The following is a 55,760-nucleotide window of genomic DNA, read 5'->3' on the forward strand; positions in this document are numbered from 1 at the left end:
CGCGGATATAGCGCCAGGCGGTAGCGACGCCGACGTTGAAGCCGGCGGCAACTTCCCTCAGCGGTTCGCCTTTGCGCAGGTGGACGAGGACAAGCAGTGCCTGCTGACCAGGGGCGAGACGCCGCCAGGGTGACCCGATCTGCTTGCGGTGCCGACGCAGGATGCCGGACAGATAGGACAGGGTTCGAGATGACAACGGCAGCGCCGCACGGTAGAACAACAACTCAGAGCCTCTGGTGGTGAAGGTTGATCTTGGTCGACAGCCCTTCTACCAGGGGCTCTTCTACTTGTCGATCAACTCCATCCGCGCGGCATGCCCTCCATCAGCGGCTTCAGGTTGGAAAACCCTCACTGATCGTCTGCGGTTGATCCTTCCCAATGCCTTCCCACAGGCAGTCGTCGCTGCCGTTGAGATGGCGACACCAGCCCGGTGCGGCCTAGCGTGGAAGAGTGATCAGGCGGTTCTACCCCCGGGCGTTCGAACACCTCCAAGCTGCACATCGCGCGAAGTCGACGATGGGCTCGTTGTGGCAGACGTTGCTTGATGCTGGATGCATCGACAACGCCGTCACCACCTATGAAGACGGTTCTGGGCACGTCCTTGTACAGATCGACTGGAATCCAGTAACTAGGCGAGATTTCACAGAGCAGTTCAGGACATGCCTAGACGAGCTCTGGGCGTGCCTCGACTCTCTCGTCCTGGAGACGGTCGAGATGTTCAGTGTGCGCAAACGGCCCCGAAACCCTGCTCATCCCCGGTTCTTCCCGCTAGCGGACTCTCTGGATGGCTTCGAGGCGCTTTTGGAGGAATCCTGTCTGGACGGTGTCTTGCAGCTCCATTTCGACATGATCCGCGACTGTCAACCATTCCGGTCTTCCTCCAACGACCAGCGAATCGATGCCCTTCGCAACGGGCTTCGCGACCTCCTTGCCTGGGAGCATGCGTTGGAGGCCGGAGGGCAAATCGGCGCGTGGGCGACTCCTGTCGAGCCGGAGGTCTGCATCGAAGAGCCACTGGAGTTGGAGCGCCTCGAAGTCTCCGAGCCCGGCGAACTCAACAACGAGCGGGTGGTGGCCGAATTCTGGCTCCGCAACTACAGCGTCGGTCTTCCCGTTGCAGCACGAGCTGGGACCTATGTAGACCTTGGCTTCGCCGATGGATTCATCCCCGCAGGAGTCGACGACACGTTCGGCCGTCGCCTGGGCGCAGTGATCGAAGCTGTCCTCCGCATCGCGGCTTCCTTCGCTTGGCTCTCCGCTCAGGTGCCCGGCTCAAGGCGCGTGCTGATCGGACACAACACCCAAGAGACAACATGGACTGACGCCACCCGGTCGGTACACCGCTGGTCTGAAGGGGAACTCGCGGGTGTAGCAAGCTCGGATATAGGGCTAGGGGTAGCGTCGCAGGCCAAGGAGCTCACGCTCATCGTGGCAACACCGCACGGAGTGTTTGAACGATTGGTCCCTCATGCGACGCCGCTGCGCAGCCACGATCGTCCCGGCCTCGCAGCAGAAACCGCCGTGCAAGACGCGGCCGCGACCTGGGGCCTCCCCGATTTCGTGATGCTGCCGACTGTCGAGCGCAAAGGACCAGGGGTAAGGGAGTTCAGCGACGGTCTAATCGTGGTCGGCGAAATCGGAGTCATCGTCCAGGTCAAAACCCGCGAGACCGAGCCGGGCACCAGCGCCCGTGAGACGTCATGGATCGCGAAACAGATCAGTGCCGCTGTCAAGCAAGTGAACGGTACCGCGCGTCGGTTGGCGGCCGAAACCACAGAGATGGTGAACGGGCGAGGACAGAGCATTCGTATCCATGGCCCCTCAACCCGCTGGGGTGGGGTGGTCATCATCGAGCACCCGGACCCACCAGGGAACTACGAGATACCGACAACCGAGAGTCGTATCCCGGTGGTGGTCTTGCTGCGACGAGACTGGGAATTTCTGTTCAACCAGCTCCGCTCCTCGCACGCAGTAGTCAGCTATCTCCACCGCGTTGGCGTCTCTACAAAGGTCCTCGGCGAGGAGCCGCAACGCTACTACGAACTGGCTGCCGCCGACGCCGAGGCAAGTCCTGGCCCTATCGATCCGACGATCCAAGGACGGGGCGATTATCGGTCCGTGCCACTGCTTCCATCCGCACCAGCCGGCAGCGACGACGACGAAGCTCATGGCATGGTGCGCCTCATGCTCGAAGACATCGCTAACACGCACATCGAAGCCGAGCACGTGCAGGATCGGCAAAGGTTCCTGGCTTCCCTCGACAGCTTGCACGTGGGCAACCGTAGTGAGCTCGGACGCATGCTCCTCGACGGTCTACAGCAGGTGCGCCTTGCAGGAGCCGACTCCCTCTCATGGCGTTTCCGGACCTTCCTGGCTGGTCAGAATCGCGACCAACTCGGTTTCGGGGTCTGCTCTACCCTTACCGAGACCACGCGATTGGCCTTCAGAGCGTGGCTCTTGTTGCGCCACCATGAACGGGGCCCGCGGGAGAACCTGGCAGAACTGACATCAATCGGCGTGCTGCTCACACCGAGGAACGATGGCCATCGAGACTGGGACACCACGATGATCGCTGTGCAAGGCGACCCTGAACTTACCGAGGAAGAACTCCAGCAGTATCAGGAACTCTAGAACACGCCCCGCTGACTTGTGATGCCATTGAACCGCCCTGACTTTGATGGAGACCGTGGTTTGCCCCGGCTTACCACCGCCTGCCAGCTCGCGAAGTAATTCACTGGCACGTTCGGCACCGTGACCATCGAGCGGTTCCTGCACACCAGCTACGACCAGTTCGCCCTGCAAGGGAAGATCTCCAACTAGCGGCCGTTCCGCCCAGCACTTCGTCCGCGAGCGACTGAACACCCTGGCCCGGGTGTAAGGCCAGAATGACGGGCGGCCCGTAGCGCTGTGCCTGTGCGTGTACAACGCCGAGCGTTCCCAGATGGCCGCCGGGTGGCTCGCCCACCTGGCAGGGGATCGCATCGAGGTCCGCTCCGCTGGTTCGGCGCGTACCAATCCGGTCAGCCCGGTGGCGGTTGACGCGATGCGCGAGGCCGGCTTCGACATCACCACCGAGCAGCCCAAGATCCTCACTATCGATGCGATCGAGGCCTCGGATGTGATCATCTCCATGAGGTGCGGCGACGCCTGCCCGATCTCCCCGGGCAAGCGGTACGAGGACTGGAAACTCGACGATCCGGCCGGACAGGGGCATCGAGGCCGTCCGCCCCATCCGCAACGAGATCCGCATCCGGATCGACAAGCTGATCAGCGAGATCCTGCCTGTGGTCTAACCCGAGAGAGGACGAAACCGCTCGCGTGTTGACCGCCAGGTCGATCGTTGGCCGACGTTGGCGGCACGTTGCGCCTGATGAGAGGCGCCAAGCTACAGCAATCACCCACAAGCGGCGCAGAGGGGCGATGTTCGTTGTAACAGGACATGACGAAGTACCGATCTGACGCATGATGATCGAATGTGCCGGTGACATCGCGCTCGGCGCTCCACCTCGACATAGGAAACACCTCGCAATGGCCGCCGCCGCGTCTCCCGCCGTCCCTGACCGCTGGCCCACGCTCACCGAGTGGACACGTCGAAACCCCAACCACCCACTACGTGTCCTGAGGGGAAAGCCTTCACGAGCCGTGTTGCTGGACGTGTGGGAACAGCTTCTTTGCGATCTGCAACAAGCGAATCCTGCCAGGCTCGCGTCCAAGCGCAAGAACTTCTCCTCTGCCAACACCATCGAGGAATGCTTGCAACAACGCGCCGAGTTTCTAGTCGCGACGCACCTGACCAAGGCAGAGATCGCATATGAGTTCCTTCCCGAAGGCGGAGTTCCTCAGCCGGACATCGCACTGCTTAACCCCGCTACGAGCGGATTGCGCATCGAGGTCACCAGCCGACAAACCCCGAGCTTGGAAGAGCTACGCGACGAGCTGGATATGGATCTAGAGGGCGCCGGGTATCAGGTCGAGATCCAGTGTGAGGTAGCTCCTGTTCGCATCAGCGACGCCGAACGAGAGAGCATCCGCGCCAACGTGCGCGGCCAAGCCACGACGGGGAAACCCTTCCGGATCGTCGAGGGACTCAAGATCGGCTACCCGCCGGTGACAGTCGACATGGTGATCAGCGGTGTACCCGCCAAGGACTCACCCGAGGAGGCTGGTGAATGGGTGACGTACGAGGTCGCCGGCGCTGAGCTCACCGATCACATGCGCGAGGTCGAGATGCGCATCGTTGGCAAGCTCACTGAGGATGCCAAGAATCGCCAAGCCGCAGCCGCTCCCACGCTGCTCTTGGTGGAGGCTAGCCGGACTGGCTTGGCTTCGATCAGGCCGGACTGGGTGTGGGAAGGGAAGCTGCAGAGTCTTCTGGGCAAGGCCAATACCAACTTCGTGGCTATCGGGGTGCTGTTCGCCGACCAAGCCTCACTCGAAGCGCGCGCCGTCGTAGTACGAGGCGCCGACTGTCCATCCAATGTTGTGGCGGCGATCGATCAGGTACGAGAAGCCTTTCGGCCCACGCCCACCTACGCCCAAAGCCCGAAGCAACTGCTGGCGTACGCGGTCAAGTCTTTCCGCTTTGGCCGCACCTAGACTTCTGGCCGCGACCGCCGGGTTGGCCGCCGCCGACGATCGAATCTCAATCTCAGGTCTCATGCAGTGATGCCTGGCTCGGCCAACGGGTAACCAGCACACCGAGGCGGGCCACCTGCTTGGGGACGATGAGCTTGCTCCGCTTCGACGGACACATGGGCTTGTGATGATAAACGGTTGTGATCGACTTCGGTTCCGATCGACCGGTGCACCGCCAGCTCGCCGACATCATCCGTGCGGACATCGCAGCGGGCCGGCTGAAGCCTGGTCAGGCACTCCCCTCAGAGACTCGGCTGATGCAGCAGTACGAGCTCGGCCGGGTTGCCGTACGCCAGGCGCTCGGGGTGTTGCGCAGCGAGGGACTGATCGTCACCGTGAAGCGTGAAGGCTCCTACGTCCGCCCCCAGGCGCCCGTTCAGCGGGTCGTTGTAGAAGGACTGGCAGAGGTTACTGCCCGTATGCCGTCTCCTGACGAGAGGAAGAAACTGGACCTCCCCGAAGGCGTTCCGGTGTTCGTCATCAAGGAGCCACGGCAGTCAAGCCGCATCTTGCCAGCCGATCGAACCGTGCTGGTCTGGGCGGCCGCAAGAAAGAACTCAACACCTCGCGACTCGGCGTAGGCCTTCCAATCTCCTGCGCGCACAGAGCTCTACGGCCCGAGAGAGATTGTTCCACATCGAAATAGACCCCTCTTCTACGCCTGAGGGCTGCTGAGTGAACAGCGCGCGCAGAATGTCGTTTGGCGAGAGAAATCGACAGGCGACGGGACCACTGCTTCTGGTTGACTATGCAATATGGAGACGACCGAATCCGTAGCGGTGCCTGCAGGGTTTGCGCCATATCGACACGACCCAGCCGGTGTTGCCGAGTTAGCGCGACTTGCCGATAGCGCGTGTGAGGGCATTTCCCACCTGCTGGAGGCGAGTGTACGTGTGCCACGGCTCGCCGCCACGGTCGCGCCCACCGCCGACGCTGCGGCTGTGCGCGAGCTACAGATGATGTTCTCCTACCTGCTATCGATCAACAACAAGAGTTCGGTACAGCCTGGGGCAGTGTTGGAGCCGCTGGATGGGCCGTCACCTCTGCCTCGCGCGTTGCGCGATGCTGACTCCGAGGTTCGGGCACTGTGGGTAGCGCTGACGGATGCGGTATCGCATCCGATAGCGCAAGCGCGGTGCACTGATATTGCTTTCACGCTGCGCTTGACGAAAATCAGCCGCGACAGCGCGGAGAACGCCGCACGTGCCTATCTCGCCTCTCTTGACGGCAACCTGATGCCTTGGGATCAGAGCCTTGGCCTGTTGCGGGCGTGGACTTTGGCACGCTCGGTAGGCTCCACGGTTCTGGAAGCTGAGATCGTTTCAGCCATGCTGGTGGTGGCTGAAGACGTGATCACACGCGCTGACGACTCGTCCGCGGCTGTTCGACTGTTAGAGGCACTGACCGCGCCGGGGCGCAAGGGCACTGCACAGCCGGCGAGCGCACAGGCGAACGCTTTGCTGGATCGCGCGCTGACCGCTTATACAGAGCCTCACGCGATCGCCAATGTGGCCAAGCTGATCCGCAAGCGCTCGGCAGACGATCATGCACGGGCCGAGAATGCAAGTCGTGTCGAAATAGCCGCGCTGCTTACCGAGGCGGACAAGGCCATCGAGCCGCTCTCCATCCTGTTTCACCTGGGCGAAGCGGCCTCAACGGCGCGTCGCTTGGGAATATCGGACCTCGAACAGCAGGCGGTGGCTCGACTGCAGTCCGCACCGCCGGTGAGATGGAGAACAATAGAAGCAGAAATAAACCTACCGCCGCTCTTCGTGAACACCTTTATGCGCCCCTTCCGTTACGCAAAAGGTTGGCGAGAGGCGTTGAGCGTTTGGTTCGCTACGGAGGCGCCCAGCGGCAACCACGCCAGCAACGAGGCCACGGCTCGGAAGGCCTTAAATGAGACTGTATTTAGGCGTGTCGCCCGAGTCACGATCTACGGTCATCACAACCTACCAAAGAAGGTCATCTCTAGTGACGACGACGCGTACACGCATGAACTCGCCAGAATCGAGCAGTACGCCATGGACTGCTACGGCGGGTTGCTTGCAAACGCACTAGATCTCACGCGAGCCCGATTCAGCATACCTACTCAGGCCGACCTAGAGACCTTCATTCTAGGCAGCGGCACCCATCCCGCGCTGGCACGACGTCTCGCGCAAGCGCTGCGGTTGTATTGGGTAGGCGAATACGCCGCTTGTGTTCACCTTGCCGCCCCCAAGGTCGAAGCGGCGGCCCGCGCCCTACTCCTGGAACTCAATGAGCCGGTCTATCGCACGGCCGTCGGGGACGCCGCCGGGCAATTCCCCGGACTGGGTGTGTTCCTCGATCACCTCGTCAACAACGGATTCGACCCGGATTGGGAGCGCTTCCTGCGCACATTCCTACTGTCCGAGGGACGGAACGTTCGCAACTTCGTCGCCCACGGTTTCATGGACGACCCCGACCGGCACACCGCCGCCCTAACGCTGCGGGCGTGCGCGGTGATGGCATTGATCACCTCTGAGGCCACCGCGCAACGTGACAGCGCGGACGTCCGAGCAGCGTTGGCGAAACCACTACACGGCAAACCACGCCGGTCGTCATGGCAACGGGTCATGGACGCTGCCCGAGCCGCCTACCTCGAACTCCGCCGCTGATCGATGGTGGTGGCACCCCACGGGGTGAGGTTCCCCGTATCTTTCCAGGCAGCACAGCCGCTCGCACTTCCGAGGCGCCGGGACGAATATCGACTAGCTATCGATTGAGTAGATAGAGCGTATAAGCAACGAGTGCGATACCGAGCAAGACTCCAAAAACAAACGCATAGAATGTCGGCTTCCATGCGACGATGATGCGAGCTGGCAGTGCAGTGACGACACCCTTGTTCCTCTTCACCTCACGACGAATGTTCGCGAAGTGCTCATCGAGGCGATCGAACAGGACGTCCCTACTGTCAGACCAGTGGGTAGCAGGCGATGAGTTTGAGGCTCTTTCGATTCGTGCGACGAGCGACTCGAGTCTATTCGCAGCACCGTTCAGGCCATCGGGGTTATATGAGCTTACCAGTTCCAATCTTTCGGCAACGGCCATAAGAGCCATTGCGCTATCCTCATTAATGTTGCGGCTGGCCCTTTCCAGCGTCGTGGCGACGTCCTCGTTGATGCATCGTGCCGCATACTCCAACGCGTATATTACATCCAGCTATACTACACCTTCGCGCATCGCTCTGCGTATCATTTCCGCCAGAGCCGGGGCCTCGCGAGCCAGCTTTCTGAGAATCTCTTTGGTTGCAGCATCAATATGCTGGATTGGGCCATAATTGTCTCGACCAATGAAGACGCCATCACCCTCATTATGCTGTTTATAGTGAGGATTCTTATCGTCAGGATACGTCACCTCCATCAGTCTCTCCTTGGCCGCGATATTTCACCGTAATTATCGCGGCCGATGAAAATGCCATCTTGTTCGTTCCGCTGTGTTCCGACGTACATCGCCTCCGTGCCTCCAACTGCAGATGATGCCAGCGCCTCGATTTCCGGTCGAACCTCTGGGTGCTCGGAAAGGTAGGTCTCGAAGATGGCCTTCCAACGAATCTTGGCTTCCTCTTTCGACATGGTGCCCTGTGTGAGCGCAGCGGAGTCGTGCTCGATGGCCAGGACCTGCGCCGAACTAGCGGCCTGATCGCCGCGGCCGAAGATCCGACGAGCCCATGCGCGCAACGTATCTACCTCACCGTTGAGCATGTATGCGACGACGTTGCCTGCGGCACCCGTGATGATTGCTATGACTACCGGATCAAGCACTTCATGAACCTTCCGCTAGCTAATGACGGGCTGCATTGTTGAGATGACCCTAGTTCAGAGGTACGACAAGAAGGCCTATCCAGAGCGTCGGACCAGAGGCCAGAACGACAGGCGGCCTTCCGCTCCTATCTGCACGTGTTCTGGAGAAGTGGCATGATCGAGCAGGCTTGTAGAGCTAGAGGTGATGAAGGAGATCATCTATTGGGATCGCCCGCGCACATCCAGAATATGGCGTACAAGGTAGCGGTGTACTGCAATCCGAGGTTCTTCGTTCCCTCATGTGCGACAAACAACTCAGTAGTGGTCACCAGTCACAGGGATACGGCCTTACTTCGCGACCAACTTTATATAGCCGCTTGACATGGCCAACTTCGCCTGAGGAGCGTGACGCGCGATACCGGCGATCGAGACCCATGGACGAGCGGCCACGAGCGCCACCTTACCCCCGCCTCAACCCCTGTCTGATCGGCTATCGCCCCGGTGCGCACTAATCAGGCCGAGTTGGAGCGAAGGAGGCAAAAGGCTTGCCAGCGCTTCCGGGCATCCAATAATGATCGTTTCCCAATACCTCCCCAGCGAGCGCCGCACAGCACAGTGCTGGCGACGAAGATGCAGGTAGAGAGCATGAGTAGCCCTCGTCGCTCATCGGACTCCTAAAGCGGGTGCCGCAGGTTCGAATCCTGCCGGGGGCACGCTTCTCCGCAAGGCATTTGACCCTCTGACCTGCGGCTTCACAGCCGCAGGTTTTTTGCTTGCCAGCCCCCGATAGGTCACCGAGGGCGGCCATATGCAGCCGTAGGACGATGATCCCGGGATATAGCCAGGATGATCTTGAACGTGTTTCCCCAAGTCGAACAGGGCTTGTGGGCCATACGAGCGCCCGACAACCCCCTCAGGCCGCCTCCTGCCCTGCTGCGCGCACGAAAGAGGCTCAGTGCCGAGTCCCTGGCCCGCACGCAGGCGCAGGTTCAGGTAGAGACGATGTGCCTGTAGCAGATGTTCAATACTTCGAGAGTCAGATAATCGTCGTTGTCCCGGCGTAGCCCGAGGCCCCGGGTGAGGCTGGCCACCTGGGGGAAGGCATCCAGGGGGTCGGGACCCAGCGCAATGATGGCGGCCGACAGCGCGTTGCGCTTGCGGTGCAGGTCGTCCACCTGTGCTTGCGTACCGGCTATGCCGATCTGGCGGTTGTACTCGTCGGACAGGGTCCGCAGCCGGCCAACGAGGAGCTCGGCCTCCGCTTCCGGCGGTCTGGCGTCGATGGCGGCCAAGGCTGCCTCGGTGAGGGGAGTGCGCACGTCGGCGGTGGACAGGCCTATGGTGATGAACATCTGCAGCATCCTGGGCACCTGTTCTGGCCCAGGGTGCTCGACGATGTCGCGGATCCGCGGCGCCCGGGCCAGGAGTTCCCGCATATCCACGTACGGCAGCCGGACGGCGCCTTGACGCGCAGGACGGGACGGGCCTATCCGGACGGGCGTCCACACCGGATCCGTCCAGGTGTCGTCGGTCTCGATGCCGGTGACCGCCTCGACCAGGGCGAAGGCTGTGGCCTTCCACGAAGTGCGCCAGTCTCCGTCATCGATCCCCAGGGACCTGCTCCATCGGAGAGCGTCGTCGAGACCCTCGTGGTCGTCACCCATGCTGGCGGGGTCGAAGGCCACGGCGATCGCCGAACCGGTGGCGTAGGAGAGGCTCGCGTTAACGCACCAGGTCAGGTTGAGCCCCTCCCCGGAGCCGCTGGCCTCGAGCAAGACGTCGTCGCGCGCGCCGATGGTGCTGCCCGGTTCCAGCACGATGATCCATTCGCCTTGCCTGCGCAGCAGGACCACCGGTTCTGGCTCCTCGTCCGACTGGAGCGCCAGATGGTTGCCGACACTGGTGACCTGGCCTCGGGCTGCGTCGGCGGGCTCGCCGTTGAAGGCCCGAACGACGTCCTCGGTTTCGGCTCCGCGAACCCACGTGACGCAGATGGCCTCGTCGAGCAATTCCCACACGTCATCCGCTGCCACGGCCGAATCGTCGTTATCCATCCGACCATGCTCCCGCTTATGTCGCGAGAAAACCCGCGAAAGCGGGTGCCGCAGGTTCGAATCCTGCCGGGGGCACTCACCTGAACAGGCATTTTGACCCCTGACCTGCGGTTTCACAGCCGCAGGTCTTTTGCTTGTCGGGCCCCCGATAGGTCACCGAGAGCGGCCATATGCAGCCGTAGGACGATGATCCCGGAATATAGCCGGATCATCTTGGCACTCTTTGCGCAGGTCGGCCGGTGATTCATCGGTACTTCTGTCGTGACCCACATGATCGGCTTAGGGTTGAGCCGTGCAGCCCCTCGCCCTCTTCGACCTCGACAGAACACTCATCGACCTCGACGCCGGGTTCTGGCGATGGGCGCAGGAGTTCACCGAGCAACACAAGCTGTGCCCCGAGGACGTCGCCTGGCTGATATCTCTGGACCGAGACGGATACCCCCATCGAGAGATCTTCTTCAGCAAGGTACGCGGCACTTCGCCCTGGCCGAGACAGTCGAGGAGCTATGGGCCGCGGACGGATGCCCTATCTCGTCGAGCCCTACCCCGGCGTAGTGGACGAGCTGGCAGAACTACGAGAGCTGGGATGGCGAGTCGGGATCGTCACCAACGGCGTGGCGGACAACCAACTCGGCAAGCTCCGCAGGACCGGCCTCGCCGATGTGGTCGACGGCTACGCCGTCTCCGGCTCCGAAGGCGTCCGCAAGCCTGAACTCTGGTTGTTCGAGATAGCGGCACAGCGATGCGGAGCCACCCTCGACCAGGGCGGCTGGATGGTCGGCGACAGCCTCATCGCCGACATCCAAGGAGCCCGCACAGCCGGCCTGCGCACCATCTGGATCGACCGAGGCACCTGGCCAGGCGAAGAACACCAAGCCGACCACGTGGTCAACGACATCGTCGAGGCCATGGCCATCGTGCGTGCCGGTCAGCAGCCCGAGCACTTCACAAGGCGACGACACGTCTGATTCCACCCTGAATAGATCGCGGAGCCGCCTCTATCACGGCTCGCTATACCTGAATTGAATCGGATGTACGGATGGCAGAGGGTCAAATAAGGTCCGGGTCGTGCGCCTTGGTGCTTTCTCTAGCGCAGTTGCCGCGGCACTTGTCGGCTCCGCGGCCGCAACAGGCTGTTCAAGAGAACCCGAGCGGCCGACGCTCGCGGAGGCTACTTGTCAACTCGTGAGCGATGGCGACGCGCTGGCGTCCGACATCGAGGCAAACCTGACGGGACTGACGAGGGAACAGGCCGACGACCCTGATCGCGACTCGACATTTCTTGATGACGAAGAGCAGCGCTTTTATATCGCCAAAGGAAATTTCACGAACCCATCCGCCGAAAGTGCGACCAACCTTGTTGGTCTGCTGAAAGGCAAATTCATCGGCAAGGGCTGGCTCCTACGCCGGAGGCCGCGCCCTGGCGGCGAGCGCCGCCCGTGCCTGCTCTGCGGGGGATCACCTCCATCGGTTCGGCCGGGCCAACCGCCGAACCGCCTCGCGCCCGGGGGTCAGTTCTGCCTGGTCGGACGGATCGTGAGTTCCCCGATCTCGACGTCGTCGGGTTGCTCGATCGCGAAGGCGACGGCGCGGGCCACGGCGTCCGGACTGATCCCCTTGGCCATGGCACGCTGGGCCTCCGCCCGGACCACCGGATCCTCGATGTGGTCGACGAGCCCGGTGTGTACGTACCCCGGCGAGATCGAGGTCGTGCGCAGGACGCCGTCGGTGGACTCCTGGCGCAGCGCCTCCAGCAAGGTGCGGACGGCGTTCTTGGTGCCGGCGTAGACCGCCTGCGTCGGGACGATCTTCAGACCCGAGGTCGACACGGTGGTGACGAGGTGCCCACGGCCCTGGCGGCGGAACACCGGCAGCGCGGCCGCGATCCCGTGCAGGACTCCCCGCACGTTGATGTCGATCATCTCGTCCCAGGCCTCGACGTCGAGGTCGCTCACCAAACCGGTCCTCGCGATGCCGGCATTGCTCACGAGCACGTCGAGCCGTCCGAACCGCTCGACCGCGACCGCGACCAGTTGCTCCAGGTCCGCACGCCGGGTCACGTCCAGGGCGACCGCTTCGGCCTGCCCGCCGGCTGTCCGGATCCGTTCGGCCAGCGCGTCCAGGCGATCCTTGCGCCGGGCGCCGATCACCACTGCCGCGCCGCGCCGGGCGAGTTCCCATGCGGTCGCCTCGCCGATGCCGCTGCTCGCTCCGGTAATGGCGACAACCTTGCCGCTGACTCCGCCCATCCTGACCTCCAGCTAAGCTGACAGTTGTCCGCTTAGCTTAGCGGACAACTGTCCACTTACAGGGAGGTCTGTGATGGTCGCTCGGGCACGCCGCTCGGACGCGGTACTCAATCGCGAGCGCATCGTCACCGCCGCCCGTGCGGCCCTCGCCGAGCTGAACGGCGCGGACGAGGACCTGGCACTGCACCTGGTCGCCAAGTCCGCGGGCGTCGGACAGGGCACCCTTTATCGGAACTTCCCGACCCGCGAGCACCTGCTCGCCGAGGTGTACCGGCAAGAGATCGACGAACTGGTCTCCGCCGTGCCGGCGCTACTCGCCACAGAAACACCCCTGGACGCGCTCACCCGGTGGCTGGACCGGCTCATCGAATACGCGCGCGTCAAACGCGGGGTCATGGCCGCGATCGAAGCGTCCGCATGGCAGGACCTCTACGCGGACAACCACAGCAAACTCGACAACGCTCTCACCGCGCTGCTCACCAAAGGCCAGGCCGAGGGCGAGATACGCGAAGGGGTCGACGCCGCCGACGTCATCCTGCTGCTCGGGGCCCTGTCACGAGTGCCCCGAACCGAATGGGAAACCCGGGCACCCACCGTGGTCACGATCATCGTCGACGGCCTGCGCCGACGATGACCCAAGGCGATCTCCCGGCTGTAGGCGGATCGGTTCCGCCCGGATGGGCGCCCCCAGGGAGAACGACTCCCTTTCCGGCCCGCCACCGGAGACGGGCGCATCTGCGCGTTCCGGCCTCCGCCCCCTGACCTGTCGGCGATGACGAGGTGCTCAACCGGCGCACGCGGCTCGTCCGGACAGAGGCCGGCGCCCGCTGCGCGCGTCGGTCACCCCGGCCCTCACGCCTGCGGGCGGGCGATCTCCGCAACGTCGGCGTCCCCCTAACGTGCCCGCCAACAGCTGGTGACGACCTGACCGGGTCCGATGCAGAGCTCGTGGACGGCGGAGACGGCAACTGTCACGAGTGCAGGGGGTGTCCGGTCCTAGCTGGCGACCGGTTGGCACCAAGGTGTCGGCGATCGAACCGGGCGGCCGTCCGAAGAGGCCGTTGGCAACCACGCTGCGCGAAAACCACTTCCAACGATGAAGGTAGGACTCTGATGAAAAACCCGGAACCACAGGGAACTGGCGCTGTTCCTGGGGCCGCACGGATCGACACTCTCGACAGTCTGCGTGAGCACCTGCAGTGGGCGGTCGAGCTGGAACACGCGACGTTGCCGCCGTACTTGTGCGCGTTGTACTCCCTGGACCCCGAGCTCAACCCTGAGGCAACGGAGGTGGTGGGCAGCGTCTTCGTTGAGGAGATGCTGCACCTGACTCTGGCCGCGAACCTGCTCAACGCCGTCGGCGGTCGGCCACGCCTCGACATGCCGGAGATGTTGCCGCCGTACCCCCGACGGCTGCCCCACAGCGATCTCGAACTGTCGCTGCTCCCGTTCGGCCCGGAGGCCCTGGAGATGTTCCTGCGCCTGGAACAGCCCGCGCCGCCCGGAGCCCCGCCGGAGAGCGACGGCTACGAGACGATCGGGCAGTTCTATGACGCGATCGAACAAGGACTGCGTGACCTGTGCGAGCAGCTCGGCGAGCGGGAGGTCTTCTGCGGCGACCCCGCCCGCCAGGTGAGCGGCACCCATTTCCGGCACACCGCGGGGTCACTGTTCGCGGTGGAGGATCTGGAGTCGGCGCTGGCAGCGTTGGAGGAGATCGTCGAACAGGGCGAGGGCACGGCCAGGGGCGAGGTCTGGGACGGGGACCAGGATATTTTCCACCCGGATCGGGACGAGGTCGCACACTATTACCGCTTCCAGGAACTCAAGCTCGGCCGGCGCTACCAGCGCGGCGACACCCCGCAGTCCGGACCTACCGGCGAGCCGATCTCGTGGGACCCGGCCGCTGTACGCCCGATGCGACCCAACCCGCGGCCGTCCGATCATGCCCCGGGCAGCGCGATCCGTACCGCGCAGGAAAAGTTCAACCGGACTTACTGCACCCTGTTGCAGCAGCTCGAGCAGGCCTTCAACGGCGAACCGCAACAACTCGGGGGCGCCGTCGGCACCATGTTCACGCTCAAGGGCCAGGCCAACGCCCTGATGCTGATGCCTGACCAGAACGGCGCCACGGCCGGCCCCACCTTCGACTACGTCCCACCGGAGCAACGCTCCTGAACGTCGCGATGACAGTGCGGTTGCGGGCGTTGCGGACGGAGGATGCGGAGCATCATCTTCGGTGGCGGAATGATCCGGAAGTGGTGCGGTGGGCCGCTGCTGGTGATCCGTGTTTCGGGCCGATCACGGGAGAAGGCGATCGGGTTCAGCTTCGAGACCATGCTGGGTCTGATTCCGAGGGAGGCGGCCGTGTTCACGGTCGAGGACCTGGCCGGCGGCGATGTCATCGGCATGGCCGACTACCGCGACCTCGATCCCTACAGCGGGGTGGCCACGCTGGAGGTGACCATCGGTGAGCGTGCGTTCTGGGGGCGCGGCCACGGCAGTGACACGTTGCGGCTGCTCGTGAACCACCTGTTCGGTGCGTACGGACTGAACCGGCTGGAACTGGACACCTGGAGCGGCAACGAACGTGCCATCCGTACCTTCACCAAGTTCGGCTTCCGGGAGGAAGGCCGCCGCAGGTCGGCCGTGCTGCTGGAAGGCAAGCGCTACGACCGCGTGCTCTTCGGGATGCTGCGTGAGGAGTGGGGCAATCCGGCCTGACACCGTAGATGGTCTTTCCGAGGTCGCTGCATGACGAGCGACCTGGGCACCCTTGCGACACAAAGCAGCTCTCCGGCATCGGCGCCCGGATCCACCGTAATCGCTTTCCTGGCCGAGCAGCCCGCTGGAGCGCATCGGCTGCCTACGTCCTGCTGGTGAGGACTTGAGCGACCAGGACGTGGGCGTGGCTGTGGCCCAGGCTGTGTTCGGCCCTGAGCCAGGTGCCCGTTTCCACGTGCCTGGCCAGGGGCGAGGTGCTGATGGAGCCGATCCAGTCCTGGATGCGACGTCCGTACCTCTTCTTGAACGAGGAGCCGACGGGTGTCCTGAGATGTCGCCCGCCACCGGTCGCGATCGGACCGGGAGCGGCGGGGTGGCGGGCCGCCAGTTCCGGTGCGGTGAGCGCGCCGCCGCTGCTGCCCAGTACGTACGGAAGTTCGTCGGTCAGGGCGGCCGGCGGCGGGACAGGCCGCGCTGGGATCAGGGACCACGGTGTAGCGGTCGGCCAGCACCGCCACCGGTGCGGTCAGCGTGCAGGGACATCAGCAACGGCCGTCCGGGCCCCCGGACCTCGTAGTGCAGACGCGCACCCGGCACCTGGAGCGTGATGTGGTTCATGGAGTTCCGTTCCAGGTCGGGTCAGGCAGGTCGGTACGTCAGGTCGAGGACACCCTTGGGAAGGGCGGCCGACCGGACCAGTTCCAGCGGGACCGGCGGGGCGCCCTCCGGGAACAGGCGCATGCCGGTGCCGACGGCCAGCGGGTGGAGCAGCAGCCGCAGCTCGTCCAGCAGACCGGCGGCCAGCAGGGTGCGGACCAGGCTGATGCTGCCCGACAGCGCGATCGTGCCGCCCGGCTGGTCCTTGAGTTCCTTGACCGCCGCGACCAGGTCCCCCTCGATCAGCGTGGAGTTGTTCCAGGTGACCTCGGTCAAGGTGGTGGAGGCCACGACCTTGGCGATGCCGTTGATCGCCTCGGCCATCTCGTTGTCCTGGTGCGGCCACACGGCGGCGAACGCCTCGTAGGTGACGCGGCCCAGCAGCAGGGTGTCGGCCTCGGTGTACATGCCGCCCACCGCCGCGCCCATCTCGTCGCTCAGGTACGGGAAGTGCCACCGCTCCGGCGCCTCCACCACACCGTCCAGCGAGACGAACAGCCCAGCCACGATCTTCCTGCTCATAAGAAAGCTCCCGATCAGGTGAAACATTATGTGTACGGCGTCCACATCTGGTTGCGAGAGGATTGTGGCATACTCATGTGGACGCTGTACACATGAGAGGTTCCGGCCATGCCCGAGCGCTCCGGAAAACCCACCCGCGACACCTACCGCCACGGCAACCTGCATCAGGCGCTCCTGGAGGCGGGCACCGAACTGGCCCGTACCGGCGGCCCGGACGCGATCAGCTTGCGCGAGGTCACCCGGCAGGCCGGGGTCGCACCCAACGCCGCCTACCGGCACTTCCCCAACCGCGACGCCCTGGTGCAGGCGGTCTCTCTGCACGCCATGGCCGAACTCGCCCTCGCCATGGAGGAGGACCTCGCCGCTCTGCCACCGACCGACGACCCGACCCGGACGGCTCGCGCCCGCTTCCGCGCCGTCGGCACCGGCTACCTGCGCTTCGCCCGTACCGAACCCGGCCTGTTCCGCACCGCCTTCTACGTCCCCGACGACATGACCCAGGCCCAGGCCGCCGCCTCCACAGGGCAGGGCGGCATGACCCCGTTCGAGCTGCTCTGCGCCGCCCTGGACGGTCTGGTCACGTGCGGGCTGATGTCCCCCGAACGCCGTCCGGGAGCCGAGTTCCTGGTCTGGTCATGCGTCCACGGCCTGGCGGTGCTGCTCATCGACGGCCCGCTGCGCGGTCTCCCCGACGAGGTCGTCGATCCCGCCGTACACGACCTGATCGACCTCATCGAAAAGGGCCTACGGCCAGACGCCTGACCCGAGGACACACCCGGCCGGCCGCTGACCCGCCAACCGCTGCTCTGACAGCACATCGGGTCCGGGCCGCTCGCCTACGGGCAGCCCGGGAAGCGTCTCAGGGCTCCTCTTCTCCCCGGAGCGGGGTGGTCTGAGTATTTCGCCGGGTGCGCTGGTAGTACGACCAACCGGCGACCGGTAGCGCGATCACCCATGCCAGGAAAACGGGCAGGCCGATGAACGCACCGGTCAGGGTGAACGGATCGTCCGGACTCGCCTCGGCGATGGCACGAGGAATCCGCACGGGCAAGGTGAGCGAGTAGCCCACCATCAGGACGGAGCCCAGGACGGTCGGGGTGAGCGGAAACCATGGCGGGACCCGGCGTCCGCCCAGCCAGGGGATCCACCGGGGATAGATCAGCCCCCAATCGCTGATCAGACCGAGTGACAGGATTCCGCCGAGGACGGCGAGCAGCGTCAGCAGCCCGAGGTACATGGCGCCCGCAGGGATGCCCAGGATTCCGTCGGGATAGCTCTCCGTGCCGTGACCGCGGCCGTGATACCAGGCGTCGAAGCTCGCTTCATGGGCCAGGAACGGGATTCCCAGCATCCAGGCGATATGCAACGGCACGAATCCGAGGACGGGAGCCGCCCAGCCCACTGTGCCGGCGATACGCGCCCAGCGGGGTGGCAGCGGAACTGCTAATCGTGTCATAGCCGCAGGATCCACGGCGCCGCCTGTGACGAGTCTGAGAGACGCTGATGAGTCTCTCAGACTCGGTCACAACTGACCTGCCTGCCGCGGCCGGAGTTCGCCGTACCTGCTTCCGATGAAGCCGCGGATTGAGCAGCTGCTCGCCCAGGACGAACTGCGAAACACCCGGCGTTCGGGCCGAGTACGGCTTTGGCTTGCCGGCTGTCCTCGGGGCTCATGCGATCAACCATGTCCGGGCCGCGCTCGAGTCAGCCGAGTTGAAGAAGTCAGTGCAGCATCGCTGCTTTGTGCAGCAGCACTGAGCGTTCGCGCTGGTTGGCGCACAGCCGGGCCGCCAGTTCCAGCTCGGCGCGCGCTTCCGATCGCCGTCCGAGTCGGGCCAGCAGCTCACCACGTACGGTCGGGACCAGATGCGAACCGGGGAGCCGGTCCGCGGCGATCAGCTCGTCGACGATGGCCAGGGCTTGGGCCGGGCCCGAGGACATGGCGACGGCGACGGCCCGGTTGAGCTCGACCACCGGTGAGGGCGCGACCCGGCCGAGTGCCTCAAAAAGCACCACAATCCGGTCCCAGTCGGTCGCCTCCACCGAGGGCGCTGCCGCGTGGGTGGCGGCGATCGCGGCCTGCAGGCCGTAGGGGCCGAGGCCACGGGACGCTGCCTTGGCCAGCGCGGCCGTCCCACGCCGGATCGCCGAGTAGTCCCACCGCCGCCGGTCCTGATCGTCGAGCAGGACCGGCGAACCGTCCCGCCCGGTCCGGGCCGGGAAGCGCGCGGCCGTCAGCTCGCACAACGCCAGCAGGCCGTGCACCTCCGGCTCGTCCGGCAGGAGCGCGGCCAGCGTGCGGGCCAGCCGGACCGCCTCGTACGCGACGTCGGGGCGCAGCAGCCCGTCGCCCGACGTGGCCGTCGCCCCCTCGGTGAAGATCACGTAGATGACGCTGAGCACGCCACCCAGCCGCTCCCGGCGCTCGGCGGCCGGCGGAAGCTCGAACGGGACCCCGGCCGCCGCGATGGTCTTCTTGCCCCGGGTGATGCGGGCCTGCACGGTCGGTACGGGCACGAGGAACGCGTGTGACAGGGAATGGGCTCTTCCCTGTCACATCGGGCTACGGCGCGCGGCGGACGCTCAGTCGTCGTCGCCTTGCTCATCCTCCTGCCGAGCCTCGTTCTTGTCGGCGGCCCATTGAGCCCGGCGATCGAGCTGCTCCTTCTCAGGAGCGTTGCTGACGTCCGGTGCTCAACGAGGACGAAGCGATGGGATGAGCGCGGCGATGGCGTCGAGGATGCGATCGAGTCCATGCCGGAAGCGTTCCTCGGGGGCGAGGTGGGCGGTGCGGGAGTCGAGAACCGATCGGTTGAACAGGGGGAAGGCGCCGGATTCGACGACCTGGCGGACATAAGGTCCCATGTAGTCCCGCTTCCAGCGCTCGGGGTCCAGGCCGGTGCGGCGAGCCTCCTCCAGCCAGCCGATCTCGCGGCGGATCGCGCTGTGTACGTAGTCGTTCAGCATGCCGGCGAAGCCGGTGATGTCGTCGATGTCGAGCCCGGTCCCGTTGAAGGCGCTGAGTGCGAACTCGTGCACGCGCAGCAGGTGGGGGCCCAGCGTGGGCCGGCTGGTGAGCAGCGCGATCAGCCAAGGGTGGCGTAGGCCGGCGGCGCGGGTCTGCCGGGCCAGCAGCGTCAGGTCGCCGCGCCAGTCACCGGACGGGCCGTCGGGGAGCTCGATCTCGCTCATCGCCAGGTCGATCATGAGGTCGAACAGGTCGTCGCGCCGGGGTACGTAGCGGTAGAGCGACATGGCGCCGGTGCCCAGCTCGCCCGCGATCCGCCGCATGGTCGCGGCCTCCACTCCTTCGGCGTCGGCGATCCGGACGGCCGTTCGAGTGATCTGCTCACGGCTGTAGCCGGGGCGCCGTCCCGGGCCGGAGCGCTCGTGCCCCTCCGGCTGCATCCAAATGCTGGTCGCTTCCTCGTCGGCCATGCGCATCCCTCCCCTTCCATTTGCGTACATGGTACCTGAATGGTTATGGTCCATTCACGTACGAGGTACGCGAATTGGAGGACGTATGGACCGATCTCTTCGTGTGGGCCTGATCGGCGTGATGCTGGGCATGATCACAGCCCCGTTGGACGGCATGATGCTCGGCCCGGCGCTGCCGGTGATCGTGAAAGACCTCGGCGGGCTGGAGTACTTCTCCTGGGTGGCAACCGGCTACCTGATCTGCATGGCCGCCACGACGCCGATCTGGGGCAAACTCGGCGACCTGTACGGCCGCAAGGTCGTCTACATGGCCGCGATCGCGATGTTCCTGCTGGGGTCCGGGCTGTCGGGAGCCGCGCAGGACATGATCCAGCTCGTCGGCTTCCGCATGGTCCAGGGACTGGGCGCGGGCGGCCTGATGACCGGAGCACTGGCCTTGATCGGCGAGCTCGTGCCGCCCCGGCACAGCGGCAAGCTCATGGGGCTGTTCGGGGTCATGATGCCGATCGCCTTCATCGCCGGGCCGCTGCTCGGCGGCCTGTTCGCCGACGTGGGCTGGCGGTGGGCGTTCTTCGTCAACCTGCCCGTCGGCGCGGCGGCCCTGCTGCTCATCGGCGCCGCCGTACGGCTGGAGCCGCGCCGGATCAGGGCGCGCATCGACTATCCCGGAGCGCTGCTGCTGACAGTGGTCCTGGTCGCACTCAGCCTGGTCGCCAGCTGGGGTGGCACCCAGTACGGCTGGGGATCGGCCCCGATCCTCGCCCTAATCCTCGTCGGGCTGGTGGCGCTGGCCGCCCTGCTGTTGGTGGAACGGCGCGCGGCCGAGCCGATCGTCCCGCTACGCCTGTTCACCGACCGCAACTTCACCCTCGCCCAGGTCATCCGCTTCCTCGGCGGCGTCGGCATGGTGGTGGCGGCCACGTTCCTGCCCCAGTACATGCAGCTGGTCCACGGCGCCTCACCGATCGCCAGCGGGCTGCTGATCCTGCCCGCCATGCTCGGCATGGTCGCCGTGCTGATCGGCACCGGCCGGCTCATCAGCCGCAACGGCCGCTACCGGATCTACCCGATCCTCGGCGGCGCGACCGTGACGGCCGGCATGCTCGCGCTGATCCTGCTGCGCCCCGGCATCAACCTGGCGCTCGCCTCCGCCCTGACGCTGATCGGCGGCCTCGGGGTGGGCCTGCTGATGCAGTCCACCACGATCATCACCATCAACAGCGCCGAGCCGCGGGACATGGGCGCGGCCAGCGGCTCGGTCACCCTCTGGCACACCATGGGCGCCTCACTGGGCGTGGCCGCCCTCGGCGCCCTGTACACCGCCCGGCTCCAGGACACCCTCGTCGACCGCCTCGGCACGGAGGCCGCCACCCGGATCGCCTTGACGCCCGAAGCGCTCGGCCGGCTCACGCCCGCCGCGCGGGAGGCCGTTCGCCTCGCCGTCTCCGACGGCATCCACGCCATGGCGCTCGGGGCCGCCGCGCTGGGCGCCGTCGCCTTCGCGCTGGCTTGGTTCATCCGCGAGGTCCCCTTGCGTGACGGTGCCCCGCCGGCCGAGCCCGCCACTGCGGCCGCGTGAGGCCGGGCGACCATGCCAAAGAGTGTGAAAGTGCATCTCGTGATGGACGTCATCTGCGTCCACTCCTACCTCGGCTACACCCGCTTCGCCCGCGCCGCGGACCGGCTCAGGGCCGAGGGCCTGCCGGTGGCGGTGGAGTTCCTGCCCTTCGAGCTCGCCCCGGGTGCCCCGGCCGACGGGCGTCCGCTGCTGGGGGTCCTGGAACAGACCTTCGGTCCGCAAGCGGCCGCCGGCGCGCTCGCCTTCGCCGAACGCGCGGCCGGTGAGGGTCTGCGGCTGGAGTACGGCAAGGCGATCGCCACCGGCACCTTCGATGCTCACCGCCTCATCGCCGACGCCGCGCGACAGGGCAAGGCCGAGCTGATGGCCGAACGCCTGTTTCGCGCCCACTTCACCGACGGGCTGCACATCGGCGACCTCGCCACGCTCGCCCGGCTGGCCGCCAAGGTCGGCATCACCACCGGCCACGTGCCTTCCCAGGAAGTGCGCGCCCGGCTCGACCGCGTGCGCCGCCTCGGCATCACCGGCGTGCCGATCTTCCTCATCGAGGGCCTGGCCCCGCTCACCGGATCCCAGACCGAGACCACCTTGCTGGCGGCCCTGCGACAGGCCGCCAGCACGAAAGGAGAACACCGTGACCACTGACCCGCTGAGGCTGGCCGTCATTGTCGGCAGCGTCCGCGACGGCCGTTTCGGCCCGACCGTGGCAGGCTGGTTCGCCGGCCAGGCCGCGTCCCGCCCGGACCTGGACGTCGATGTGATCGACCTGGCCGAGGTGCCGATCGGCGGGGCGGCCCCGTCGATGTCCGCACCTACGCCGGTGCTGGAGGCCCTGGGCGGATTGACACCGCGGCTGACGGCCGCCGACGCGTTCGTGGTGGTGACACCCGAGTACAACCACAGCTACCCGGCCGCACTGAAGAACGTCATCGACTGGCACAACCAGCAGTTCCACGCCAAACCGGTGGCGTTCGTCTCCTACGGCGGCCTCTCCGGAGGCCTGCGCGCGGTGGAGCACCTGCGTGCCGTCTTCGCCGAGCTGCACGCCGTCACCACCCGCGACACCGTCAGCTTCCACGGCGCGTGGGAGTGCTTCGACGGCAACGGACAACCGAAGGACCGGGTCGGCCCGGCCGCGGCCGCCAAGACCCTGCTGGACCAGGTGACCTGGTGGGCGCGCATTCTGCGCGACGCCAAGGCCATCACCCCCTACACCGCATGAAGCAGAAAGGCATGATCATGACATTGACCGGCAAGACGGCGCTGGTGACCGGCGCGAGCCGGGGCATCGGCCGCGCGATCGCCACCCGGTTGGGCCGCGAAGGCGCCCGGGTCGCCGTGCACTACGGCGGCAACCACGCCGCCGCCAAGGACACCGTCGCCGCCATCGAAGCGGCCGGCGGGCGGGCCTTCGCCGTCCAGGCCGAGCTGGGCGCGCCCGGTGACGCCGAAGCTCTGTGGACCGCCTTCGACGCGCACGCCGACAGGCTGGACATCCTGGTCAACAACGCGGGCATCCTCGGCGGCCAGAGCGAGATCGACGGCGTCACCCGGGAGGGCCTTGAGCGCCTGTTCGCGGTCAACACCACCGCCCCGTTCCTCATCACCCAGCAAGCCCTGCCACGGCTGCGCGACGGCGGACGGATCATCACCGTGGGCACCATGCTGACCCGCGGGGCGGCCATGCCCAGGGCGATCGACTACGCCATGTCCAAGGCCGCACTCGACGTCATGACCGTCGCCCTGGCCAAGCAGCTCGGGCCGCGCGGCATCACGGTCAACCTCGTGGCCCCCGGCGTCATCGACACCGACATGCACGAAGGACGCCTGGTCGGCGAGGCCCTGGCCTGGCTGTCATCACAGACCCCCCTCGGCCGGCTCGGCACGCCCACCGACGTGGCCGATACCATCGCCTTCCTGGCCTCCGACGACAGCCGCTACATCACTGGACACCGGCTCGACGTCTCAGGCGGGACGACCATGTAGACCCGCGCCACCGAGTGGCCCCATGCTCGTCTGCTCGCTCCGGCTCGGCGTCCTCCTCCCGAAGCTGACCCCAGCCCCAAAGCGTCGAAGACAACACGTTCCCTGTCACATAGGAGCCCGCCGGTGATCCACGAACCCGCGCCAAGCCCCACCCCCGACCGACAGCGCGCCGCAGACGCACTCGCCCGGCCGTTAGAGACCGCCGCCGCGGCGATGAACGCGCTCATGGACACCGAGTCCATCCTCCGCAACGCGGAGGACTACCGATCCCCGTGACCACGGCCAAGGTCCTGCCGCTCACCAGCGGCCCGACGCTGGCCAATGCCGCCACCGCGTTCCTGAACCGCCGGGATCTGGACGGCGACACCCTGCGCTCCTATCGCCAGACGCTGACCCGCCTGTGCACCGAGCTCGAAAGAGGCGTGGCGATCTCCGCACTGGACAGACCGGCGACCACACGCAGGGTCAGCGCCACCTGGGCCTCGCGGGAGAGCACCGGGTGGCAGCTGACGAACATCAACGCCAGTACGTCGTCATCGATCTTGTCGGGATCGGGTTCTTCGGCGACCACCGAGCCGGCCGCCAGCAGGGCGTACCGGCCCAGGAGAGCGGCCCGGCGGCGGATCGCGTCGATCGCCCGTCGCCGGGCCGTGGCCATCAGCCAGCCGGCCGGATTGACCGGAGGGTCGAGTGGCCATGACACCAGTGCCTCGGCCACCGCATCCTGGGCCGCGTCCTCGGCCACGCCGAAATCGCCGGTGAATCGGGTCAGCGCGGCGACGATCCGCGCCGACTCGATCCGCCAGACGGCCTCGACGTCGGCCGTACCGATCAGACGTTGTTCTCGCGTCCGGCCGCGTCCTTGATCATTCACTGACCTGCGGGACCTCGTCGCTTCCAGGCACCCGCCGGACCTCGACCTTGGCCCCGGGGGCCGCCGGGACCCGCTTGGCCCACTCCACCGCCTCGTGCTTCGAGGCGACGTCGAGCAGGAAGAAGCCCCCGAACAGTTCCTTGGTCTCGCCGTACGGCCCGTCCGTGACCACCGGGGCCTCGCCGCTGAAGTCGACGACGACGCCCTGTCGCGGATCGTCCAGCCCCTCCGCCGCAAGGAGAACGCCGGCCTTGACCGTCTCCTCGATGAACTGGCGGGTCGCGGCCATCATCTCGTCGATGTCGGCCATCATGGCCGCGTTCGACTCGTCGGTGCCTCGCATGATCAGCAGGTACTTCGACATTGTGTACTCCTCGTCCGCCGGGGCCGCCTCCCGACCCTCGCACCCACTCGTCGAACGAGCCACCCGCAGATCGACACCGCACCGAAAATCTTCCACCGCGACGCAGCCGATGAGCCGGACGCGGACTCTGGCCAGCATTCCTACTTCTGCTGCTCTTCTTCGCGTTTCACTTTCTCAGTGATCGTTTGGGTCTGGGCTCTGACGTCGTCGAGGGCGGCGCGGATGGCTGCGTGGTGCTGAGCCCATTCGGCGCGAAAGCGATCTCCGGCGGGTCCGGCCCAGATGGTGGTGTCGCTGGTGGCGTCGATCGCTTGCAGGGTGCGTTCGATGTCGTCTGCGGCCTGGGCGATGACGTGCATGTCTGCTTGCCACTCGCTTATGCGGTCAGGCATGGTGCGCTTCCTGGTTTCCGGCGGACAACATCTCGGCGATGTGCTGGGACAAGGTCGCCGTACTCACCGATCTGGCGGTGATCCCCGTCGGCGCATGGGGGCTGTCCACGAGCACGGCCCAGACCGCCCGGTCGGTGACGTACGTCGTCAACATGGGTCCGGGAGGATCGCTGAGGAGAACGAGCTCCGCGACGATACGGGCGTTGTCGATCACTGCCGCGAGCGGGCCGACATGTTCGCGGTCTAGAGCTGAGGGGTCCAAGGGGGTGAGAGGGCCGTCCTGGTCTGCCACGCCGAAGGGATCCAGGAGGGGTTGTACGAGGTTAACCGCTTCGTGCACTTTGTCGGCCAGGGTGAACAGGTGCATGCCTCCTGCGGTGATGCGTTCCACCAGGAGCAGGTTGGCAGCGTGGATGTGGACGTAGCCGAACGCTGTGCCGGCGGCGGTGTGCTGGGTAATGGCCAGCGCGCGGTCGGCGGTGCGGCGGAGAGCGAGGGCGAGATCGACGTCCATCCTGATGCGCATGTCGGCCGCGGCCTCTTGTGCGCCGTACAGGGCGGCGTCGAGCTCTTCGATGTTGTGGATCTCGACGACTTCGCGAGACACCAGGGAGCGCAGGGCTGTCGCCATGGCCCATTCGCGTTGCTGGGTGTCCATGGCGGACAGGCACGGTTTGGGGATGAACGTCTCTTCGGGGTCGAGGACGGCGAGTTCCTCGTCGGTCAACCGGACCAGCGGTTGCGTGCCGCCCTCGGCCAGGGCCTCGCTGATCTGCGTACGGAAGTCAGCCAGCTCCATGTCCAGGCGTACGTCCACCGTCGATCAGCCCTTCGCACGGCGGACATCGACTCTCCGGACGATCCGCAGACCAGCGATGTCCAGATGATCCATGTCGGTTCCGGTGAGCACCATGATGGGGATGTAGGCGATGTAGAGGAAGCCCCACAGCCAACGGTGGGTCGCCTGGCCGATGGCGGGCTTCTCAAGGTCGCTCGTGCGAACGGTTCTCAAGCCGGTCAATAGCTTGCCGACGCTTCCCCCCGTCGCGATCGTCACGAGCACGTGGTTGCAGAAGGACATCACTAGCAGCGCTCCGACGAAGGTCGGCCAGTAGTAGATGGTTTCGATCAGCGGATCGCTAGCAATGATGCCGGCCAGCAGCGCGAGCAGACCGTCCACGCTGGGCGGAATGATGCGGCGGTTACTGCTCGCGCGCGGCGGAACTTCGGTTGACGTCATAATGCCTCCGCACATCAAGAGACCTGAGGATTCACCAGAACTTGTATTTCTCGATGAAGTTTTTCGCGCCTTGTAAGGCCTTGCCTGCGCCAGCCTTGATGCCGTCTCCCCAGTTGTCCCACGCCCAACTCCCCAGGAAGTAGGCGCCGGCCACTCCAAGTGCGACCCAGCCGGCTACGGGTACCGCTGCTGCCACTGCGGCCGATGCTCCAAGCGCGGTGGCCATCCCCGCACCGCCCATGACCGCGATCGCACCGCCTGTCTGGACGACGCCCATGCCACGATCTACCCAGCTCTGGGCACCGTCGTGCGTCGGGGCCACCGTCTCTTTGACACCAGTGACGACGGCCGCCGCGAGGCTGAGCCGTGCAAATATCCCGACACCTGGAGCGTTCTTGGTCAGGAATTCTGCGCCAGGGAGTTTCGCTCGCTTCATCGTGGCGGACAGCGTCTGCTGCCACTGCCACGGCTGCTTGTATAGGTCTTGTATTTTCCGAGCCGTAAGCGTCTCGGAGATCAACTCGGAGAGCTTGCGGTTACCAGGGATGGCTCCCATGTAGCGGCGGATCTCGTAGATGGCACGAGCGCCGGCCACATTTCTTCCTTGCGCCCACTGTTTCTGCAGTTGAACGGCGGCATCCACACCACTGAGGATCGCGAGCACTTTGAGCGGCTTGGTCACCGCCTGGGCCTTGGCTTTATGTTGCTCCCAAAAGTCCAGACTGGAGGTCATGGCCGCGAACAGGACCGCGCCCTCAGGGTCCTGTTCCAGGAGACCTGCGCGACGCCGGATGTCCTTAGCCTGATCTTGTGCCCATGAGGCACGCGCCGGAAACGAGGCCACCCGGCTGACGTCACCGTTCCAGCGCTCGAGAAGCCTCCGGATCACCGCCCCCTGGACCACGAGCGACCCGCCCGCAACCTCGGCAGCAGCTGCCAGGTTCCGAGCTTGCTCCGGCTTCATCCCGACCAGACTCATCAGATCGAGCGTAGAGCCGAGGACACGACCATGCAGCGAGATATATATCGGCGATATACCGGAGACGAATGTGCGCGAAGGATTGAGCAACTATCGACGCGTCACATTCATCGACCCGGACTCCACTTTCCGTACATGGACGGAGGACAATTGCACGAGCTTGTTCCGCTTTGACGCCCTGACCGAAGAGGTAAGGAGTTGATGTGGTCCTGTTCGACTTTGTCTAGGGCGGGCTGGGGTGTGCGGGCGGGCCGGCCTGCTAGGGCGAGGCTCGGGAAGAGGGCGAACGGCCGACGAATCTGACCGAGACGGCGATGGTGTGGTCTGTGGTCAGGCCGAGGACGCCCTTGTCCAAGAGTTCTGGTGGCGAAGCCGGCCAAGTTCGGGGCCCGGACTGCCCGGCCCGTGGCGGATCTCGACCAGCCAGAGGCCGTCGTTCGTCAAGCGGTGGTTACGGGTGTCCCGCGGTTGGTCCAGGGCGATCCTCGCGCTCTCAGGATTAATCTTCCGCAGCCGCCGGCCACCGCCCTATAGTCGCCGGGTGAGCGATCTCCAGCCGGGCGTTTACCAGCATTTGATCACTCGGGAGCTCGGTGGCCGACTGCGTGCGGTCCACGATCGGGAGCTGATCGACCGGCGGTCGCTGGACCTGGCCGACTCCCACGAGACGCTGGCCCGGCATCTGGGCGCGCTCACCCGTCGGGCGTTGCGTTCCGTACGGGGCGAAAACGACACGGTACGGCTGGCCCGGCAGGTTGAGATCGTCAACCGCATCGCCGGCCTCATCGGCGAGCTCGTGCCCGAGGCAGCCTCACCTGACGAGCTGGTGGAGGCGTCCGAGGAACTGCTGGGCCTCGCCAGGGGGCGAGACGCGGCCGGGCAGGTGCGGTTCCCGGCACGGCCGGTCATTCCCCTCACGGGGAGTGCGTTGCTGGTCAACGGCCGCGGCCAGCCGGAGATCGGCCATGAGCTCAAACGCGAGCTGGCTTCGGCCGATCGGGTGGATCTGCTGTGCGCGTTCGTCAAGTGGAATGGCGTGCGGGTGCTGGCGGAGGCGATCGAGGAGTTCATAGCGCGCGGCGGCCGGCTGAGGGTGGTGACCACCACCTACATCGGAGCCACCGACCGCCTCGCCCTCGACCGGCTGGCAGCTATGGGGGCCGAAATCCGGGTTTCCTACGACACTCGGATGACCCGCCTGCACGCCAAGGCCTGGCTGTTTCATCGGGGCAACGGCCTGTCCACGGCTTATGTGGGGTCGTCCAACCTGTCACAGACGGCACTCAGCCATGGGCTGGAGTGGAACGTCCGTCTGGCGCAGGCCGAGCAGCCGCATCTGATCGACACCTTCACCGCCACGTTCGACGACTACTGGGGCGATCCGTCGTTCGAGCCGTACGACCCGGCGCAGGACGCCGACCGGCTCGATCGCGCCCTGTCCGCGGAGCGGGCCGGCGGGCGGCCGGTCGTGCTCGACTTCGCGCACGTGGACGTCCGCCCGTACTCCTACCAGCGGGAGATTCTCGACGAGCTCGCCGCCGAACGGCAGATCCACGACCGGTGGCGCAACCTGGTCGTCATGGCCACCGGTACGGGCAAGACCGTGGTCGCCGCGCTCGACTACCGTGACCTGCACCGGGCAGGGAAGGCGCAGTCGTTGTTGTTCGTCGCGCACCGCGCGGAGATCCTGCGGCAGAGTCTGCTCACTTTCCGCCAGGCGATGCGGGACGAGACGTTCGGCGAACTGTACGTCGGCGGCTCACGGCCCGAGCAGTGGCGGCACGTGTTCGCCTCAATCCAGACCTTGCACGCTAATCCGCTGCCGCATCCCGACCGGTTCGACATGGTGATCGTGGACGAGTTCCACCATTCCGAGGCCGCCACGTACCGGCAGCTGCTCTCCGCGGTACGGCCCAAGGTGCTTCTGGGTTTGACCGCCACGCCGGAACGCGCCGACGGGCAGGACATCAAACACTGGTTCGACGGCCGGATTGCCGCCGAGCTACGGCTGTGGGAGGCGCTGGAGCGTGGGCTGCTGGCCCCGTTCCAGTATTTCGGCGTCCACGACGGCACGGACCTGCGTCAGATCGGCTGGCGACGGGGGCAGGGTTACGACCTCGCCGCGCTTTCGAACGTCTACACCGGCAACGACCGTCGTGCCGCTGTGGTGCTGGAAACGCTGCAACGCAAGGTCGGCGATGTCGGACGGATGCGGGCTATCGGCTTCTGCGTGAGTATCGACCATGCCCGGTTCATGGCCGACCGCTTCACCCAAGCCGGACTGCCGTCGGTGGCGGTCACCGCGCACAGCCCGGACGGCGAGCGTGCCCAGGCGCTGCGCGACCTGCGCGACCGTCGCATCAACGCCGTGTTCACCGTCGATCTCTTCAACGAAGGCGTCGATGTACCCGAGATCGACACCGTGCTCTTCCTGCGGCCCACCGACAGCGCCACCGTTTTCCTGCAGCAGCTCGGACGCGGTCTGCGGCTGGCCGACGACAAACCATGCCTCACCGTGCTCGACTTCGTCGGCCACCAGCACAAGCAGTTCCGCTTCGACCGCCGTTACCGGGCGCTCACCGGCGCGAGCCGTACCGGCATCGCGCGGGAGATCGAGCAAGGGTTCCCGACGCTGCCCGCCGGCTGCGTGATCGACCTCGACCGGGACGTACGCCGGCTCGTGCTCGAGAACGTCCGGCAGGCACTCAACCTGAACTGGCGGGACCTCTCACGTGAGCTGCGCGAGCTCGGCGACCTCAGCCTTCCCGAGTTCCTGCGGGAGACCGGGCTGGACGTCGAGGACCTCTACCGTCGCAGCCGCCAGGGCTGGGCCTCCCTCCGGCACTCCGCGGGCTTCGACCCCGCGCCGCCCGACAAGGAGCTCGGACGCGCCTTCGGCCGGATGCTGCACATCGACGACGTCGAACGCCTCACCTTCCTGAGCGACGTGCTGGCCGGGCGGAAGCCGCAGTCACCCCGCGAGCTGCGGCTGCTGGCGATGCTGGACGCGATGCTGTGGGGCGGCACCGAGCCCATGTCCGGAATGGAAGCCCGGCTTGCTCGCCTCACTGGCGCTCGCGCCGCGGAGCTCGGAGAGCTCACAGAGGTGCTCAGATCGGGGCTGCGTCACGTCGCCTCTCCCCTGGACCACGTCGTGCCGTTGCGCGTCCACGCTCGCTACAGCAAGAACGAGGTACTCGCCGCCTTCGGCATCGACAAGCCCGCGCACATGCGGGAAGGGGTCAAGTACGTGCCGGAGCACCGGGCCGACTTGTTCTTCGTCACGATCGACAAGTCCGAGGACGCCTACTCCCCCACCACGCTGTACCACGACCGGGCGATCAGCGACGAACTCTTCCAATGGGAGTCGCAGAGCACCCTGCGCCTCTCGACCGCCACCGCCCGCCGTTACCTCACGGGCGAGTCCACGGTCCATCTCCTCATCAGACAGTCGAAGCGCGACGAGGGGCTCGGCGCTCCGCCCTACACGTACGCGGGTCCCATGCGCTACGTGAGCCACGAGGGCGAGCGGCCCATCCGCTTCGTCTGGCGCCTCGACCACCCGCTCCCGCCCGAGGTCTTCCACTACGCCAAGACCACCGCAGGCTAAAGGGCGGTCCGCGGGCCGGTGCGGGTTGCGTTGGCCGGCCCGTTGTTCGGGGCGTTTTTGGGTGAGGTCAGGGTGTTTGGGGCGGAGTGAGGTTGAGGGTTGTGTTCGGGGTGCGGGTTCCGGAGGTGAGGTTGCCGAAGCGGCGGACGGCTTGGTAGTACGACCAGGCCATGCTGCGGCACGTTACCGTGCGCAGCAGGGTTTTGGCGCGGCTGCAGGCCTGGCGCATGTCGCGGAGGAAGGCGTTGTCGATGCGGGCCTTGTTCTCGGCGAAGAGGCCGTGGCTGCGGTAGTTGCGGTAGCCGAAGTCGTGGCGTCGGCAAGCCATGCGGAAGTCGAAGGTGAACAGCTGGTCGGCGGCGCCGGTGCAGCCGTCGGTGGACCAGTCGAAGTTGAAGGCGGCATACCTGCGCTGGTTGTCGTAGGCGAGTCGCCAGGCGGCGGCGCTGGACGAAGTGGGCTGGGTGAGCAGGGCCAGCGCGGTGAGCTTCTGTTCCGTCGTCGCCTCCGAAGGTACGGAGGCAAGGGCGGGAGGTGCGAAGCCGACGGTGGTGACCAGTGCGGCTGTGGCGAGAGCGGCGCGGGATCGTCCTGCCATGAGAACCTGCTTCGTGTCCGGGGCCGGAACCTGTCACGGCAAGCCTCACCTGGCCGCCCGGCGACGCGCCGCAGCGTCGCGTAATGCCGGAGCAGGTGTCCTCCAACGTTTTGCCCTGGCGGACGACCCGGCGGTTCGAGGACGCCGCGCCCCCGGCGGCGGCGGTCCAGGCAGCGCAGGGGTCCAGGCGGCGCGGCGGTCCAGGGACGTTCCGCCCCGAGCGGGGCGGCGCTTCCATGGGCCATCCCGGCTACAGGTGGGTCAGGCCTATGCCCACGAGGGCGAGGCTTGCTGTGCAGGCGGCTGTGCGGACGGTGTTCCAGGTGGTCCAGCGGGGGGCGTACTCGTGCCAGGGCATCGTGCCCGCGTCGAGGGCGTTGTTCATCGGTACGTTGATCGCGACGGTGACCAGGAACGACCCGATGGCGTTGACCCCGGCGGCGGCGAAGAACCACGGTGCGGCGGGGGCGTCCGCGAGCAGCCCGGCGAGCAGCGCCGCGGGCGGCGAGCCCATGAACACCACGTACAGCCAGGGGTTGAGGATCTTCCGGTTGACGCTGCGCATCGCGGCTTCGGCCTCGGCGGGCTGGATCGCGCCGAGGCCCGGCATGACCGACATGGAGAAGGCGTAGAAGAGGCCCGCGAGAGTGCCGTGCAGCACGAGGGCGATGAGTGCCACGGTCGTCATGCCTTCATGATCTGCTCTCACAGCCACGGCGACCATGGCGAGGACGCTCACCCGCATACGCAGACGTCCAGATACGCGGACGGGCCAATGCCCGCATGCACCCTCGAACGCCCACCTCTCCATGGAAAACGGACCAAGCCCGCCATCCGAGGACCATGCCATGGACGCCACGCATATGCGGGCGTCTTGCCTCCCCGGCGAGCGGAGCGTGACCACGGATCGACGGGTGCCCATACGCCCGGGCGTAGGAGTCGGAGCGTGTCCCTCAGTTTTCGCGCATTACGTACATAACCCCTGGTAGGGGACGGGGAACCGTGGTGTTCGGGGTGCGGGGGCGTGAGGGAGCGCGCATTCTGGGAGGGACGCCGTTGCGAGGAGTTCCGGTGACCCGGTATGCCGTCGATCCTGTACGCAATGCCCTGGTCGCGCACTGGAGCACCGGGATCGGTGACGTCGCCACCGATGTGGCCGCGTTGCCGTGCGACCGCGACGCCCTGCGGCTGGCCAACTGTCTGACGTACCTGTCGCAGGTCTGCTGGCGCTGCTACACGCATCCGGCCGGCGCGGCCGACCAGCACGGTCCCCACAGCGTGGGCTGGCATCGGCAGCGGGAGCGCGACTCGTTCGCCCAGGTGCTGCCCGCCCTGGTCACGCCCGGTGCCCGGCCCTCCGCCACCCGGATCGAGCAGGCGGCCCACCGCGTCGGGAGCGTCCTGCGGACCATGGACGCGCCCCGGCTCGCCGCCGCCGTGACCGCCGACGTCACCGACGAACTGGCCGCCGTCGAGCGCGCCGAGCTCGGCGACCTGTCGGCCCGCGCCCAGCAGGCCGTGGTCCTCAGCCGCGAGGACGCCTCGCCGCTGCAGGTCGCCCAGGCCGACACGCTCCTGCACGAGCACCCGTTCGGCAACGAGGCGCTGGTCACGCAGGTCGAGCCCACCGCCGCGGCCATCGCCGCCGCTCATTGGCTGTACGCGGCGGCCACCGTGACCGCACGCCGTACCGGACTGCACCCGACGCAGACGGCCACCCGGGCCGACCGCGTGAAGGCGCTCGCGCAGGAGAGCAGCGCCGAGGTCGTCGCGGCGATGAGCACGGGCGCCTCGGCCCGCCAGGTGGTCATGCCGCTGATCCGGCACACGCTGCACCTCGCCGAAGGACACCTGCACGGCGTCGCGGCGGCCAAGCGCCGTATCGACGCGGCCGAGGAACTCATCGCCCGCGCCAACGCCGACCACCGCGACCTCGACCTCAGCCTCGACGCGGTCTATCTGCCGATCACGTCGCTCAATCCGGCCCGTCCCGCTCCTGACCTGGTCGAGAACCTGCTGTCGGGCATCCACAGCTGCTGGATCCTGTACTGCGGGCGCGACGCCGTCCCCCGGCAGCACCGCCGCACCGAGGCGTTCGTCGCCGAGCTGCGCGACGAGGCGGCCCGGCGCCGCGAGGCGCTGCTCTGACAGGTTCAGGACGGTACGAGGATGCCGCGGCCCTGCAGGCGTCCGTGCTCGAGGTCGTCCATGGCCTCGTTGACCGCTTCGAGCGGGTACGTACGGGTGTGCAGGCGCACCTTGCCCTGCGCGGTCAGGGTCATCAGCTCGTCGAGGTCGTTGTAGGAGCCGACGAGGTTGCCGATGACGTTGATCTCGCTGGAGATGACGTCGATCGTGGGGATCTCGACCCGGCCGCCGTACCCGATCACGAAGTACGAACCCGCCCGGCGCAGCATCGCCACCCCTTCGTGCTCGGTCCCGCCCTCGCCGACGAAGTCGAACACCACGTGCGCGCCCTCCCCGCCGGTCAGGTCGGCGACCGCGGCGCCCTGACCGCCGTCGGCGAGGACGGTGTGCGTGGCGCCGAGGTCCTTGACCACGTCGAGCGCGGCGGCCGAGCGGTCGACGACGATGATCTCGGCCGGGGTCATCGCGGCCAGGCACTGCACGCCGATGTGGCCGAGCCCGCCGGCTCCGATCACGACGGCCCGCGTACCGGGATAGAGCAAAGGCACTGCCTTCCGTACGGCGTGATAGGCGGTCAGGCCGGCGTCGGCGAGCGCGGCGACGTCGGCGGGACGCAGGTTGGGGCCGAGCTTGACGACGGAACGGGCGCTGGTGAGCAGCAGTTCGGCCATGCCGCCGTCGGCGTCGATGCCGGGGAAGCGCGAGTTCGCGCAGTGCACGTCGTCGCCCGCGCGGCAGGCCCGGCACAGGCCGCACGTGACGAGCGGGTGCAGGATGACCGCGTCCCCCGGGCTGACGTTCGTCACCGCCGGGCCCGTCTCGCGGACCCATCCGGCGTTCTCGTGCCCGATCGTGTACGGCAGCCGCACGCCGGACTTGTCCGCCCACTGGCCCTCGACGATGTGCAGGTCGGTACGGCACAGCCCGGCGCCGCCGATCTCGACCAGCACGTCCAGCGGGCTCTGGACCTTGGGGTCCGGCACCTCCTCGACGACCGGGCGCTTGGTGTACTCGTGCAGGCGTACGGCTTTCATCGTCACTCCCTGGCCGGCGGAAAGGCTCTCCTCCGATCGTTGGTTCGGCCGGTATTGACGGTCAACGCCCGAAATTTCATGACACGCCAAGCGCCCGGCAAAGTCGCCTATCTGGAGAAATGGTCCTTGAGGATGACGCCGTGCACCCCGGTGGTCCTGTCGACCACCTGCGACACCTCGAAGTTCGTGGCCGCCGACAGGTAGGCGTACGCCACCGCCCGGTCCATGCCCTGGTCGTGCTCCAGGAAGTCGAGCGCGTTCACGACCGCCCGCCGCATGGCGATGTCGAGGTCGTTCACCTGACCGTTCAGTGAGCCGTCGGGGTCGGACAGGCCGATCGGCAGCCACGCCTCGGGCGTCTCACCGAACGGATAGCGGAACGCGACCGTCGGCGCGTCGCCCGACCCCGGCTTGCACACCGTCAGCCGGAACGTCACCCGCAGCGAGCCCTCCATCGCCGTCAGCGCCGCCTCGCCGCCGCCCATCGCGTGGTGCGGGTCACCGGTGTAGAACAGCGCGCCGTCCGCGAACACCGGCAGGTAGAACGTCGCGCCCGCACCGAGCAGGTTGATGTCGATGTTGCCGCCGCCGAGCGTCGGCGGGATCGAGTTCAGCGCCGGGTCGGTGGGGCCGCTCCCCTGGGCGAACGCGACGCCCATCATCCCCATGAACGGCCGCAGCGGGAACGTCACCTCGCCCCTCCTGCCGCGCTTCATGACCCCGCTCGGCACGCCGCCGCGCCCCCGCCTGACCGGCGTGAACACCGATACGTTCCCGTACGTCAGCGGATTCCCCGTGGGACGCCCGTCGGTCGCCACCGGCGGCATGACCTCGTCGAGGGTGATGCCGTCGGGCGAGCCGCCGCCCGCCGCACGCGCCAGCGCGCCCTTGCCGTGCCGGCTCGACACCACCCCGTACGGGACGCGCGGCACCAGCGACAGGATCTCGACCTTGAGGACGTCTCCCGGACGCGCGCCCGCGACGTGGATCGGCCCGGTCACGACGTGCGGCCCGTCGCGGTCGAAGTCGCGGTCCGTCCGGTCGTAGTCGCGGGCGATCGCGATCGCGTCCTGGAGGACCTGGGTACGGGGCACGCCGTGCCCGCCGAAGTAGGTGATCGGGTCGCGGCCCTGGTCCTCCAGGATGCCCTCGTGCGACACGGAGTCGACGGTGACCGTCTCGCCGGAACGCATCCGCAGCGCCGGGCGGGTGTCCGGTGCGGGGACGTACCCCCATAAGACCTGGTCGACGGCCGACGGCAGGTAGTGCCGACCGGGGATCGGGCCCTTGTGTGGCTGCAGGACCTCCTTCGGGAGGGTCACTTGGGGACGTTTGGTGGGCGTCTCCGCCAAGGCGGCACGGGCGCCCAGTGACGCGCCGCCCGCCCCCGCCATGACGGTGATGGCTCGCAGGAAGTTGCGCCGCCCGAGCTTGGCGATCAGGGCGTCCCGCACGCTTTCCGGCATTTTCATGGGTCTCCCTCCGACGTCTCTTGTGCTCGATCATGAACGAGGCTGGTTACGGCGGTGTTCGCGGGACGTTTCTCACGTACCGGACGGCGGTGCGGGCTCGTCCGACGGCGGGGGCAAACCCGCGGGAAGGCGATGGCCGGCGAGGTGGAAAAATCGGGAGGTCAGTCTGATTCGAAAGGCACTTGAGATGGCTCCGAACATCGCGACCGCACGCCAGGTCGAACTGCCCGAACTGCTCGACTTCCTCCGGCCCAGGCACCACGGCCTGCTGTCCACCACCCGCGCGGACGGCCGCCCGCAGCTCTCGCCGGTCGCCTGCGGCGTCGACGAGAGCGGCCGGATCGTGGTGTCGACGTACCCCGACCGGGCCAAGGCCCACAACGCGCGGCGCGACGACCGCGTCTCGATCTGCGTGCTGTCGGACGACTGGAACGGCCCGTACGTCCAGGTGGACGGGCACGCGGAGGTGCTCGACATGCCCGAGGCCCTGGAAGGGCTGGTGGAGTACTTCCGCTGCATCGCGGGCGAGCACCCCGACTGGGACGAGTACCGCGAGGCGATGCACCGCCAGGACAAATCGCTGATCCGCATCCATATCGACCGCTGGGGCCCCATCGCCACCGGCGGCTTCCCCGCCCGCCTGGTCACCGAGTAACCCACCACGCGCGTCCCGCGGCCGTCCACCCTCACCACCCGCCGAGCGCGCCCGGCGAGGTGGGAGTTGGGTGAGCGCCGCCTCGGTGGAGGCGGCGCGGCGAGACGGCCAGAGGACGAGCGCCGCCCCATAGAGGCGGCGCGGCGTGACGGTCAGAAGGTGACCGCTACCCCAACAGAGACAGCCGGACGTCACGATCAGAGCGTGACCGCCACCCCAACAGGAACAGCCGGACGTCACGATCAGAGCGCGACCGCCACCCCGACATGAGCAATCGTCAAGGCCTGCGGATCGATTTGCGTTGACCGGCTGCTGATGGCCATACCGGGCAGCGCCAGGTGTGTCCGTCCCACTCGATGAGGAAGGGGCGGGCGTGTGAGAGGGGCGTGCCCCACACGTGGTGGCCGAGGGCGCAGAGCTGTCCGAGGGCGACGGTGAGGCTGGCGACGTGACCGACGACGGCGACGGTCTCGCCGGGATGCGCGCTGACGATTGTCTGGAGGGCTGCCGTCATGCGGGCGACGACCTGGTGTCCCGTCTCTCCGTCCGCGACCCGCTGTCGGAGGTCCTGCTCGACGATCCAGGCGTGAAGCACCTGTGCCGTCCGGGTGCGGATCGCGGGGTCGCTGGTTCCCTCATGTCTGCCGATGCCGACCTCCACCAGCTCCGGTATTGGCGTGATGTCGAGGTCGGGCAGGGTTGCGAGGTGCTTCGCGGTCTGCTGTGCGCGTAATGCGGTGCTGGAGTAGATCCTGGTGATCGGCTCGGTTGCGAGCGCGCCGGCTGCGTCGATGGCCTGCTGGTGGCCGCGCGGCGTCAGCGGAGCGGTCGGAACGGCTCCTGCTGTGCCGGTGGTGACGTTCTCGGACTCGGCATGGCGCAGGCACCAGAGACGGACGCGGTCGTTCACCGGGCGAACTCCTCCCGTTCGTCCAGCAGGCCCCGTTCGAGACGGGCCCAGGCGCGGACGGGGACCACCAGGTGGGATGCATCGGCGGCGCACCAGCGGGCTTGGGCGCACTCGATCAACATGGCGGTACGCCCCTTCCCGACAGATCCACAGATCTCAAGCATTGCTCCCGTAGCGGCGGTGAGGGTGTGACGGCTCAAGGCGAACGCCACCCCCTGCAGAGACAGCGGAGGTGAGACGGTCAGAAGCCGAACGCCACCCCCGCCAAGACGGCGGAGGTGTGACGGCCAAGGTGAGTGCCGGCTCGGTTGGGGCCGCCGGGTGGGTGGTCAGAGGTGGGTGAGTACTGCTTCGGTGAAGTCGGTGGTGGTGGAGGTGCCGCCGAGGTCGGGGGTGCGGATGTCGCCCTTGGCGAGGACGGCGGCGATGGCCGCGACGATCTCGTCGGCGGCCGCCGGCAGGCCCAGGTGGTCGAGCATCAGGGCCGCTGACCAGATGGCGCCGATCGGGTTGGCCACGCCGAGCCCGTGGATGTCGGGCGCCGAACCGTGCACCGGCTCGAACATCGACGGGAAGTCGCGTTCGGGGTTGAGGTTGGCCGACGGGGCGATGCCGATGCTGCCCGCGACCGCTGCGGCGAGGTCGCTGAGGATGTCGCCGAACAGGTTGGAGCCGACGATCACGTCGAAGCGTCCGGGATCGAGGACGAGCTTGGCGCAGAGCGCGTCGATGTGCTCGGAGTCGCAGCGGACGCCGGGGTGCTCGGCAGCGCGCTCGCGTACCAGTTCGTCCCAGAACGGCAAGGTGTGGATGATGCCGTTGGACTTCGTGGCCGACGTCAGGTGTCCGCCGCGGCGGGCGGCGAGGTCGAAGGCGTAGTCGAGCACGCGCGTCACGCCCGCCCGGGTGAAGACGGACTGCTGCACGGCCATCTCGTCGGGGAAGCCGCGGTTCATCCGGCCGCCGATCTCGCTGTACTCGCCCTCGGTGTTCTCGCGGACGACCACGAGGTCGATGTGTCCGCGTACGGGGCTGTCGATGCCCTCGAAGAGGCGGACGGGCCGCAGGTTGACGTACTGGCGGAAAGCGCGGCGGATCGGGATGAGCAGCCCCCACAGCGAGACGTGGTCGGGCACCCCGGGAGCGCCGACCGCGCCGAGGAAGATCGCGTCGTGGCGGCGCAGCCGCTCGAGCCCGTCGTCCGGCATCATCGCGCCCTCGCGCAGGTAGCGCTCGCACGACCAGTCGTACTCGGTGAAGGTGAACCCGTGACCGTGGCGGCGGCCGGCCGCCTGGAGCACTTCCAGAGCCGCGGGGGTGACCTCGTGTCCGATGCCGTCGCCGGGGATCACCGCGATGTCATGCGTCGTCATGCTGACGATTCAAGCGGCCTCGCGGGGGAAACGTCCATGATCACTCGCTGCTCACCTGGACGAAGCCCGTGCCCGCCCGGTAGTTGGGCGACTGGTGGCGGAAGTAGGTGTTGTAGACCTCGCAGTAGCGCCCGCCCGCGGCCAGCAGGGTCTTGTGGTCGCCCTCTTCGACGATGCGCCCGTGGTCGAGCACGATGATGCGGTCGACGTGCTCGATCGTGGACAGCCGGTGGGCGATCACGATGGAGGTGCGGCCCGCCAGCACCACGTCGAGCCCCTCCTGGATCTGCGCCTCGGTCAGCGGGTCGACGCTGGCGGTGGCCTCGTCGAGCACCACGATCGTCGGGTCCTGGATGAGCAGCCGGGCCAGCGCGACGAGTTGCCGCTGGCCCATCGACAGCGCGCGGCCGTACTCGCCGACGTCGGTCTGGAGGCCGGCCGGGAGCGCGTCGACCCAGTCGCCGCCGCCGACGGCCGCCGCCGCCGCGCGCACGTCGTCGTCGCTCGCGTCGGGGCGCGGGTAGCGGATGTTGTCGGCGACCGTGCCGCTGAACAGGAACGGCGCCTGCGGCACCGCGCCGATCTGGCGGCGGTAGGAGGTCAGGTCGAGGGTACGGATGTCGCGCCCGTCGATCAGCAGGTCGCCGTCCTGGAACTCGTAGAAGCGGGTGATCAGCTTGCCGAGCGTCGACTTGCCCGCCCCCGTGTGGCCGACCAGCGCGACCGACTCGCCGGCCCTGATGACGAGGTCGAAGTCGCGCAGCACCGGGTGGTCGGCGTCGTAGCCGAAGGTGACCCCGCGGAACTCGACGCGGCCCGCGAGCCGCCCGGCGGGCTGGGCATCGGTCTGCATCACCCGCGGCGGGGCGTCGATCAGCGCGAAGACCCGCTCGGAGGCCGACAGCCCCTGCTGGAACTGCGACCAGAACGCCGCGATCGACGTCAGCGGCATCCAGAAGAGGGCGACGCCCTGCAGGAACAGGTACCAGTCGCCGGCCGTCAGCCGGCCGCCGAGCACGGCCGAGCCGCCCAGCTGCACGAGGGCGACGGTGGCCAGCCCGGCCACGAGGAACAGCACGGGGAAGATGCCGGAGAAGACGAACCCCTGCCGCAGCGTCACGTCGTAGCTCTGCCGGTTGATCGGCCGGAACTCGTCGTAGACCTGCTGCTCCTGCCGGAAGTTCTTGGAGACCGTGATGCCGCCCATGGTCTCCTGCAGGTTGGCGTTGACGCGGCTCAGCGAGCGCTGCGCGCGGCGGGTGCTTGCTCTGGCGAGCCGCCGGAACAGCAGGGCGAGGCCCACCACGACGGGCACCACCAGCATGGTCAGCACGGCGAGCTCGACGCTGCGCAGGAACAGCATGACCGTCACGAAGCCGACCATGAGCACCTGGCTGACGAGGTCCATCGTCAGGGTGGACACCGTGGCGAAGTCGTCGGTGTCGGACGTCACCCGGCTGACGATCCTGCCGGACGGCGTCTCGTCGTAGAACGACAGGTCGCGGGCCAGCACCGCGTCGAAGGCGTCTTCGCGCAGCCGCAGGACCACGTCGCCGGTGACCTCGGCGCTGAACTTCTGCCTGACGTAGTTGAACGCCCACGACAGCACGCCGGTGACGAACACCGCGAGGACGAGCGGCAGGCCGAGCGTGCCGATCGTGCCGTCGGCGATCGCGTCGACGGCGAAGCTGACCAGCGTCGGGATGGCCGCCTGGCTTGCCGACAGCAGCACGATCATGGCGGCGACCAGGCACATCGCGCCCAACTTGGGACGGAAGTAGGAGACGATCCGGCGCAGCAGCTCGCGGTCGTCGTAGGTGCGGTCGTAGTCTTCGGCCTCCAGGCCGTCCATGATGAAGCCCATCAGCGCACCCCTCCCTGCTCTCCCGCCAGCACGGACTCTTCGTCGCCGAGGCCCACCCCGGCCTCGTCGTAGTGGGCGAACACCCGCCGGTAGAGGCGGCTGCGCGCGATCAGCTCGTCGTGGGTGCCGAAGTCGGCCACCTCGCCGCGCCGCAGCAGCAGCACCTTGTCGGCCCACCGGATCTGCGAGAGCCGATGGGTGATCAGCAGCGTGGTGCGGCCTTCCTGGATGCGCTCGATGGCCTGCTGGATCAGGTCTTCTGTCGCGGAGTCGATGGCGCTGGTGGAGTCGTCGAGCACGAGGATCGCGGGGTCGGTCAGCAGCGCCCGCGCGATGGCGAGCCGCTGCCGTTGCCCACCGGACAGCGTGACCCCGCGCTCGCCGATCACGGTGTCGTAGCCGTCGTCGAGCTCGGCGATGAACTCCGCCGCCTGCGCGTCTTCCGCCGCCCTGACCACCGCCTCGCGGTCGGCCCGCTGGCCCAGGCCGAAGCCGATGTTCTCGGCCACCGAGCGGGAGAAGAGCACGATGTCCTGCTCGATCGTGGAGATCTGGGAGCGCAGGGAGTCGAGGTTCCACTCGCGTACGTCGACGCCGTCGACGAGGACGCGCCCCGAGGTCACGTCGTAGATGCGCGGCACCAGCTTCGTCAGGGTGCTCTTGCCCGACCCGGTCTCGCCGACGATCGCGACCGTCTCGCCCGGCCGCACGGTGAACGTGGCCCCGCGCAGCGCAGGCTCGCCGCCCTCGGCGTAGGCGAACGTGACGTCCTCGAAGACGATCTCGCCGCTGATCGGCGCGGAGTGGCCGGCGGCGGGCTGGTCGATCTCGGTCTCGGCGGTGAGGATGCCGAGGATGCGGCGCGAGGAGACGATGCCGATCTGGATCAGCGAGAACGTGAAGATCGACATCTGGGTCGGGAAGCCCAGCTGGCCCATCAGGCCCATGAAGGTGACCAGCTCGCCGATCGTGATCGCCCCCGCGGCGTGCAGCGCGAGCGCGTGCCAGAGCGCGGCCGCCATGGCGAGCGCGTACAGCAGCGTGGGCAGGTAGCGGGCCTGCACCAGGCCGTTGCGGACGAACGCGTCGCGGTAGCGCCGAGCGCCCGCCCTGAACCGCAGCCGCTCCTGCCTCTCCTGCGCCGTCACCTTGATCACTTCGATGCCGCGCACCGCCTGGTTGAGCCCGGCGTTGAGGTCGCCGAACTCTTCACGCATCTGCGTGGCCACCGGGTTGAGCCTGCGCATGTAGTGCCACAGGGCGAGCACGAACACGACGGCGTAGACGCCGGGCACCCACAGCAGGCGCGGGTCGATCGCGGCCATGAAGAACAGCGGCACCACCCCGGTCAGCCCGGAGTCGACGATGAGGTCGATGCCGGGCGTCACCATGATGGACAGCTGGCGGATGTCGTTGGCGGCCCTGGCCATCAGGTCGCCGACCCGCTGCCGGTTGTGGAAGGTCTGGCTCTTGCCGAGCAGGCCGACGTAGAGCTCGTCGCGCGCGTCGCGCTCCAGCCGTTTGGCGAGCACCTCGCTCGACATGCGCGCGACCAGGTCGAGCGCGCCGCGGGCGACCACGATCGCGAGCAGCGCCAGCGCGATGAGCCAGAGCGCGTCGAGGGCCGCGCCGCGCTCGCCGAGCACGGCGTCGAAGGCGTGGCCGGTGTAGAGCGGCACCATGGCGTTGAGCACCACCATCGCGACCGAGCCGCCGAGGAAGCCGAGCAGCGGGAGCGGGTGGCTGCGCAGGTGGGACCAGAGCCAGCGCACCGGGCCGCGCCGGTCATGGCGAGGACCGGCGACGGAGAACTCCGAACTGCTGGTGGTCACGGCGTGGCCTCCCCGACAGAGCTGGGTAGATGGTCGACCTGCTTTGTACCACCGGGGTACGACAGTTCTCGAAGACTTATTCGCCGGACGTCGGCCCCAGAAGGCTCAATCGCCACAGGCCCAACTCAGGAACCGCGCTGCGGGCGCCGGCCGTGCGAGGCTCGGAGGTTGGGCGCGCAGGAGCTGCGGGCGTCGGACGTGCGGCAGCTTCGGAGGTTGGGCGCGCAGGAGCCGCGGGCGTCGGACGTGCGGCAGCTTCGGAGGTTGGGCGCGCAGGAGCCGCGGGTGTCGGCGTGCGTGTTCGTCTTACGGAAATTCATCCGCCGCGTGGTCGAGGGGTACGAGTCCGAGGGTGAACTCGATCTCCTCGTACGGGACGTCCATCTCCCACCCGTCGGTGCGCGGACGCGGCGCGATGACGAGTTCCCGCTTGACCGCGTACGCGGCGTCGGAGTCGAGGTAGGGGTCGCCGGCCAGGAACACGTGGGTGGTCAGCGGGCGGTGACCGTCGGCCGTCACCTGGTAGTGCAGGTGGGCGGGGCGCATCGGGTGGCGTCCTATCGCCCGCAGCAGCCTGCCGGCGGTGCCGTCGGTGGGCACCGGGTAACTGCTCGGCCGGATGGTGCGGAACCAGTAGCGGCCCTCGGCGTCGGCGGTGAACAGACCGCGCAGGTTGCCGGGGTGCTGCTCGTCGTCCTGGGTGTCGTACAGGCCGGTGTCGCTCGCCTGCCAGACGTCGACCCGCGCGCCGGCGAGCGGCGTGCCGTCGCAGTCGAGCACCCGTCCGTGGACGACCGTCGGCACCCCGCGTTCGCGCTCGGGCCCCGCGCTGATCCACGCGCCGAGCTCGCGCTCGGGCGCGGGTGAGTGGAACGGCCCCTCGACCGACGACGGCGTCATGCCCTCGGGGCCGTCGTTGTTGACCTGGTCGACGGCGCTGGTCAGCCCCAGCATGTCGGACAGCAGGACGAACTCGTCGCGGTCGGGTGTGCACGCCTTGCCGGTCTCGACGAGGAACGCGAGCCCGGCCAGCCATTCCTCGTCGGTGGGCCGCGTCTCATCGACGAAGGCGTGCAGGTGCGTGACGAGCGCGGAGACGAGCTCGTTGACGCGCGGGTCAGGCCCGTCGATCTGGCTCAGGACCTGTCGGAGCAGTGGTGTCACGGCCATCTCCTTCGTGTCGCCCGCCTCCGACAGCGTCCCACCGCGAGCCGCGCAGCGGTACGGTCAGCCCTCGGCCCGCAGGTCGGCCTCGACGCGGACGCCGACCTCGTCGTTGAGCTTGAGCGCGCCGAAGAAGGCGGAGTACGGCTTGATGCCCCACTTCGACTGCACGACGGTCGCGAAAGCGCGGACGTGGCCGTCGTCCAGCGAGCCCTCGATCACGCACGGCCGGGTCGTGCCGGCGAGTGACAGGTCGCCCTCGACGCGGAACGACGCAGCCGTGCCCTCGACCTTCGTCGAGCGGAACGTGATGACGGGGTGCCGCGCGACGGCGAGCACCTTCTCGCGGAGGCTCTTGTCGATCTCCATGCGGTCGGAGTCGGAGAGCGGTTTGACGCCACCCGTGCCCTCCCGCGCCTCGAGCGACCCGGCCTCGATCTCGACGGTCACCGACGAGGACGCCGGATCGTCGGGATCGACCATGGCGACGCCGTGCCATCGGGTGGCCTCGATGGTGAGGTCGTGTCCGGCCATCGCTCCCAGCCCTGTACGGGTGGTGAGGACGACCAGCCGCCCCGATTCGGGCCCCAACGTGTAACGGCCAGCGGAAACACTCACCTCTCCAGCCTAACCACCAGGGGCCATGGCGATCACACTGGGTGACGGGTTCACACGGTACGTGTCCCCCGTGCGGGTTATCGTGGAGGCGCCGTACGGCCAGCGAGACGAGAGCGCACGGGTCGCCATGGACGAGCACGTCATCACCATCCGGCAGGTCGGCGAGGCCGCCCGCCACGCGTGCGGCTGCGGGCTGCCGCTGGCCGACCGCGACGCCGCGGCGCGGCACGCCACCGACCACGGCCTGTGCCCGCGGTGTCTCGGCGCGGGCGCGCTCGCCGTCGGCCCCTTCGAGACGGGCGACTGCGACGTGTGCGGGGGTTCCGGCAGGGTGGCGGTCGAGGCGCGGGTGACCGCGAGTTTCGTGCGCGAGGTGGCCGAGTCGCTGCCCGACGAGTTCGAGCTGACCGACGTGATCGCGGCGCTCCAGGGCCGGCTGCCGCCGGGGCGCGACGGCGTGGAGACCGTGCCGGCGGTGGCCGCTGGGCTGATCCGCTACCTGGAGGTGCAGGGCCGGATCGTGCTGTTTACCGCGCCCGACTACCTGCCGGGCGAGGGGGTGCGGCAGCGCTACGGCGATCCGCGGTGGATTCGCCTCCCTTGATAGGTTGTGGACGCTTTCCCGATCGCTGACCCCGAGGAGCGGCGTCCATGTACGAGGTTCCCCCGGCATGACGGTTCTGGCCTACGTGGCGCTGGCCGTGTTCCTGGCGGCGTACGCGCTGATCGCGACGGAGAAGGTGCACCGTGTCGCGGCGGCGCTCGGCGCGGCGGGGATCATGCTGCTGATCCACGCCACCGACGCGGGCGCGGCCTTCTTCGACGACCGGACGGGCGTCGACTGGAACGTCATCTTCCTGCTGCTCGGCATGATGATCATCGTCGGGGTGCTGAAACAGACCGGGGTCTTCGAGTACCTCGCCATCTGGGCGGCCAAGCGCGCCAGGGGACGGCCGTTCCGGCTGATGGCGCTGCTCGTCCTGATCACGGCGGGCGCCTCTGCCATGCTGGACAACGTCACGACCGTGCTGCTGATCGCGCCCGTGACGTTCCTCGTGTGCGAGCGGCTGGCACTGTCCGTGGCGCCGTTCCTGATCGCCGAGGCCATGGCGTCCAACATCGGCGGCGCCGCCACCCTGGTCGGCGACCCGCCGAACATCATCATCGCCAGCCGCGGCGGGCTGACCTTCAACGACTTCCTCGTCCACATGGCCCCGCTCATCGTGGTGCTGATCGCGGTGTTCCTGGGGCTGTGCCGGTGGCTGTTCAGGAAGTCGTTCCGGTACGACCCCGACCGCGCCGCCGAGATCATGGCGCTCAACGAGCGCGAGGCCATCGCCGACCGCCGGCTGCTGTGGCAGTCGCTGACCGTGCTCGCCCTGGTCATGGTCGCGTTCGTGCTGCACCCCGTGCTGCACTACGAGCCCTCCGTCGTCGCGTTGCTGGGCGCCGGGGTGCTGGTCGCGGCCACGAAGGTGACCACCGAGGAGGCCATCGCCGAGGTCGAGTGGCCGACGCTGGTGTTCTTCTGCGGGCTGTTCGTCATGGTCGGCGCGCTGGTCGAGACGGGCGTCATCGGCCAGGTGTCGAAGGCGGTGGCCGAGGCCACGCACGGACAGCTCGGCCTCACCACGATGCTGCTGCTGTGGGGCTCCGCGGCCCTGTCGGCGGTGGTGGACAACATCCCGTACGTCGCCACGATGAGCCCGATCGTCCACGACCTCGTCCAGGCGAACGGCGGCGACGGGCCGGCACAGGTGCTGTGGTGGGCCCTCGCCATCGGCGCCGACCTGGGCGGCAACGCCACGGCGGTGGGGGCGGCGGCCAACGTCGTCATCATCGGCATCGCCGCCCGCAACGGCACCCCCATCTCGTTCTGGCAGTTCACCCGGTACGGCATCGTCGTCACCCTGGTGACCGTGGCGATCTCGACGCCGTACCTGTTGCTGCGCTACCTCATCTGACCGGGAGCACGTCGACGCCGCGGTCGGCCTCGCTCCTGCGGCCGATGACGCGCCGCTCGGACTCGTCGATGCGCAGGTCGTTGATGCTGGCCTCGCGCCGCCGCATGAGGCCCTCCTCGTCGAACTCCCACAGCTCGTTGCCGTAGCTGCGCCACCACTGGCCCGTGGCGTCGTGACACTCGTACTGGAAGCGGACGGCGATGCGGTTGTCGGACCACGACCACAGCTGCTTGCGCAGGGCGTAGTCGAGCTCGTGGTCCCACTTGCGGCGCAGGAAGGCCCTGATCTCGTCGCGTCCGGTGACGAACTCGTCGCGGTTGCGCCAGACGGAGTCGACCGAGTACGCCTGCGCGACGACGTCGGGGTCGCACGTGTTCCAGGCGTCCTCGGCTGACTGGACCTTGATGAGGGCGGTCTCCTCGGTGAACGGCGGCACCGGCGGACGGGTCATGGCGGCTTCCTCGCAGGTCGGAAATGGTTCTCCGACCTGTTCTACAGCAGCTTGTCGAGCGTGATCGGCAGGTCGGCGACCCGTTTCCCGGTGGCGTGCCGCACGGCGTTGGCCACCGCGGCGGGCACGCCCGTGACGCCGACCTCGCCCACGCCGAGCAGTCCGAGGGGCGTGGTCGGGTCGGGGTCGTCCAGGCAGTGCACGTCGATGCGGGGGACGTCGGCGTGCACGGGCACGTGGTACTCCGACAGGCTCGCGTTCACGACCCGGCCGGTACGCGGGTCGACCAGCGTCTGCTCCGACAGCGCCATGCCGAGGCCCATGACGATGCCGCCGCGCAGCTGGCCGGCCGCCGTCTTGGCGTTGATCACCCGGCCGACGTCGAAGACGCCGAGCCAGCGCGACACCCGTACCTCGCCGGTGTCGGCGTCGACGCGTACCTCGCAGAAGTGCGCCCCCGAGGCTCCGTGCACCCACCGCCTGCCGTCGCGGGCGCTGCGCGCCAGGAAGTTCACCCAGCCGTCCTTGACCGCCGCCTCCACGTGGTCGCGGCCGGCCCCGGCGAGGATCTCGGCGTACGTCCGGCCGCCGCCGCCGTGGAACAGGCCGCCGTCGCGGGCCTGCACGTCGCCGATCGCGCGCCCGCGCAGCGGCGGACCGGCCAGCGCGAGCAGTTGCCGCTTGAGCTTGTCGCAGGCGGCCAGCACGCTCGCGGCGGCGCTCGCGGTCTGGCCGGATCCGGCCGCGATGGGGCCCGCGGGCAGGTCGGAGTCGCCCACCTCGACGCGTACGGACTCGAGTGGCACGCCGAGCTGGTCGGCGGCGATCTGGCGCTGGACGGTGGCCGCGCCGACCCCGATCTCGTGCAGTCCGCAGCGGACCACGACGGCGCCGTCCGCGCCCATCCGCACGGTGACACTCGCCGGGAAGCGGATCGGCTGGTGGTAGGCCGTGGCCACGCCCATGCCGACCAGCCACCGTCCGTCCCGCATGGCCCCGGCGCGCGGGTCGCGCTCCCGCCAGCCGAACCGCTCGGTCCCCAGCGCGTACGCCTCGCGCAGCATGCGGTGGGAGAACGCCTTGCCGGTGAGCGGGTCGCGTTCGGGTTCGTTGCGCATGCGCAGCTCGATCGGGTCCATGTCGAGCCGCCAGGCGAGCTCGTCCACGGCCGACTCCAGCGCGAACGTGCCGACGGCCTCGCCCGGCGCCCGCATGGCGGTGGGCGGCACCAGGTCGAGGTGGACGACGTTCTGGCGCAGGTGGACGGTCTCGGCCGCGTACAGGTGGCGGGAGGCGGAGGTGACCTGCTCGGGCATGCCGCCGGAGCGGGCCACGCTGGTGTGGACGAGCGCCGTCAGCCGCCCGTCGCGGTCGGCGCCGAGCGCCACCCGCTGCGTGGTCGGCGTGCGCCCTCCGACGGTGCGGTAGACGCTCTCGCGGGTGAGCGCGAGCCGCACGGCACGGCCGGTCGCCCGCGCGGCGAGCACCGCGAGCAGCGTGCCGGCCCAGACCATGCCCTTGCCGCCGAACCCGCCGCCCACGTACGGGGCGAGCACCCGGATGTCGCGCTCGGGCACCCCGAACCGCATGGCGAGGTGCTTGCGCACGAAGGCGATGGACTGCGTGCCGTCGTGCACGGTCAGCCGGTTCCCGTTCCAGACGGCGGTCGTGGCGTGCGGCTCGATCGCGTTGTGGTTGTACGGCGGCGTGACGAAGCGCAGGTCGACCGAGACGGGCGCGACGGCCAGCGCGGCGTTCGCGTCGCCCTTGTCGGCGGCGCTGGAGAACATCGCGTTGCCCTTCTGCGGGACGGCCTTCGGCTCCTCGGCGGCGAAGTCGACCGCGGCGGGCAGCTCCTCGTACGTCGCGCGCACCAGCGACGCCGCGTGCCGGGCCGCCGCGGGCGTCTCGGCCACCACGACCGCGATCGGCTGGCCGTCCCAGTGCACCTCGTCGGTGGCGAGGTAGTTGACCGACGAGCCCTTGACGAACGAACCGAGGCTGAACCTCTTCACCGGACGCATCCGGGGAGCGTTCTCGTGGGTGAGCACGTCGATCACGCCGCGCACGGCGCGGGCCGCCTCGGTGTCCAGCGCGGTGACGCGGCCCCGCGCGACGGTGGCGTGCACCAGGGCGGCGTGCGCGAGGCCGGGGTAGTCGTGGTCGGCGGCGTACTTGGCCTCGCCGGTGGCCTTGGCCGGGCCGTCGACCCGGTCGAGCGGGCGGCCGACGTTCGGGACGGTCTCCGTCCTGACGGCCTCGGCGACGTCCGTGCTCATCCGGCGTCCTCCTCCCTGGCCAGCTCTCTCAGCGTGGCGGCGATGGTGGCGGTGGCGAGTGCGGTCTTGAACGCGTTGCCCGGCCGTACGGTCGCGGCGGCCAGCTCGGCCTCGGCGGCGCGGCGGAAGGCCGCCTCGTCGGCGGCCCCGCCGAGCAGCGCCTCCTCGGCCGCGCGGGCCCGCCACGGCTTGGCGCCGACGCCGCCGAGCGCGAGCCGCACCCCGGCCACCGCGCCGTCGCGCACCTCCAGCGCCGCCGCCACGGAGACGAGCGCGAACGCGTACGACGCCCGGTCACGGACCTTGCGGTAGCGGGACCGGGCCGCCACCGGGAGGGCGGGCAGCTCGACCGCGGTGATCAGCTCGTCGGGGGCCAGCGCGGTCTCGTTCTGCGGGGTGTCGCCGGGCAGCAGGTGGAACTCGCCGATCGGGATCCGCCGGTCGCCGCGCACGCTGCGCACCTCGACGACGGCGTCCAGCGCGGCCAGCGCCACGCACATGTCGGACGGGTGCGCCGCGATGCAGCTCCCGCTCACGCCGAGGACGGCGTGCCCGCGCGTGAACCCGTCGAGCGCGTCGCACCCGGCGCCCGGCTCGCGCTTGTTGCAGGCAGCGGCCGCGTCGTAGAAGTACGCGCACCGGGTGCGCTGCAGCAGGTTGCCGCCGACGGTCGCCATGTTGCGCAGCTGGGGCGAGGCCCCGGCGAGCAGCGCCTGCGACAGCATCGGGTAGCGGGCGCGGATTCGCGGGTCGGCGGCCAGGACGCTGTTGCGGACGAGCGCGCCGATCCGCAGCCCGCCGTCCGGCAGGTCGTCCACGGCGTCGAGGGGCAGGCCGGTGACGTCGATGACGGTGTCGGGACGTTCGACGCCCTCGCGCATCAGGTCGACCAGGTTCGTGCCGCCGCCGAGGAACTTGGCGCCCGGCTCGGTGGCGACGGCCCGCAGCGCGGCCTCGACGTCGGCGGGCTTGACGTAGGCGAACGGCTTCATCGGGCGTCCCGCGCGGCGACGTCGGCGATGGCGTCGAGGATGCCGTTGTAGGCGCCGCAGCGGCACAGGTTGCCGCTCATCCGTTCCCTGATCTCGTCGTCGGTGAGCCCTTCCGCGGCGACGGACGAGGGCATGCCGGCGGCGTACTCGCTGAGCATGCCGATCGCGGAGCAGATCTGGCCGGGCGTGCAGTAGCCGCACTGGAGTCCGTCGTGGCGGACGAACGCCTCCCGCAGCGGGTGGTCGGCCCCTTCGACCGTGGTGATCTCGCGGCCGTCGTACTGGACGGCGAGAGCGAGGCAGGAGACGATCCTGACGCCGTCGACCAGGACCGTGCACGCGCCGCAGGCGCCCTGCTCGCAGCCCTTCTTGGGGCCGGTCAGCCCGAGCTTGTCGCGTAACGTGTCGAGCAGGCCGGCCCACGGCTCGACGTCGAGCGACTCGGGCGAGCCATTCACCTTCATCCGTAACTCGGGCAAGACCGTCCTCCCGGAATTCGATGTCACGCCGGACGCTAACAGAACTCCGTTCCGGTGTGATCCCCGATCGGCGGCCGGACGCGCATGGTCGCGGGGGCCACCGGGTCCGTCCGCCTGCTGCGGGTCTGTGCCCCCGCTCATGACCGCACTCCTGTACTTAAAGGTTTTCGGAAACCTGGAAGAAACCTAAGGGCATGTCAATGGGTGCTAACCTTGCCTGCTAGTGACTTCACCGAAAAGGGTTTCGAAATATGGCGGGTAAGCGGGCGACCATCAACGATGTGGCCTCGCTGGCGGGGGTATCGATCGCCACGGCGTCCAAGGCGCTCAACGGGCGGCACGACGTCAGGGCCGCGACGCGCGAGCGGGTGCTCGCCGCCGCGGCGCAGCTGTCCTTCCAGCCGAACGCCCTCGCGCGGGGGCTGCTGTCCGGGCGAACGCGCACGGTCGGGCTGCTCACCTCCGACAGCGTCGGCCGGTTCGGCATCCCCGTGCTGCTCGGGGCCGAGGACGCGTTCGGCGCCGGCGAGATGGCGGTGCTGCTCTGCGACGCGCGCGGCGACGCCATCAGGGAGCAGCACCACCTGCGGGCGCTGCTGTCCCGCCGGGTCGACGGGCTGATCGTGGTGGGCGAGAGCACCGACCCCCGCCCTTCCGTCAGCAAGGACCTGCCCATCCCCGTCGTGTACGCCCACGCCCCGTCGGACGACCCGTCCGACGTGTCGTTCGTGCCCGACGACGTGGGCGGGGCCCGGATGGCGGTCTCCCACCTGCTGGCGCTCGGCCGGCGGCGCATCGCCCACGTCACCGGGCCCGCCCACTGTAAGGCGGCCCGCGACCGCGCCGAGGGGTTGCGCCTGGCCCTGGCGGAGACCGGGACGGCCCAGGTCGGCGAGACTCTGTGGGGCGCGTGGTCGCAGCGGTGGGGGCGGCACGCGGCCGAGATGCTGCTGATGTCCGAGCCGTCGATCGACGCCGTCTTCTGCGGCAGCGACCAGATCGCGGCCGGATTCCTCGAGGCCGCGCGCGAGCGCGGGCGCCGCGTGCCGGACGACATCGCGGTGGTCGGCTACGACAACTGGGAGATGCTGTCCACCGAGACGCGACCGGCCCTGACCACGGTCGACATGAACCTGGAGCTCCTCGGCCGCACGGCCGCCCAGCACCTGTTCGCCGCCATCGACGGGCGGGCCACGCCGGGCATCCACAAGATGCCCGGCCACCTGATCATCCGCGACTCCACGTCACCCGCGTCCCTCTGACGCGCTCAGGTCACGTGCCAGGGTTTGGCTTCTGCGGTCTGCCTGGCGGCGTCAGCCACGCGGAGCGCGTACGTGGGGCGTGGTCTGCCCTCGACCTGGCCGAGGTAGGTGTGGCCGGTCAGGTGGCACCACGCGGGCAGGTCGACGGGCGCGGCGGGGTCGGTGGCGATCAGGTGAATCACGGCGCCTGGGCCGGCCTGGCGTACGTGGCCGCGCAGCTCGATGAGCAGCTGCACGCACAGCTTGTCCCCGCCGTCCACCACCAGGTCCGCCATACCTCCAGCAAACCACCTCCCACCGCCACGAGCGCACCGGCTGGGTGACGGCGGGCATCCTCTTGACGTGGGGGGACGCGGGAGACGACAGCGCTGCCGTGGCGGGCGCCTCTTGGCGCGGGGGTGTGACGCGCGGGAGGGAGCGCCTCGCATGGCGGGCGTCCGCGTAGCTCTGGGGTGCGGGATGCGGTCCGTGGCGGGCGTCCTGGCAGGTCAGGGGGCGTAACGCGGGGGATGGCGGGTAGGCGGGCCGCATGGCCAAGGGTCTTGACACCGACATGCTGTGGAACCTGTTCCACCGTACGGTGAACATGAACTCCGCGGAGCTCCGCTCCCACCTGCTCGCCTCCGCCTCGCACGAGGACGGCTTCACCTCCGACCCGGACCTCGGCATCCACGAGCTCGGACGGGGCGTGCTGCACGTCCTCGGCAAGCGCAGGGGCGACCTCACCAGGCACGACCTCCACGTCATGCGGCAGGTGGTCGAGTTCGTGGAGATCATGGGCGACCGTACGGACGACGCGTCGCGGCGCGAGCTGATGTCGGTCGGACACGACCCGTTGAGGGGGTGATCGGATGGTCGAGCCGCAGGCGTGGGTCGAGGGCTACCTCCGCGCGTGGAACTCCAACGACCCCGACGGCATCGCGGCCCTGTTCACCGAGGACGCCGTCTACTACACCGAGCCGTACAGCCTGCCCTGGCAGGGCCGCGCCGACATCGTCGCGCGGTGGCTCGATCGGAAGGACGCTCCTGGTGAGGCCACGTTCGGCTGGCATCCGGTGTGCGTGACGGACGACCTGAGCGTCATCCACGGAATCACCGCTTATTCGGACAAAACGTACAGTAATCTCTGGTTGATACGGTTCGTCCCGGATGGGCGCTGCCGGGAATTCACCGAATGGTGGATGCGGCACGACACCAGGTGATGCAATGAGCCGAACATCCGACCCGAGGAGATCCATTGAGAGACAACCTCGACCTCGCGACAAGTGCCCAGGAACTCGCGGACGCCGCGCCGGCGGGCTCGATCGACCACGCGGCCGCCTCGTCCTTGGCCATCACGCTGGCGACCACGCGCGACATCGACGCCGCCAGGAAGACGCTCGACGGGGTGACCCCCGACGAGGTGCGCCGCGCCGCCGTGGCCCTCTTCGAACGCCTCGCCTCCGACTGACGTCCGGCCACGGGAGCGCCGCACGGGGGAAGCTCGGGAGGTACGCTCGGGACCCGGTGTTCTGGCGATCGGAAGGCTTCTGGAAAGCCGGTGCGAGCGGCGGGGACAGATTTGGCGTAACCGGCGGATCATGCTTCCGGATTCGTGGTCGATACGCCATGGTGGTCGCATTCCGCTCCGCGAGGCTAGGAGATCCGTGGTCATTCCCAGGACGATCGACAGAGGCAGCGATTTCGCCCGGCTCGCTCAGCGCATCTCGGACGCCGGTCTCCTCGACCGGCGTCCTGTCTATTACGCGGTACGGATCAGCCTCACCGCGCTCTTCTACCTCGGCTGCTGGGCGGCGTTCGTCTGGGTCGGCGACTCCTGGCTGCAACTGCTCGTGGCGGTCGGGCTGGCCGTGGCGTTCGGCCAGTTCGGGTTCATCGGGCACGACCTCGGACACCGGCAGGTGTTCAGGAGGCGGCGGCCCAGCGACGTGGCCGGTCTGATCATCGGCAATCTCGGCATCGGGCTCGGCTGGGGCTGGTGGACGCACAAGCACAACCGCCACCACGCCAACCCCAACCACGAGGACCACGACCCGGACGTCTCCCCCGCCGTGATCGTCTGGTCGACGGATCAGGTCGCCCGCAGCACCGGCTTGCCGCGCTTTATTGCCAAATATCAGGCTTTCTGGTTCTTCCCGCTGCTCACCCTGGAGGCCTGGCACCTCCACATCGCCAGCTTCAAGGCCCTGCTCGACCCCTCGGCCAAGCGACGCACGCCGGAGCTCGCACTGCTCCTCGTGCACGCCGTCCTCTACTTCGGCCTCGTGTTCGCCGTGCTCCCGTGGGACAAGGCGCTGGTGTTCCTCCTCGTCCACCAGGGCCTGTTCGGCATCTACCTGGGCAGCACGTTCGCGCCCAACCACAAGGGCATGCCGGTGCTCACCAAGGACGACAAGCTCGACTTCCTCCGCAAGCAGGTGCTCACCTCACGCAACGTACGCGGCGGCGTCCTCACGGACGTGGCGCTCGGCCAGCTCAACTACCAGATCGAGCACCACCTGTTCCCGAGCATGCCCGCCCCGAACCTGCGCCGGGCCCAGCCCATCGTGCAGCGCTACTGCGCGGAGATCGGCGTCGACTACCTGCAGACCGGCCTGATCGAGTCGTACGGCCAGGCGCTACGCCACCTGCACGAGGTCGGCGCCGCACTTCGCTGAGAGGCGGGAGCGGCTCGGCGGCCACGACGCTGGGTTCATACGTCCACCGATATCAACGCATCAGCCAGCACATATTGGACATATAATCCCTGGTCCTCCTAGCGTTCGTCGGGTGACGGAGCGACGCGCGATCCGCAGCGGATCGACTTTGGAGGAACACATCGGGTACGCCGGGGCCGTGCCGGGGAGCACCGGGGTCGACCACTCGACGTCGACGACCTCGACCATGATCAGGGAACTCCACGCGTACGAGGAGTTCGAGCAGGTGGACGAGCTGTTCGGGCGGATCTGGGGGTTCGAGCCGGACAGCCGGCCGATCACCGCCGGCCTGATGCGGGCGCTGACCCACGCGGGCAACTACGTCTCCGGCGCCTTCCACGGCGACCGGATGGTCGGGGCGTCGGTGGGCTTCTTCGGGCAGGACTCGACCCTGCACTCGCAGAACACGGGCGTGGCAGGGGGCCGGGGCATCGGCTTCGAGCTGAAGCGGCACCAGCGGCTGTGGGCGCTCGACCACGGGATCTCCCGGATCACCTGGACCTACGACCCGCTGGTCCGCCGCAACGCGCACTTCAACCTGACCAAGCTGGGCGCGCTGCCGGTGGAGTACCTGCCGGACTTCTACGGCGTGATGGCCGACGCCATCAACCACGGCGACGAGTCCGACCGGGTCCTGGCCGCGTGGCCGCTGACCGATCCCCGGGTCGAGGCGGCCGGACGGGGGGTGCCGTACCTGCCGCCGGTGCCCGAGGACGCCGTGGTGGGGCTGGCCGACGACGGCGACCGCCCGGTCGAGGGCCGTACCGACGGGCGCGTGGTGCTGGTCGCCGTCCCCGAGGACATCGAGCGGCTGCGCGGGGAGGACGCCGGCGCCGCCAAGGCGTGGCGGCATGCCGTGCGCGACGTACTGGGCGGCCTCATGGGGGAGGGCGCCACGGTGA

Annotated in this window: 56 protein-coding genes, 1 tRNA gene and 4 pseudogenes (1 of these 61 running past the window's edge); 27 read left to right on the plus strand and 34 right to left on the minus strand. The window is 68.1% G+C overall.

Annotation, left to right across the window (positions count from 1 at the left end; all coding sequences use genetic code 11):
* Window positions 1-223, minus strand: a 223-nt coding sequence (locus BLR04_RS24280) for a helix-turn-helix domain-containing protein (protein WP_143022172.1), incomplete at its 3' end; no start/stop codon positions are given.
* Window positions 224-450: 227 nt separating this feature from the next.
* Here BLR04_RS24280 and BLR04_RS24285 point away from each other — a divergent pair.
* From BLR04_RS24285 to BLR04_RS41445, 5 genes and pseudogenes are all read left to right on the plus strand, one after another.
* Window positions 451-2,631 carry a hypothetical protein gene (locus tag BLR04_RS24285; protein ID WP_218129134.1) on the plus strand — a complete coding sequence of 727 codons (2,181 nt, stop codon included), beginning with the start codon at window positions 451-453 and terminating at the stop codon, window positions 2,629-2,631.
* Window positions 2,632-2,941: 310 nt separating this feature from the next.
* A pseudogene (locus BLR04_RS24290) lies at window positions 2,942-3,293 on the plus strand (arsenate reductase/protein-tyrosine-phosphatase family protein).
* A gap of 349 nt (window positions 3,294-3,642) precedes the next feature.
* Window positions 3,643-4,596 carry a hypothetical protein gene (locus BLR04_RS24295; protein WP_090769387.1) on the plus strand — a complete coding sequence of 318 codons (954 nt, stop codon included), beginning with the start codon at window positions 3,643-3,645 and terminating at the stop codon, window positions 4,594-4,596.
* 179 nt (window positions 4,597-4,775) lie between these two features.
* The gene (locus BLR04_RS24300; RefSeq protein WP_090769389.1) at window positions 4,776-5,216 is read left to right on the plus strand and encodes a GntR family transcriptional regulator; all 441 of its coding nucleotides are present in this window, start codon (window positions 4,776-4,778) and stop codon (window positions 5,214-5,216) included.
* Between the two features lie 174 nt (window positions 5,217-5,390).
* Complete coding sequence (locus BLR04_RS41445; protein WP_218129135.1) at window positions 5,391-7,274, plus strand: hypothetical protein; 1,884 nt, start codon at window positions 5,391-5,393, stop codon at window positions 7,272-7,274.
* 97 nt (window positions 7,275-7,371) lie between these two features.
* Here the strand turns inward: BLR04_RS41445 and BLR04_RS39870 are convergent, their stop codons facing one another.
* From BLR04_RS39870 to BLR04_RS24310, 4 genes are all read right to left on the minus strand, one after another.
* Window positions 7,372-7,800 carry a hypothetical protein gene (locus BLR04_RS39870; protein ID WP_143022173.1) on the minus strand — a complete coding sequence of 143 codons (429 nt, stop codon included), beginning with the start codon at window positions 7,798-7,800 and terminating at the stop codon, window positions 7,372-7,374.
* 18 nt (window positions 7,801-7,818) lie between these two features.
* Window positions 7,819-8,019 carry a hypothetical protein gene (locus BLR04_RS39875; RefSeq protein WP_143022174.1) on the minus strand — a complete coding sequence of 67 codons (201 nt, stop codon included), beginning with the start codon at window positions 8,017-8,019 and terminating at the stop codon, window positions 7,819-7,821.
* Window positions 8,019-8,420, minus strand: coding sequence for a hypothetical protein (locus BLR04_RS39880; RefSeq protein WP_143022175.1), 402 nt, complete (start codon window positions 8,418-8,420; stop codon window positions 8,019-8,021). The genes BLR04_RS39875 and BLR04_RS39880 overlap by 1 nt, the downstream gene beginning before the upstream one ends.
* 968 nt (window positions 8,421-9,388) lie before the next feature.
* Window positions 9,389-10,432 carry a DUF6461 domain-containing protein gene (locus tag BLR04_RS24310; RefSeq protein WP_176903264.1) on the minus strand — a complete coding sequence of 348 codons (1,044 nt, stop codon included), beginning with the start codon at window positions 10,430-10,432 and terminating at the stop codon, window positions 9,389-9,391.
* Between BLR04_RS24310 and BLR04_RS40840 the strand changes: the two genes are divergently transcribed.
* Window positions 10,394-10,528, plus strand: a tRNA-OTHER gene (locus BLR04_RS40840). The genes BLR04_RS24310 and BLR04_RS40840 overlap by 39 nt on opposite strands.
* 431 nt (window positions 10,529-10,959) lie before the next feature.
* On the plus strand, window positions 10,960-11,421 hold the full coding sequence (locus tag BLR04_RS24315) for an HAD family hydrolase (protein ID WP_090769394.1): 462 nt from the start codon (window positions 10,960-10,962) through the stop codon (window positions 11,419-11,421).
* 543 nt (window positions 11,422-11,964) lie between these two features.
* Here BLR04_RS24315 and BLR04_RS24320 read toward each other — a convergent pair.
* On the minus strand, window positions 11,965-12,702 hold the full coding sequence (locus BLR04_RS24320; RefSeq protein WP_090769397.1) for an SDR family oxidoreductase: 738 nt from the start codon (window positions 12,700-12,702) through the stop codon (window positions 11,965-11,967).
* Between the two features lie 73 nt (window positions 12,703-12,775).
* On the opposite strand from BLR04_RS24320, the gene BLR04_RS24325 reads away from it, so the two are divergent.
* The 3 genes from BLR04_RS24325 to BLR04_RS24335 all read left to right on the plus strand — a co-directional run bounded on the left by BLR04_RS24325 (window position 12,776) and on the right by BLR04_RS24335 (window position 15,426).
* Window positions 12,776-13,336, plus strand: a complete 561-nt coding sequence (locus BLR04_RS24325) for a TetR/AcrR family transcriptional regulator (protein WP_090769399.1) — start codon at window positions 12,776-12,778, stop codon at window positions 13,334-13,336.
* A gap of 479 nt (window positions 13,337-13,815) precedes the next feature.
* The gene (locus tag BLR04_RS24330; protein ID WP_090769400.1) at window positions 13,816-14,880 is read left to right on the plus strand and encodes a ferritin-like domain-containing protein; all 1,065 of its coding nucleotides are present in this window, start codon (window positions 13,816-13,818) and stop codon (window positions 14,878-14,880) included.
* Window positions 14,881-15,039: 159 nt separating this feature from the next.
* A complete protein-coding gene (locus tag BLR04_RS24335; protein ID WP_218129136.1) occupies window positions 15,040-15,426 on the plus strand; it encodes a GNAT family N-acetyltransferase in 387 nt (128 codons plus the stop codon).
* Between the two features lie 142 nt (window positions 15,427-15,568).
* On the opposite strand, the gene BLR04_RS42605 is transcribed toward BLR04_RS24335, so the two are convergent.
* Both BLR04_RS42605 and BLR04_RS24345 read right to left on the minus strand, forming a co-directional pair.
* Window positions 15,569-15,910: a DUF4287 domain-containing protein gene (locus BLR04_RS42605; protein WP_342672295.1), complete on the minus strand. Its 342-nt coding sequence runs from the start codon at window positions 15,908-15,910 to the stop codon at window positions 15,569-15,571.
* Window positions 15,911-16,065: 155 nt separating this feature from the next.
* On the minus strand, window positions 16,066-16,605 hold the full coding sequence (locus BLR04_RS24345; protein ID WP_090769404.1) for a dihydrofolate reductase family protein: 540 nt from the start codon (window positions 16,603-16,605) through the stop codon (window positions 16,066-16,068).
* Window positions 16,606-16,713: 108 nt separating this feature from the next.
* On the opposite strand from BLR04_RS24345, the gene BLR04_RS24350 reads away from it, so the two are divergent.
* Complete coding sequence (locus tag BLR04_RS24350) at window positions 16,714-17,367, plus strand: TetR/AcrR family transcriptional regulator (RefSeq protein WP_090769406.1); 654 nt, start codon at window positions 16,714-16,716, stop codon at window positions 17,365-17,367.
* 97 nt (window positions 17,368-17,464) lie between these two features.
* On the opposite strand, the gene BLR04_RS24355 is transcribed toward BLR04_RS24350, so the two are convergent.
* The 3 genes and pseudogenes from BLR04_RS24355 to BLR04_RS24365 form a co-directional block, all read right to left on the minus strand.
* The gene (locus BLR04_RS24355) at window positions 17,465-17,977 is read right to left on the minus strand and encodes a hypothetical protein (protein ID WP_090769408.1); all 513 of its coding nucleotides are present in this window, start codon (window positions 17,975-17,977) and stop codon (window positions 17,465-17,467) included.
* Window positions 17,978-18,327: 350 nt separating this feature from the next.
* Window positions 18,328-19,140: pseudogene (locus tag BLR04_RS24360) on the minus strand (RNA polymerase sigma factor); the annotation flags it as partial.
* A 159-nt stretch (window positions 19,141-19,299) separates the two neighbouring features.
* Window positions 19,300-20,043: a TetR/AcrR family transcriptional regulator gene (locus tag BLR04_RS24365; protein WP_245740465.1), complete on the minus strand. Its 744-nt coding sequence runs from the start codon at window positions 20,041-20,043 to the stop codon at window positions 19,300-19,302.
* A gap of 85 nt (window positions 20,044-20,128) precedes the next feature.
* On the opposite strand from BLR04_RS24365, the gene BLR04_RS24370 reads away from it, so the two are divergent.
* The 5 genes from BLR04_RS24370 (at window position 20,129) to BLR04_RS40845 (ending at window position 23,884) form a co-directional block, all read left to right on the plus strand.
* Window positions 20,129-21,622 carry an MDR family MFS transporter gene (locus BLR04_RS24370; protein WP_090769412.1) on the plus strand — a complete coding sequence of 498 codons (1,494 nt, stop codon included), beginning with the start codon at window positions 20,129-20,131 and terminating at the stop codon, window positions 21,620-21,622.
* Between the two features lie 24 nt (window positions 21,623-21,646).
* Complete coding sequence (locus BLR04_RS24375; RefSeq protein WP_176903266.1) at window positions 21,647-22,267, plus strand: DsbA family oxidoreductase; 621 nt, start codon at window positions 21,647-21,649, stop codon at window positions 22,265-22,267.
* Window positions 22,257-22,844, plus strand: a complete 588-nt coding sequence (locus tag BLR04_RS24380) for an NADPH-dependent FMN reductase (protein ID WP_090769417.1) — start codon at window positions 22,257-22,259, stop codon at window positions 22,842-22,844. Before BLR04_RS24375 ends, BLR04_RS24380 begins: the two co-directional genes overlap by 11 nt.
* A gap of 11 nt (window positions 22,845-22,855) precedes the next feature.
* On the plus strand, window positions 22,856-23,608 hold the full coding sequence (locus BLR04_RS24385) for an SDR family oxidoreductase (protein WP_090769419.1): 753 nt from the start codon (window positions 22,856-22,858) through the stop codon (window positions 23,606-23,608).
* A gap of 123 nt (window positions 23,609-23,731) precedes the next feature.
* Complete coding sequence (locus tag BLR04_RS40845) at window positions 23,732-23,884, plus strand: hypothetical protein (RefSeq protein ID WP_176903267.1); 153 nt, start codon at window positions 23,732-23,734, stop codon at window positions 23,882-23,884.
* 148 nt (window positions 23,885-24,032) lie between these two features.
* Here the strand turns inward: BLR04_RS40845 and BLR04_RS24390 are convergent.
* The 7 genes and pseudogenes from BLR04_RS24390 to BLR04_RS42610 all read right to left on the minus strand — a co-directional run.
* A pseudogene (locus BLR04_RS24390) lies at window positions 24,033-24,440 on the minus strand (sigma factor); the annotation flags it as partial.
* A 34-nt stretch (window positions 24,441-24,474) separates the two neighbouring features.
* Entirely contained in the window at window positions 24,475-24,846 is a 372-nt protein-coding gene (locus BLR04_RS24395) for a YciI family protein (protein WP_090769421.1), read from the minus strand.
* A gap of 140 nt (window positions 24,847-24,986) precedes the next feature.
* Window positions 24,987-25,205 (minus strand): hypothetical protein, encoded by a 219-nt coding sequence (locus BLR04_RS24400; RefSeq protein ID WP_143022177.1) that lies wholly within the window; start codon window positions 25,203-25,205, stop codon window positions 24,987-24,989.
* Between the two features lie 25 nt (window positions 25,206-25,230).
* Window positions 25,231-26,055 carry a hypothetical protein gene (locus BLR04_RS24405; protein ID WP_218129137.1) on the minus strand — a complete coding sequence of 275 codons (825 nt, stop codon included), beginning with the start codon at window positions 26,053-26,055 and terminating at the stop codon, window positions 25,231-25,233.
* Between the two features lie 6 nt (window positions 26,056-26,061).
* Window positions 26,062-26,478: an RDD family protein gene (locus tag BLR04_RS24410; protein WP_176903268.1), complete on the minus strand. Its 417-nt coding sequence runs from the start codon at window positions 26,476-26,478 to the stop codon at window positions 26,062-26,064.
* A 31-nt stretch (window positions 26,479-26,509) separates the two neighbouring features.
* Window positions 26,510-27,457 carry a hypothetical protein gene (locus BLR04_RS24415; RefSeq protein WP_090769427.1) on the minus strand — a complete coding sequence of 316 codons (948 nt, stop codon included), beginning with the start codon at window positions 27,455-27,457 and terminating at the stop codon, window positions 26,510-26,512.
* Window positions 27,458-27,564: 107 nt separating this feature from the next.
* Window positions 27,565-27,818 (minus strand): annotated as a pseudogene (locus BLR04_RS42610) (hypothetical protein); the annotation flags it as partial.
* A 180-nt stretch (window positions 27,819-27,998) separates the two neighbouring features.
* Here BLR04_RS42610 and BLR04_RS24420 point away from each other — a divergent pair.
* Window positions 27,999-31,067, plus strand: coding sequence for a DEAD/DEAH box helicase (locus BLR04_RS24420; RefSeq protein ID WP_090769428.1), 3,069 nt, complete (start codon window positions 27,999-28,001; stop codon window positions 31,065-31,067).
* Between the two features lie 67 nt (window positions 31,068-31,134).
* Here BLR04_RS24420 and BLR04_RS24425 read toward each other — a convergent pair whose 3' ends face one another.
* Together BLR04_RS24425 and BLR04_RS24430 are read right to left on the minus strand one after the other, a co-directional pair.
* Window positions 31,135-31,665 carry a phospholipase gene (locus tag BLR04_RS24425; RefSeq protein ID WP_090769430.1) on the minus strand — a complete coding sequence of 177 codons (531 nt, stop codon included), beginning with the start codon at window positions 31,663-31,665 and terminating at the stop codon, window positions 31,135-31,137.
* A gap of 250 nt (window positions 31,666-31,915) precedes the next feature.
* A complete protein-coding gene (locus BLR04_RS24430) occupies window positions 31,916-32,353 on the minus strand; it encodes an anthrone oxygenase family protein (protein WP_090769432.1) in 438 nt (145 codons plus the stop codon).
* 383 nt (window positions 32,354-32,736) lie between these two features.
* On the opposite strand from BLR04_RS24430, the gene BLR04_RS24435 reads away from it, so the two are divergent.
* On the plus strand, window positions 32,737-33,813 hold the full coding sequence (locus BLR04_RS24435; RefSeq protein WP_090769434.1) for a hypothetical protein: 1,077 nt from the start codon (window positions 32,737-32,739) through the stop codon (window positions 33,811-33,813).
* A gap of 5 nt (window positions 33,814-33,818) precedes the next feature.
* Here BLR04_RS24435 and BLR04_RS24440 read toward each other — a convergent pair whose 3' ends face one another.
* Together BLR04_RS24440 and BLR04_RS24445 are read right to left on the minus strand one after the other, a co-directional pair.
* Window positions 33,819-34,847 carry an NAD(P)-dependent alcohol dehydrogenase gene (locus tag BLR04_RS24440; RefSeq protein WP_090769435.1) on the minus strand — a complete coding sequence of 343 codons (1,029 nt, stop codon included), beginning with the start codon at window positions 34,845-34,847 and terminating at the stop codon, window positions 33,819-33,821.
* A 107-nt stretch (window positions 34,848-34,954) separates the two neighbouring features.
* Window positions 34,955-36,319 (minus strand): acetamidase/formamidase family protein, encoded by a 1,365-nt coding sequence (locus BLR04_RS24445; protein WP_090769437.1) that lies wholly within the window; start codon window positions 36,317-36,319, stop codon window positions 34,955-34,957.
* Window positions 36,320-36,506: 187 nt separating this feature from the next.
* Here BLR04_RS24445 and BLR04_RS24450 point away from each other — a divergent pair, with 187 nt between their 5' ends.
* Window positions 36,507-36,974: a PPOX class F420-dependent oxidoreductase gene (locus BLR04_RS24450; RefSeq protein ID WP_090769439.1), complete on the plus strand. Its 468-nt coding sequence runs from the start codon at window positions 36,507-36,509 to the stop codon at window positions 36,972-36,974.
* Window positions 36,975-37,251: 277 nt separating this feature from the next.
* Here the strand turns inward: BLR04_RS24450 and BLR04_RS24455 are convergent, their stop codons facing one another.
* The 7 genes from BLR04_RS24455 to BLR04_RS24480 all read right to left on the minus strand — a co-directional run bounded on the left by BLR04_RS24455 (window position 37,252) and on the right by BLR04_RS24480 (window position 44,735).
* The gene (locus BLR04_RS24455) at window positions 37,252-37,884 is read right to left on the minus strand and encodes a histidine phosphatase family protein (RefSeq protein ID WP_090769441.1); all 633 of its coding nucleotides are present in this window, start codon (window positions 37,882-37,884) and stop codon (window positions 37,252-37,254) included.
* Complete coding sequence (locus tag BLR04_RS42440; protein ID WP_281191631.1) at window positions 37,881-38,006, minus strand: hypothetical protein; 126 nt, start codon at window positions 38,004-38,006, stop codon at window positions 37,881-37,883. Before BLR04_RS42440 ends, BLR04_RS24455 begins: the two co-directional genes overlap by 4 nt.
* Window positions 38,007-38,213: 207 nt before the next feature.
* On the minus strand, window positions 38,214-39,257 hold the full coding sequence (locus tag BLR04_RS24460; protein WP_090769443.1) for a tartrate dehydrogenase: 1,044 nt from the start codon (window positions 39,255-39,257) through the stop codon (window positions 38,214-38,216).
* Between the two features lie 40 nt (window positions 39,258-39,297).
* Window positions 39,298-41,121, minus strand: a complete 1,824-nt coding sequence (locus BLR04_RS24465) for an ABC transporter ATP-binding protein (protein WP_090769446.1) — start codon at window positions 41,119-41,121, stop codon at window positions 39,298-39,300.
* Entirely contained in the window at window positions 41,121-42,953 is a 1,833-nt protein-coding gene (locus tag BLR04_RS24470) for an ABC transporter ATP-binding protein (protein ID WP_245740466.1), read from the minus strand. The genes BLR04_RS24465 and BLR04_RS24470 overlap by 1 nt, the downstream gene beginning before the upstream one ends.
* 306 nt (window positions 42,954-43,259) lie before the next feature.
* The gene (locus BLR04_RS24475) at window positions 43,260-44,117 is read right to left on the minus strand and encodes a dioxygenase family protein (RefSeq protein WP_218129138.1); all 858 of its coding nucleotides are present in this window, start codon (window positions 44,115-44,117) and stop codon (window positions 43,260-43,262) included.
* 63 nt (window positions 44,118-44,180) lie between these two features.
* Window positions 44,181-44,735, minus strand: coding sequence for a YceI family protein (locus tag BLR04_RS24480; RefSeq protein WP_245740467.1), 555 nt, complete (start codon window positions 44,733-44,735; stop codon window positions 44,181-44,183).
* A gap of 70 nt (window positions 44,736-44,805) precedes the next feature.
* On the opposite strand from BLR04_RS24480, the gene BLR04_RS24485 reads away from it, so the two are divergent.
* Window positions 44,806-45,339, plus strand: coding sequence for a hypothetical protein (locus tag BLR04_RS24485; RefSeq protein WP_143022178.1), 534 nt, complete (start codon window positions 44,806-44,808; stop codon window positions 45,337-45,339).
* A gap of 67 nt (window positions 45,340-45,406) precedes the next feature.
* On the plus strand, window positions 45,407-46,699 hold the full coding sequence (locus tag BLR04_RS24490; protein WP_090769452.1) for an ArsB/NhaD family transporter: 1,293 nt from the start codon (window positions 45,407-45,409) through the stop codon (window positions 46,697-46,699).
* Here BLR04_RS24490 and BLR04_RS24495 read toward each other — a convergent pair.
* The 4 genes from BLR04_RS24495 to BLR04_RS24510 are packed head-to-tail and all read right to left on the minus strand — an operon-like array spanning window position 46,692 to window position 50,885.
* Entirely contained in the window at window positions 46,692-47,150 is a 459-nt protein-coding gene (locus BLR04_RS24495; protein WP_090769455.1) for a nuclear transport factor 2 family protein, read from the minus strand. The two genes, BLR04_RS24490 and BLR04_RS24495, sit on opposite strands and share 8 nt — an antisense overlap.
* Before the next feature lie 41 nt (window positions 47,151-47,191).
* Window positions 47,192-49,429, minus strand: coding sequence for a xanthine dehydrogenase family protein molybdopterin-binding subunit (locus BLR04_RS24500; protein ID WP_090769456.1), 2,238 nt, complete (start codon window positions 49,427-49,429; stop codon window positions 47,192-47,194).
* Window positions 49,426-50,421: an FAD binding domain-containing protein gene (locus BLR04_RS24505; RefSeq protein ID WP_090769458.1), complete on the minus strand. Its 996-nt coding sequence runs from the start codon at window positions 50,419-50,421 to the stop codon at window positions 49,426-49,428. Before BLR04_RS24505 ends, BLR04_RS24500 begins: the two co-directional genes overlap by 4 nt.
* A complete protein-coding gene (locus tag BLR04_RS24510) occupies window positions 50,418-50,885 on the minus strand; it encodes a (2Fe-2S)-binding protein (RefSeq protein ID WP_090769460.1) in 468 nt (155 codons plus the stop codon). The genes BLR04_RS24505 and BLR04_RS24510 overlap by 4 nt, the downstream gene beginning before the upstream one ends.
* Before the next feature lie 266 nt (window positions 50,886-51,151).
* Here BLR04_RS24510 and BLR04_RS24515 point away from each other — a divergent pair, with 266 nt between their 5' ends.
* Entirely contained in the window at window positions 51,152-52,162 is a 1,011-nt protein-coding gene (locus BLR04_RS24515) for a LacI family DNA-binding transcriptional regulator (protein WP_090769463.1), read from the plus strand.
* 5 nt (window positions 52,163-52,167) lie between these two features.
* Here BLR04_RS24515 and BLR04_RS24520 read toward each other — a convergent pair whose 3' ends face one another.
* Window positions 52,168-52,437 carry a sulfurtransferase TusA family protein gene (locus tag BLR04_RS24520; protein ID WP_090769465.1) on the minus strand — a complete coding sequence of 90 codons (270 nt, stop codon included), beginning with the start codon at window positions 52,435-52,437 and terminating at the stop codon, window positions 52,168-52,170.
* Between the two features lie 254 nt (window positions 52,438-52,691).
* On the opposite strand from BLR04_RS24520, the gene BLR04_RS24525 reads away from it, so the two are divergent.
* The 5 genes from BLR04_RS24525 to BLR04_RS24545 all read left to right on the plus strand — a co-directional run.
* Complete coding sequence (locus tag BLR04_RS24525; protein WP_090769467.1) at window positions 52,692-53,009, plus strand: DUF3140 domain-containing protein; 318 nt, start codon at window positions 52,692-52,694, stop codon at window positions 53,007-53,009.
* Window positions 53,010-53,013: 4 nt separating this feature from the next.
* Entirely contained in the window at window positions 53,014-53,364 is a 351-nt protein-coding gene (locus tag BLR04_RS24530; protein WP_090769469.1) for a nuclear transport factor 2 family protein, read from the plus strand.
* A 35-nt stretch (window positions 53,365-53,399) separates the two neighbouring features.
* Window positions 53,400-53,612 carry a hypothetical protein gene (locus tag BLR04_RS24535; RefSeq protein WP_090769471.1) on the plus strand — a complete coding sequence of 71 codons (213 nt, stop codon included), beginning with the start codon at window positions 53,400-53,402 and terminating at the stop codon, window positions 53,610-53,612.
* A 196-nt stretch (window positions 53,613-53,808) separates the two neighbouring features.
* On the plus strand, window positions 53,809-54,819 hold the full coding sequence (locus BLR04_RS24540; RefSeq protein ID WP_245740468.1) for a fatty acid desaturase family protein: 1,011 nt from the start codon (window positions 53,809-53,811) through the stop codon (window positions 54,817-54,819).
* A 112-nt stretch (window positions 54,820-54,931) separates the two neighbouring features.
* Window positions 54,932-55,760, plus strand: partial view of a GNAT family N-acetyltransferase gene (locus BLR04_RS24545; protein WP_245740469.1) — the 5' portion only. The gene runs 47 nt beyond the window's last position; 829 of the gene's 876 nt are visible here — the first part of the coding sequence; the start codon lies at window positions 54,932-54,934; its stop codon lies beyond the right edge, outside the window.

It is taken from the genome of Nonomuraea maritima, from assembly GCF_900100395.1.
GTDB lineage: Bacteria > Actinomycetota > Actinomycetes > Streptosporangiales > Streptosporangiaceae > Nonomuraea > Nonomuraea maritima.

What these genes read in the sequence shown, in the direction of transcription:
- BLR04_RS41445 (WP_218129135.1), top strand. Translation starts at nt 5,391, where the DNA reads ATGGAGACGACCGAATCCGTAGCGGTGCCTGCAGGGTTTGCGCCATAT.
- BLR04_RS39875 (WP_143022174.1), bottom strand. Translation starts at nt 8,019, where the DNA reads ATGGAGGTGACGTATCCTGACGATAAGAATCCTCACTATAAACAGCAT.
- BLR04_RS24315 (WP_090769394.1), top strand. Translation starts at nt 10,960, where the DNA reads ATGGGCCGCGGACGGATGCCCTATCTCGTCGAGCCCTACCCCGGCGTA.
- BLR04_RS24320 (WP_090769397.1), bottom strand. Translation starts at nt 12,702, where the DNA reads ATGGGCGGAGTCAGCGGCAAGGTTGTCGCCATTACCGGAGCGAGCAGC.
- BLR04_RS24325 (WP_090769399.1), top strand. Translation starts at nt 12,776, where the DNA reads ATGGTCGCTCGGGCACGCCGCTCGGACGCGGTACTCAATCGCGAGCGC.
- BLR04_RS24330 (WP_090769400.1), top strand. Translation starts at nt 13,816, where the DNA reads ATGAAAAACCCGGAACCACAGGGAACTGGCGCTGTTCCTGGGGCCGCA.
- BLR04_RS24335 (WP_218129136.1), top strand. Translation starts at nt 15,040, where the DNA reads ATGCTGGGTCTGATTCCGAGGGAGGCGGCCGTGTTCACGGTCGAGGAC.
- BLR04_RS24345 (WP_090769404.1), bottom strand. Translation starts at nt 16,605, where the DNA reads ATGAGCAGGAAGATCGTGGCTGGGCTGTTCGTCTCGCTGGACGGTGTG.
- BLR04_RS24350 (WP_090769406.1), top strand. Translation starts at nt 16,714, where the DNA reads ATGCCCGAGCGCTCCGGAAAACCCACCCGCGACACCTACCGCCACGGC.
- BLR04_RS24365 (WP_245740465.1), bottom strand. Translation starts at nt 20,043, where the DNA reads ATGGCCGACGAGGAAGCGACCAGCATTTGGATGCAGCCGGAGGGGCAC.
- BLR04_RS24370 (WP_090769412.1), top strand. Translation starts at nt 20,129, where the DNA reads ATGGACCGATCTCTTCGTGTGGGCCTGATCGGCGTGATGCTGGGCATG.
- BLR04_RS24385 (WP_090769419.1), top strand. Translation starts at nt 22,856, where the DNA reads ATGATCATGACATTGACCGGCAAGACGGCGCTGGTGACCGGCGCGAGC.
- BLR04_RS24395 (WP_090769421.1), bottom strand. Translation starts at nt 24,846, where the DNA reads ATGTCGAAGTACCTGCTGATCATGCGAGGCACCGACGAGTCGAACGCG.
- BLR04_RS24400 (WP_143022177.1), bottom strand. Translation starts at nt 25,205, where the DNA reads ATGCACGTCATCGCCCAGGCCGCAGACGACATCGAACGCACCCTGCAA.
- BLR04_RS24410 (WP_176903268.1), bottom strand. Translation starts at nt 26,478, where the DNA reads ATGACGTCAACCGAAGTTCCGCCGCGCGCGAGCAGTAACCGCCGCATC.
- BLR04_RS24415 (WP_090769427.1), bottom strand. Translation starts at nt 27,457, where the DNA reads ATGAGTCTGGTCGGGATGAAGCCGGAGCAAGCTCGGAACCTGGCAGCT.
- BLR04_RS24425 (WP_090769430.1), bottom strand. Translation starts at nt 31,665, where the DNA reads ATGGCAGGACGATCCCGCGCCGCTCTCGCCACAGCCGCACTGGTCACC.
- BLR04_RS24430 (WP_090769432.1), bottom strand. Translation starts at nt 32,353, where the DNA reads ATGACGACCGTGGCACTCATCGCCCTCGTGCTGCACGGCACTCTCGCG.
- BLR04_RS24440 (WP_090769435.1), bottom strand. Translation starts at nt 34,847, where the DNA reads ATGAAAGCCGTACGCCTGCACGAGTACACCAAGCGCCCGGTCGTCGAG.
- BLR04_RS24445 (WP_090769437.1), bottom strand. Translation starts at nt 36,319, where the DNA reads ATGAAAATGCCGGAAAGCGTGCGGGACGCCCTGATCGCCAAGCTCGGG.
- BLR04_RS24450 (WP_090769439.1), top strand. Translation starts at nt 36,507, where the DNA reads ATGGCTCCGAACATCGCGACCGCACGCCAGGTCGAACTGCCCGAACTG.
- BLR04_RS42440 (WP_281191631.1), bottom strand. Translation starts at nt 38,006, where the DNA reads ATGTTGATCGAGTGCGCCCAAGCCCGCTGGTGCGCCGCCGATGCATCC.
- BLR04_RS24460 (WP_090769443.1), bottom strand. Translation starts at nt 39,257, where the DNA reads ATGACGACGCATGACATCGCGGTGATCCCCGGCGACGGCATCGGACAC.
- BLR04_RS24465 (WP_090769446.1), bottom strand. Translation starts at nt 41,121, where the DNA reads ATGGGCTTCATCATGGACGGCCTGGAGGCCGAAGACTACGACCGCACC.
- BLR04_RS24490 (WP_090769452.1), top strand. Translation starts at nt 45,407, where the DNA reads ATGACGGTTCTGGCCTACGTGGCGCTGGCCGTGTTCCTGGCGGCGTAC.
- BLR04_RS24495 (WP_090769455.1), bottom strand. Translation starts at nt 47,150, where the DNA reads ATGACCCGTCCGCCGGTGCCGCCGTTCACCGAGGAGACCGCCCTCATC.
- BLR04_RS24500 (WP_090769456.1), bottom strand. Translation starts at nt 49,429, where the DNA reads ATGAGCACGGACGTCGCCGAGGCCGTCAGGACGGAGACCGTCCCGAAC.
- BLR04_RS24505 (WP_090769458.1), bottom strand. Translation starts at nt 50,421, where the DNA reads ATGAAGCCGTTCGCCTACGTCAAGCCCGCCGACGTCGAGGCCGCGCTG.
- BLR04_RS24510 (WP_090769460.1), bottom strand. Translation starts at nt 50,885, where the DNA reads ATGAAGGTGAATGGCTCGCCCGAGTCGCTCGACGTCGAGCCGTGGGCC.
- BLR04_RS24515 (WP_090769463.1), top strand. Translation starts at nt 51,152, where the DNA reads ATGGCGGGTAAGCGGGCGACCATCAACGATGTGGCCTCGCTGGCGGGG.
- BLR04_RS24520 (WP_090769465.1), bottom strand. Translation starts at nt 52,437, where the DNA reads ATGGCGGACCTGGTGGTGGACGGCGGGGACAAGCTGTGCGTGCAGCTG.
- BLR04_RS24525 (WP_090769467.1), top strand. Translation starts at nt 52,692, where the DNA reads ATGGCCAAGGGTCTTGACACCGACATGCTGTGGAACCTGTTCCACCGT.
- BLR04_RS24530 (WP_090769469.1), top strand. Translation starts at nt 53,014, where the DNA reads ATGGTCGAGCCGCAGGCGTGGGTCGAGGGCTACCTCCGCGCGTGGAAC.